The sequence below is a fragment of the Methanoregula sp. genome, assembly GCA_026625165.1.
GTDB lineage: Archaea > Halobacteriota > Methanomicrobia > Methanomicrobiales > Methanospirillaceae > MVRE01.
On the sequence record CP112999.1, the window covers coordinates 1,380,901 to 1,437,163 of the forward strand.

General features: G+C 50.7%; 66 protein-coding genes and 2 tRNA genes (2 of these 68 running past the window's edge). 49 read left to right on the forward strand and 19 right to left on the reverse strand.

Annotated elements, in window-relative coordinates; genetic code table 11:
* The 14 genes from OS112_07180 to OS112_07245 all read left to right on the forward strand — a co-directional run.
* A protein-coding gene (locus tag OS112_07180) for a minichromosome maintenance protein MCM (GenBank protein WAC04246.1) crosses the window boundary here: on the forward strand, positions 1-130 show its 3' end. Its footprint begins 1,982 nt before the window's first position; the window shows 130 of its 2,112 coding nt (coding positions 1,983-2,112); its start codon lies beyond the left edge, outside the window; its stop codon occupies positions 128-130.
* Between the two features lie 9 nt (positions 131-139).
* Positions 140-493 carry a dihydroneopterin aldolase family protein gene (locus OS112_07185; GenBank protein ID WAC04247.1) on the forward strand — a complete coding sequence of 118 codons (354 nt, stop codon included), beginning with the start codon at positions 140-142 and terminating at the stop codon, positions 491-493.
* Positions 465-1,295: a TatD family hydrolase gene (locus OS112_07190; protein ID WAC04248.1), complete on the forward strand. Its 831-nt coding sequence runs from the start codon at positions 465-467 to the stop codon at positions 1,293-1,295. The genes OS112_07185 and OS112_07190 overlap by 29 nt, the downstream gene beginning before the upstream one ends.
* Before the next feature lie 44 nt (positions 1,296-1,339).
* Positions 1,340-1,633: a DUF424 domain-containing protein gene (locus tag OS112_07195; protein WAC04249.1), complete on the forward strand. Its 294-nt coding sequence runs from the start codon at positions 1,340-1,342 to the stop codon at positions 1,631-1,633.
* Between the two features lie 5 nt (positions 1,634-1,638).
* Positions 1,639-2,682 carry a 60S ribosomal export protein NMD3 gene (locus OS112_07200; protein ID WAC04250.1) on the forward strand — a complete coding sequence of 348 codons (1,044 nt, stop codon included), beginning with the start codon at positions 1,639-1,641 and terminating at the stop codon, positions 2,680-2,682.
* A 3-nt stretch (positions 2,683-2,685) separates the two neighbouring features.
* Positions 2,686-3,564, forward strand: coding sequence for an SAM-dependent methyltransferase (locus OS112_07205; protein ID WAC04251.1), 879 nt, complete (start codon positions 2,686-2,688; stop codon positions 3,562-3,564).
* Entirely contained in the window at positions 3,561-4,712 is a 1,152-nt protein-coding gene (coaBC, locus tag OS112_07210; protein ID WAC04252.1) for a bifunctional phosphopantothenoylcysteine decarboxylase/phosphopantothenate--cysteine ligase CoaBC, read from the forward strand. The genes OS112_07205 and coaBC overlap by 4 nt, the downstream gene beginning before the upstream one ends.
* A 452-nt stretch (positions 4,713-5,164) precedes the next feature.
* A complete protein-coding gene (locus tag OS112_07215; protein ID WAC04253.1) occupies positions 5,165-5,548 on the forward strand; it encodes a HAMP domain-containing protein in 384 nt (127 codons plus the stop codon).
* Positions 5,549-5,740: 192 nt separating this feature from the next.
* Positions 5,741-6,088: a roadblock/LC7 domain-containing protein gene (locus tag OS112_07220; protein ID WAC04254.1), complete on the forward strand. Its 348-nt coding sequence runs from the start codon at positions 5,741-5,743 to the stop codon at positions 6,086-6,088.
* The gene (locus OS112_07225; GenBank protein WAC04255.1) at positions 6,085-7,119 is read left to right on the forward strand and encodes a roadblock/LC7 domain-containing protein; all 1,035 of its coding nucleotides are present in this window, start codon (positions 6,085-6,087) and stop codon (positions 7,117-7,119) included. Before OS112_07220 ends, OS112_07225 begins: the two co-directional genes overlap by 4 nt.
* Positions 7,120-7,228: 109 nt before the next feature.
* The gene (locus tag OS112_07230; GenBank protein WAC06154.1) at positions 7,229-8,092 is read left to right on the forward strand and encodes a pantoate kinase; all 864 of its coding nucleotides are present in this window, start codon (positions 7,229-7,231) and stop codon (positions 8,090-8,092) included.
* Positions 8,089-8,820, forward strand: coding sequence for a 4-phosphopantoate--beta-alanine ligase (locus OS112_07235; GenBank protein ID WAC04256.1), 732 nt, complete (start codon positions 8,089-8,091; stop codon positions 8,818-8,820). The genes OS112_07230 and OS112_07235 overlap by 4 nt, the downstream gene beginning before the upstream one ends.
* Complete coding sequence (locus OS112_07240; protein ID WAC04257.1) at positions 8,807-9,808, forward strand: AAA family ATPase; 1,002 nt, start codon at positions 8,807-8,809, stop codon at positions 9,806-9,808. Before OS112_07235 ends, OS112_07240 begins: the two co-directional genes overlap by 14 nt.
* On the forward strand, positions 9,805-10,533 hold the full coding sequence (locus tag OS112_07245; GenBank protein WAC04258.1) for a methyltransferase domain-containing protein: 729 nt from the start codon (positions 9,805-9,807) through the stop codon (positions 10,531-10,533). Before OS112_07240 ends, OS112_07245 begins: the two co-directional genes overlap by 4 nt.
* A gap of 48 nt (positions 10,534-10,581) precedes the next feature.
* On the opposite strand, the gene OS112_07250 is transcribed toward OS112_07245, so the two are convergent.
* Complete coding sequence (locus OS112_07250) at positions 10,582-11,952, reverse strand: AIR synthase-related protein (GenBank protein WAC04259.1); 1,371 nt, start codon at positions 11,950-11,952, stop codon at positions 10,582-10,584.
* 83 nt (positions 11,953-12,035) lie between these two features.
* A complete protein-coding gene (locus tag OS112_07255; GenBank protein WAC04260.1) occupies positions 12,036-13,001 on the reverse strand; it encodes a tetratricopeptide repeat protein in 966 nt (321 codons plus the stop codon).
* A gap of 237 nt (positions 13,002-13,238) precedes the next feature.
* Between OS112_07255 and OS112_07260 the strand changes: the two genes are divergently transcribed.
* Entirely contained in the window at positions 13,239-13,703 is a 465-nt protein-coding gene (locus OS112_07260) for a type IV pilin (protein WAC04261.1), read from the forward strand.
* A gap of 28 nt (positions 13,704-13,731) precedes the next feature.
* Here OS112_07260 and OS112_07265 read toward each other — a convergent pair whose 3' ends face one another.
* Positions 13,732-13,911, reverse strand: coding sequence for a rubredoxin (locus tag OS112_07265; GenBank protein ID WAC04262.1), 180 nt, complete (start codon positions 13,909-13,911; stop codon positions 13,732-13,734).
* A 131-nt stretch (positions 13,912-14,042) separates the two neighbouring features.
* Entirely contained in the window at positions 14,043-14,606 is a 564-nt protein-coding gene (locus tag OS112_07270) for a DUF99 family protein (protein WAC04263.1), read from the reverse strand.
* 38 nt (positions 14,607-14,644) lie between these two features.
* Here OS112_07270 and aglJ point away from each other — a divergent pair, with 38 nt between their 5' ends.
* Positions 14,645-15,568: an S-layer glycoprotein N-glycosyltransferase AglJ gene (aglJ, locus tag OS112_07275; protein WAC04264.1), complete on the forward strand. Its 924-nt coding sequence runs from the start codon at positions 14,645-14,647 to the stop codon at positions 15,566-15,568.
* 217 nt (positions 15,569-15,785) lie between these two features.
* Here the strand turns inward: aglJ and OS112_07280 are convergent, their stop codons facing one another.
* The 6 genes from OS112_07280 to OS112_07305 are packed head-to-tail and all read right to left on the reverse strand — an operon-like array spanning position 15,786 to position 20,203.
* Positions 15,786-16,325 carry an aldolase gene (locus OS112_07280; GenBank protein WAC04265.1) on the reverse strand — a complete coding sequence of 180 codons (540 nt, stop codon included), beginning with the start codon at positions 16,323-16,325 and terminating at the stop codon, positions 15,786-15,788.
* Entirely contained in the window at positions 16,298-16,933 is a 636-nt protein-coding gene (locus OS112_07285) for a Fe-S cluster assembly protein HesB (protein WAC04266.1), read from the reverse strand. The genes OS112_07280 and OS112_07285 overlap by 28 nt, the downstream gene beginning before the upstream one ends.
* On the reverse strand, positions 16,911-17,561 hold the full coding sequence (npdG, locus tag OS112_07290) for an NADPH-dependent F420 reductase (GenBank protein WAC04267.1): 651 nt from the start codon (positions 17,559-17,561) through the stop codon (positions 16,911-16,913). Before npdG ends, OS112_07285 begins: the two co-directional genes overlap by 23 nt.
* Before the next feature lies 1 nt (position 17,562).
* Positions 17,563-17,835: a thioredoxin gene (gene trxA, locus OS112_07295; GenBank protein ID WAC04268.1), complete on the reverse strand. Its 273-nt coding sequence runs from the start codon at positions 17,833-17,835 to the stop codon at positions 17,563-17,565.
* A 50-nt stretch (positions 17,836-17,885) separates the two neighbouring features.
* Positions 17,886-19,352, reverse strand: coding sequence for a preprotein translocase subunit SecD (locus OS112_07300; GenBank protein WAC04269.1), 1,467 nt, complete (start codon positions 19,350-19,352; stop codon positions 17,886-17,888).
* On the reverse strand, positions 19,349-20,203 hold the full coding sequence (locus OS112_07305) for a protein translocase subunit SecF (GenBank protein WAC04270.1): 855 nt from the start codon (positions 20,201-20,203) through the stop codon (positions 19,349-19,351). Before OS112_07305 ends, OS112_07300 begins: the two co-directional genes overlap by 4 nt.
* A 212-nt stretch (positions 20,204-20,415) precedes the next feature.
* Between OS112_07305 and OS112_07310 the strand changes: the two genes are divergently transcribed.
* From OS112_07310 to OS112_07380, 15 genes are all read left to right on the forward strand, one after another.
* Positions 20,416-20,727: a DUF2551 domain-containing protein gene (locus OS112_07310; protein ID WAC04271.1), complete on the forward strand. Its 312-nt coding sequence runs from the start codon at positions 20,416-20,418 to the stop codon at positions 20,725-20,727.
* Positions 20,728-20,782: 55 nt separating this feature from the next.
* On the forward strand, positions 20,783-21,055 hold the full coding sequence (locus OS112_07315; GenBank protein WAC04272.1) for a hypothetical protein: 273 nt from the start codon (positions 20,783-20,785) through the stop codon (positions 21,053-21,055).
* Between the two features lie 14 nt (positions 21,056-21,069).
* Positions 21,070-21,477 carry an archease gene (locus tag OS112_07320; GenBank protein WAC04273.1) on the forward strand — a complete coding sequence of 136 codons (408 nt, stop codon included), beginning with the start codon at positions 21,070-21,072 and terminating at the stop codon, positions 21,475-21,477.
* A gap of 87 nt (positions 21,478-21,564) precedes the next feature.
* Positions 21,565-22,932 carry an RtcB family protein gene (locus OS112_07325; protein ID WAC06155.1) on the forward strand — a complete coding sequence of 456 codons (1,368 nt, stop codon included), beginning with the start codon at positions 21,565-21,567 and terminating at the stop codon, positions 22,930-22,932.
* Complete coding sequence (locus OS112_07330) at positions 22,929-23,504, forward strand: hypothetical protein (GenBank protein ID WAC04274.1); 576 nt, start codon at positions 22,929-22,931, stop codon at positions 23,502-23,504. The genes OS112_07325 and OS112_07330 overlap by 4 nt, the downstream gene beginning before the upstream one ends.
* A gap of 34 nt (positions 23,505-23,538) precedes the next feature.
* Positions 23,539-23,961 carry a DUF2111 domain-containing protein gene (locus tag OS112_07335; protein ID WAC06156.1) on the forward strand — a complete coding sequence of 141 codons (423 nt, stop codon included), beginning with the start codon at positions 23,539-23,541 and terminating at the stop codon, positions 23,959-23,961.
* A gap of 5 nt (positions 23,962-23,966) precedes the next feature.
* Positions 23,967-24,947: a biotin--[acetyl-CoA-carboxylase] ligase gene (locus OS112_07340; protein ID WAC04275.1), complete on the forward strand. Its 981-nt coding sequence runs from the start codon at positions 23,967-23,969 to the stop codon at positions 24,945-24,947.
* Positions 24,948-24,995: 48 nt separating this feature from the next.
* Positions 24,996-25,505, forward strand: a complete 510-nt coding sequence (locus tag OS112_07345; protein WAC04276.1) for a biotin transporter BioY — start codon at positions 24,996-24,998, stop codon at positions 25,503-25,505.
* Complete coding sequence (locus OS112_07350) at positions 25,502-26,173, forward strand: energy-coupling factor ABC transporter ATP-binding protein (GenBank protein ID WAC04277.1); 672 nt, start codon at positions 25,502-25,504, stop codon at positions 26,171-26,173. The genes OS112_07345 and OS112_07350 overlap by 4 nt, the downstream gene beginning before the upstream one ends.
* Positions 26,170-26,814 (forward strand): ATP-binding cassette domain-containing protein, encoded by a 645-nt coding sequence (locus OS112_07355; GenBank protein ID WAC04278.1) that lies wholly within the window; start codon positions 26,170-26,172, stop codon positions 26,812-26,814. The genes OS112_07350 and OS112_07355 overlap by 4 nt, the downstream gene beginning before the upstream one ends.
* Positions 26,807-27,460, forward strand: coding sequence for a hypothetical protein (locus OS112_07360; protein ID WAC04279.1), 654 nt, complete (start codon positions 26,807-26,809; stop codon positions 27,458-27,460). The genes OS112_07355 and OS112_07360 overlap by 8 nt, the downstream gene beginning before the upstream one ends.
* 52 nt (positions 27,461-27,512) lie before the next feature.
* Positions 27,513-29,255, forward strand: coding sequence for a pyruvate/oxaloacetate carboxyltransferase (locus OS112_07365; GenBank protein WAC04280.1), 1,743 nt, complete (start codon positions 27,513-27,515; stop codon positions 29,253-29,255).
* Positions 29,252-30,727 (forward strand): acetyl-CoA carboxylase biotin carboxylase subunit, encoded by a 1,476-nt coding sequence (locus OS112_07370; GenBank protein ID WAC04281.1) that lies wholly within the window; start codon positions 29,252-29,254, stop codon positions 30,725-30,727. The genes OS112_07365 and OS112_07370 overlap by 4 nt, the downstream gene beginning before the upstream one ends.
* 66 nt (positions 30,728-30,793) lie before the next feature.
* Positions 30,794-30,903 (forward strand) — tRNA-Met (locus OS112_07375).
* Between the two features lie 190 nt (positions 30,904-31,093).
* The gene (locus tag OS112_07380; GenBank protein WAC04282.1) at positions 31,094-31,594 is read left to right on the forward strand and encodes a DUF350 domain-containing protein; all 501 of its coding nucleotides are present in this window, start codon (positions 31,094-31,096) and stop codon (positions 31,592-31,594) included.
* Positions 31,595-31,631: 37 nt separating this feature from the next.
* Here OS112_07380 and mmp10 read toward each other — a convergent pair whose 3' ends face one another.
* Entirely contained in the window at positions 31,632-32,858 is a 1,227-nt protein-coding gene (gene mmp10, locus OS112_07385; protein ID WAC04283.1) for a methyl coenzyme M reductase-arginine methyltransferase Mmp10, read from the reverse strand.
* A gap of 115 nt (positions 32,859-32,973) precedes the next feature.
* Here mmp10 and OS112_07390 point away from each other — a divergent pair.
* From OS112_07390 to OS112_07405, 4 genes are all read left to right on the forward strand, one after another.
* A tRNA-Thr gene (locus OS112_07390) sits at positions 32,974-33,046 on the forward strand.
* A 62-nt stretch (positions 33,047-33,108) separates the two neighbouring features.
* On the forward strand, positions 33,109-34,356 hold the full coding sequence (locus tag OS112_07395; protein WAC04284.1) for a tyrosine-type recombinase/integrase: 1,248 nt from the start codon (positions 33,109-33,111) through the stop codon (positions 34,354-34,356).
* A 190-nt stretch (positions 34,357-34,546) separates the two neighbouring features.
* Positions 34,547-35,107, forward strand: coding sequence for a hypothetical protein (locus OS112_07400; protein WAC04285.1), 561 nt, complete (start codon positions 34,547-34,549; stop codon positions 35,105-35,107).
* Between the two features lie 25 nt (positions 35,108-35,132).
* Positions 35,133-35,357: a hypothetical protein gene (locus OS112_07405; GenBank protein ID WAC04286.1), complete on the forward strand. Its 225-nt coding sequence runs from the start codon at positions 35,133-35,135 to the stop codon at positions 35,355-35,357.
* A 329-nt stretch (positions 35,358-35,686) separates the two neighbouring features.
* Here OS112_07405 and OS112_07410 read toward each other — a convergent pair whose 3' ends face one another.
* Positions 35,687-36,145 (reverse strand): hypothetical protein, encoded by a 459-nt coding sequence (locus OS112_07410; protein ID WAC04287.1) that lies wholly within the window; start codon positions 36,143-36,145, stop codon positions 35,687-35,689.
* A gap of 74 nt (positions 36,146-36,219) precedes the next feature.
* On the opposite strand from OS112_07410, the gene OS112_07415 reads away from it, so the two are divergent.
* The 12 genes from OS112_07415 (at position 36,220) to OS112_07470 (ending at position 48,920) form a co-directional block, all read left to right on the forward strand.
* Positions 36,220-36,585 carry a hypothetical protein gene (locus OS112_07415; GenBank protein ID WAC04288.1) on the forward strand — a complete coding sequence of 122 codons (366 nt, stop codon included), beginning with the start codon at positions 36,220-36,222 and terminating at the stop codon, positions 36,583-36,585.
* Positions 36,582-36,986 (forward strand): hypothetical protein, encoded by a 405-nt coding sequence (locus tag OS112_07420; GenBank protein ID WAC04289.1) that lies wholly within the window; start codon positions 36,582-36,584, stop codon positions 36,984-36,986. Before OS112_07415 ends, OS112_07420 begins: the two co-directional genes overlap by 4 nt.
* Positions 36,980-37,408, forward strand: coding sequence for a hypothetical protein (locus OS112_07425; GenBank protein ID WAC04290.1), 429 nt, complete (start codon positions 36,980-36,982; stop codon positions 37,406-37,408). The genes OS112_07420 and OS112_07425 overlap by 7 nt, the downstream gene beginning before the upstream one ends.
* Positions 37,405-37,809, forward strand: a complete 405-nt coding sequence (locus tag OS112_07430; GenBank protein WAC04291.1) for a hypothetical protein — start codon at positions 37,405-37,407, stop codon at positions 37,807-37,809. The genes OS112_07425 and OS112_07430 overlap by 4 nt, the downstream gene beginning before the upstream one ends.
* The gene (locus OS112_07435) at positions 37,806-38,222 is read left to right on the forward strand and encodes a hypothetical protein (protein WAC04292.1); all 417 of its coding nucleotides are present in this window, start codon (positions 37,806-37,808) and stop codon (positions 38,220-38,222) included. Before OS112_07430 ends, OS112_07435 begins: the two co-directional genes overlap by 4 nt.
* Positions 38,219-38,590: a hypothetical protein gene (locus tag OS112_07440; protein WAC04293.1), complete on the forward strand. Its 372-nt coding sequence runs from the start codon at positions 38,219-38,221 to the stop codon at positions 38,588-38,590. The genes OS112_07435 and OS112_07440 overlap by 4 nt, the downstream gene beginning before the upstream one ends.
* The gene (locus tag OS112_07445; GenBank protein ID WAC04294.1) at positions 38,580-38,864 is read left to right on the forward strand and encodes a hypothetical protein; all 285 of its coding nucleotides are present in this window, start codon (positions 38,580-38,582) and stop codon (positions 38,862-38,864) included. Before OS112_07440 ends, OS112_07445 begins: the two co-directional genes overlap by 11 nt.
* Before the next feature lie 45 nt (positions 38,865-38,909).
* The gene (locus OS112_07450; GenBank protein ID WAC04295.1) at positions 38,910-42,014 is read left to right on the forward strand and encodes a hypothetical protein; all 3,105 of its coding nucleotides are present in this window, start codon (positions 38,910-38,912) and stop codon (positions 42,012-42,014) included.
* A gap of 72 nt (positions 42,015-42,086) precedes the next feature.
* A complete protein-coding gene (locus OS112_07455; GenBank protein ID WAC04296.1) occupies positions 42,087-43,850 on the forward strand; it encodes a DUF262 domain-containing protein in 1,764 nt (587 codons plus the stop codon).
* Between the two features lie 114 nt (positions 43,851-43,964).
* Positions 43,965-44,474 carry a DNA N-6-adenine-methyltransferase gene (locus OS112_07460; protein WAC04297.1) on the forward strand — a complete coding sequence of 170 codons (510 nt, stop codon included), beginning with the start codon at positions 43,965-43,967 and terminating at the stop codon, positions 44,472-44,474.
* 85 nt (positions 44,475-44,559) lie between these two features.
* Complete coding sequence (locus OS112_07465; GenBank protein WAC04298.1) at positions 44,560-48,237, forward strand: SIR2 family protein; 3,678 nt, start codon at positions 44,560-44,562, stop codon at positions 48,235-48,237.
* Positions 48,238-48,293: 56 nt separating this feature from the next.
* A complete protein-coding gene (locus OS112_07470) occupies positions 48,294-48,920 on the forward strand; it encodes an Eco29kI family restriction endonuclease (protein WAC04299.1) in 627 nt (208 codons plus the stop codon).
* On the opposite strand, the gene OS112_07475 is transcribed toward OS112_07470, so the two are convergent.
* On the reverse strand, positions 48,915-50,303 hold the full coding sequence (locus tag OS112_07475) for a DNA methyltransferase (GenBank protein WAC04300.1): 1,389 nt from the start codon (positions 50,301-50,303) through the stop codon (positions 48,915-48,917). The genes OS112_07470 and OS112_07475 overlap by 6 nt on opposite strands.
* Positions 50,303-50,500 (reverse strand): hypothetical protein, encoded by a 198-nt coding sequence (locus OS112_07480; GenBank protein ID WAC04301.1) that lies wholly within the window; start codon positions 50,498-50,500, stop codon positions 50,303-50,305. The genes OS112_07475 and OS112_07480 overlap by 1 nt, the downstream gene beginning before the upstream one ends.
* A 159-nt stretch (positions 50,501-50,659) precedes the next feature.
* Here OS112_07480 and OS112_07485 point away from each other — a divergent pair, with 159 nt between their 5' ends.
* Complete coding sequence (locus OS112_07485; GenBank protein ID WAC04302.1) at positions 50,660-51,163, forward strand: hypothetical protein; 504 nt, start codon at positions 50,660-50,662, stop codon at positions 51,161-51,163.
* A gap of 27 nt (positions 51,164-51,190) precedes the next feature.
* Entirely contained in the window at positions 51,191-51,328 is a 138-nt protein-coding gene (locus OS112_07490; protein ID WAC04303.1) for a hypothetical protein, read from the forward strand.
* 638 nt (positions 51,329-51,966) lie between these two features.
* Here OS112_07490 and OS112_07495 read toward each other — a convergent pair.
* The 5 genes from OS112_07495 to OS112_07515 form a co-directional block, all read right to left on the reverse strand.
* On the reverse strand, positions 51,967-52,719 hold the full coding sequence (locus tag OS112_07495) for a hypothetical protein (protein WAC04304.1): 753 nt from the start codon (positions 52,717-52,719) through the stop codon (positions 51,967-51,969).
* Positions 52,706-53,725 carry a hypothetical protein gene (locus tag OS112_07500; protein ID WAC04305.1) on the reverse strand — a complete coding sequence of 340 codons (1,020 nt, stop codon included), beginning with the start codon at positions 53,723-53,725 and terminating at the stop codon, positions 52,706-52,708. Before OS112_07500 ends, OS112_07495 begins: the two co-directional genes overlap by 14 nt.
* Positions 53,726-54,004: 279 nt before the next feature.
* The gene (locus OS112_07505) at positions 54,005-54,187 is read right to left on the reverse strand and encodes a hypothetical protein (GenBank protein WAC04306.1); all 183 of its coding nucleotides are present in this window, start codon (positions 54,185-54,187) and stop codon (positions 54,005-54,007) included.
* A 180-nt stretch (positions 54,188-54,367) separates the two neighbouring features.
* A complete protein-coding gene (locus OS112_07510) occupies positions 54,368-55,177 on the reverse strand; it encodes a CPBP family intramembrane metalloprotease (GenBank protein ID WAC04307.1) in 810 nt (269 codons plus the stop codon).
* A 481-nt stretch (positions 55,178-55,658) separates the two neighbouring features.
* A protein-coding gene (locus OS112_07515; protein WAC04308.1) for an ABC transporter permease crosses the window boundary here: on the reverse strand, positions 55,659-56,263 show its 3' portion. The gene runs 151 nt beyond the window's last position; the window shows 605 of its 756 coding nt (coding positions 152-756); the start codon falls outside the window, past its right edge; its stop codon occupies positions 55,659-55,661.

Consider the following 56,263-nt stretch of genomic DNA (forward strand, 5'->3'; position numbering starts at 1 on the left):
CATCGACCAGGTGATCGAGGTGGCATCCCAGAAAGGATTTGCGAGGGACAAGGTTCGCGAGGGCATCGATATGCTTCTCAGGAACGGAGAGGCGATGGAGCCCAAGAACGGGATCATCCAGTTGATTTGAGGATGTTGCATGCAGACCAACAGGGAACAGGCAGTTTTTGAGGCAGGGATCAAACTGGGGGCTTTGTATCACCAGTGGGTAGGGACCCCGGTATCACGGGAGAGCGCAGCAAGCGTGGAGTCTGCAATTGAAAAAAGTGTGATTCTCCAGCCCTGTGTGGAGGAGATCACCGTGCGCCTTGACCGCAGCCTCATGCAGCCCAACAGGTTCGGGTACAGCGAACTCTGTGGCCTGATGTTTGAAGTCGGGATCGTGACCCGCGTAGAATTTTCCTACTGCAGGGCCCGGCTTTCCCAAAATAAGGGGTATCCCCTCATGCAGGTTGTGGAATGCCTTGAAATCGAACACCTTCCCCATCACTGACGACCATATCCATATTGACGTAAAGAACGGGCGGGGGATCGAAGCGGCAAAGGACTTCCTGCGAGCCGGCGGGACGCACATTTTTCTTGTATCAAAACCCTCGTGGTCACACGGGGTTTTCCCATCAGCAGGCTCTGATTTTGCCCCTGTCTTTGAGGAGACCGTCCGCACCGGGCAGATGATATCGGAACTCGGGATTAAGGTCTTCCCGGTACTTGGCGTACATCCCGCGGAGATCTCGCGGATTGGGGAACGGCTTGGAACGGAGGCTGCAGCAGGGGTGATGAAAGAGGGCTTGAGCCTTGCCGCGCGTTACGTGAGCGAGGGCAGGGCATATGCACTTAAAAGCGGGCGACCGCATTATGAAACCACCCCGGAAATTTTAGCGGCATCAAATGATGTCCTCGATTATGCGCTCGAGCTGGCAAAAGAATATGACTGCGCGCTCCAGGTACATGCCGAGAGCGGGACGTGCGATGATATTGTTGGCATGGCACAGCGGGCAGGTATGAGCCCTGACCGGGTCGTAAAGCACTATGCCATCCCGGAAACCCGGCTCATGCCCTCATTTATTGCAAAGCATGAGGCGATTCCCATGTTATGCAGGGAGAGGAGGAAGTTCACGATGGAAAGCGATTATATGGACGAGAATTCAAGGCCCGGTGCAGTGATCGGCCCGAAGTCAGTGCCAAGGTTTACAAAAAAACTTCTCGTACAGGGGCTCATCAGTGAAGAGGACTGCCACCGTATCCATACCGAAACGGTTGAGAGGGTATACAGGGTACCGATCCATCTTTCTTAAAATACCGGTCACCTTTTTTATCACACCCCCCCAATGAGTGATCAATGTTTTTGAAGATCCACCGTGTTCCCGGTGCCGGCGATGTAGTGGCAGTATGTGACTGCGAACTGATGAACACCACACTATGTACCGGTGACATCGACGTGCCCATCACTGAAGCATTCTATGGTGATTGTCAGGTAAGTGAAAACGAGATCCGCGAAGCATTACAAAAAGCGGATAATGCAAACCTGATGGGCGAGCGTGCGGTTGCGCTTGCAGTTGAACTGGGACTTGTTTCGCGTGCCGGATGCATCATGATCGGTGAGGTCCCTCACGCGCAGATCTTCAGGCTGTAATACGTATGGGTATCAAGGATCGGTTCTGCCCGAACTGCGGGAGACCATCGGACAGGCAGGGGTTGTGCGATCGCTGCAGGGTTGAAAAGACCCGCTGGGTTTCCTGCGATGCCAAGGTGAAATGCATCCACTGCCCGGGGTGCGGAGCACTGAAGCAGGGCAATACATGGACGGATACAGACCGCGAACGCTCACTGCTTGCGCCTGAAATCGCACGGAGTGCCGTCCATCTCCACCCGGATGTCAAAAATGTCCATATCGATACGAGGATAGCCGGCCTGAGCGCCAACCGTTCGCGTGCAGTCCTGAACATACAAGGGATACTATATGGAAAAGAGGTCGGGGCAACCTGCGATACGGAGATCGCATGGCAGCGGGAGCAGTGTGACCGGTGCAACCGGATCAGCGGCAGCTATTATGAGGGAGTGGTGCAGGTAAGGGCACAAGGACGACTCCCCAGCTCCTACGAGATACAGATGGCGGTAACAATCGCTTCGGATGTGGAAAAATCCCTGCAGACGGGCGGGGAGCGGCTCTCGTTTATTTCAGACAGCACCGAAACACGCGACGGTCTTGATATCGTTGTCGGTTCCCAGCATATCGGCCTTCTGATCTCCCAGAAGATCACTGCTGAACTGGGAGGAAAATACACCACCCACCCGAAGCTTGTCGGGGAAAAGAACGGGCGACAGCTCTTCCGGATCACGTATTCGGTGCGTCTTCCCAGGTTCCAGCGGTGCGATGTGATCAGATTCCGGGGAAGATACGGGGAGATTATACAGGTGGATCCCCATGCCATGCGGGTATTTGATTTTAAGGACGGGGCGGTAAAGAACGTCCGGGAGGACGAGATCGAAAAGATCATCGGGAACGCACGCAATGCGCAGGAAGCTCTCGTCGCATATTCCTCCCAGAACACACTTGGGGTGATCGATCCCTCCTCGTTCACAACGCGGGAGTGTCCCGCCACCGCCAGCCAAAGGGACATACAGCCGGGACAGCACGTGCTTGTCCTTCGCGATGGCGATCACCTTATCGTTCTGGGGTGAAGCATGAAAGTCCGTGTGGCAGCAAAAGACCTTCTCGACTCATCAGCCCGCCAAGACTGGGTTGACCACGGGCGCAGGCCATATGTCAAGGGAGATACGGCTTATATACCCGTGCGTGAAGGGTGCGCCTTTGACTGCGAACTCCCTGATCGTGCACCATATTCCGGGAGAGGATATTTTATGATGGGGGACGTTGCGGTGCTCCATGGCAGGATGCCATCGGATAAGGAGATCAAGGGGATCATCAACTTCCGGCACCCAAAAGGAATCCTCTTGATCCATTCCTTAAATGACTGCACCCGGACCCCGGATACCAAAATTCTGTATGGTGAAGTAGGAGATGTGCAGCACAAGGAGAATGGTTTTACCTACGTGCTTGACCCCCAAAGGGTCATGTTCGCGCAGGGCAACCGCGAAGAGAAGCGGCGGATGGCAGAATGTGTAAAGCGATCCGGCCATCCTGAACGCGTTGCAGACATGTATGCCGGTATCGGGTATTTTACCATCCCCATGGCGGGAAGCGGGGCATTTGTCGACGCCATGGAGATCAACCCGGTTGCATTCGAGTACCTCAAAAAAAATATTTTTATAAACAACCTCTCTGACCATGTACAGGCATCTTGCGGAGACTGCCGGAACCTGCTTTCCGGAGTATATGACCGGATCGTCATGGGGCATTTCGATTCCCTCCCCGTGCTCCCGCTCGCACTCCGGCATGTGAGACAAGGGGGCGTCATCCACCTACATAGCTGCGGCACGATCGGGAGCGAGATCCGGTCGCTGCTTGCAGGCGCAGGTTTTTCTGCAGAGATTCATGTACATAAGGTGAAGAAATACCGGCCACATACATGGCATATGGTCTGGGATATCGTGGTGGGATGACACAGGTGCAGACACTTGCAGATAAAGAGATCGTCCTCGGTGTCACGGGGAGCATCGCTGCGGTCGAAACGGTAAAACTTATCCATGCACTCCGTAAAAAAGGGGCCGTGGTCCAACCTGTGATGAGCCATGCAGCAACCGGGATCATCCACCCCGATGCGCTTACGTATGCTGCCGGCAGGACTGCCATAACACGGATTTCCGGCATGGTGGAGCATGTCATGTACTGCGGAGACGGGGGATCGGCAGATCTCCTGCTGATTGCGCCCGGTACAGCAAATACCATCGGGAAGATTGCCTCGGGAATCGATGACACTACGGTAACCACCTTTGCAACGACAGCGCTCGGCAGCAACGTTCCCGTCCTTATCGTCCCTGCGATGCACCACAGCATGTACCGCCACCCGGCGGTAATTGAGAACCTGCAGCGGCTGAAACGCTGGGGCATTGGGGTTGTCGACCCGAGGATCGAAGAGGAGAAGGCTAAGATCGCTTCAATCGAGGAGATCGTGCTCTCCTGTGAACGGGAATTGCTTGGAAAGCCTCTTGATGGGAAAAAAATACTGATCACAAGCGGTCCGTGCAGGGAAAAGGTGGATGACATCCGGGTGCTGACAACCCGATCAAGCGGGCAGATGGGCAGGGAACTCGCGCTCGAAGGGTTCCGGCTGGGTGCTGAAGTTACGGTCGTTCATTCCGGCTTGTTCCCTTGCGTCACCAATCTTCCTGCCGTCTCGGCACAGGAGATGCGCGAACAGGTACTCCGGCATATCTGGGAGAACGGTGCAGATATCTACATGAGTGCCGCTGCGATCTCCGATTACGCACCCGTCCCATTCAACGGAAAGATTGAGAGCGGGAGAAAAGTCAGCATCGAACTTCTGCCGCTTTCCAAAGTGATCGGGGAAGTTGTGAAGATACCAGTGCCGATAATTATTGCCTTCAAACTCGGAAGGGATACATCGGCAGCTGCGGAAGCGATGCTTAATAATGGCGTCTCCTTTGTTGTTACAAACCCTCCGGAAACAATGGATGCAGGATCCGGGGAATTTATCCTTGTCTCAAAACGTGGGCGTACACCATTCACAGGAACAAAAGAAGAGTGCGCTGCCCTTCTTTTTAAGATGATTGTCGGACAAAACAGGTAATTCCTGTCCGGGCCTAGGATTTAATTTTGGGAAATATGCCTTTTTGTAACACCAATGCCAGCTGCGGCATGGCAGTATGGTTTTCAATTTATTGCTGGTCCAACAATTCTGTTTGCAAACAGGGAGATCCATTGGACGCTGAAAACAAAAATAGTGTGTCAGACCGAGGAATTGAGATTAGGGATCTGATGAAAAACTCATAAGTTATTATCGCGGCGAAACCTTTCTGGTTGTCAAAACAGTCTGTAAAATCCGGTAAACAATGAGCGTGACTTTCACCAGGCATATTCTTACTAGGAGATGACGCGGGTAATTGGATGTATTTCTCTTGGAAATTTAAGAAAAAAAGGATTTTAAGAGGATTTAAAAAAGGGAAATATTTTAATAATACTTCTGAATTATATTCATCCATGACCGTTAATGAACAACAGAGGATCGGTACGAGGGGTCTGATGATACATATGCAAATCCCGATATTCTACAAACTCATGGTAAGTATGCTCTTTGTCGCGATGCTACCGGTACTCCTTCTCGGCATAGTGTCCATGGGAGAGACCACGACCCTTATCAGCACGCTCGGGCTCCAGACCGTCATCTTCATCATCACTTGCGTGACACTCACGATCATCATGATGTGGAGTTTCTTCCTTGCGACCCACATCACAAAACCCATTATCCAGCTTTCCGAGATTGCGACCAGCATCAGCAAGGGAGAACTCAAAACATCGGAAATCCAGTTCATGAGTAATGACGAGATTGGCGAACTGGTAACTGCATTCAACAAGATGATTAACACGTACAAGATTCTTGATACCCTCGCACGGGAAGAAACATAAAAGTGAACAGGACCGATGAATGTTTACAGGAGCATCTGCCGGAACATAATATTGTAAGAGCATGCAGTTGGAGTATGAATCCAAAATACTGTCGTTCCAATATGGGTAACCTGCAGGGTGAGTTATAATCCGTTCCACAATGAACAACCATGATTTCGATTTGGTTTTGGAAAAATCCTCCACGGAGGGGGCATGGACAAGGATATTCTCAACAAATTTCTCATCATAAACGGCGTCACAGCAGCCCTTGTAATCGGTAAGAAAGGGGATATCATCACCAGTGTGAAATCCGGCCTGTCATCGCCAGATGCCATCGCAGCCGCGATGTCCTTTGTGATGGCCGAATCCCACATGGCGGCATGCCGGATCGGCAAAGGAGAACTCTTAACGGTAGTCATCGAATTCACTGACTATCTCCTTATTGCAGGCTCGCTCACTGACGATACCTTTCTTACCATTGTTGCAAAGACAAATGCCAATATCGGCCAGATCAGTCTCGAGATGAAAAAATACAGGAACCAGATCATTGCAGGATTATGATTGACCAGATGCCTGCAGGCAAACTCATTGGAACTATGGAAGCGCCGCTTCCCTGGATATTTTCCCATACAGCGAGGTTTGTCGGCATTGTCCGGATAAAGATACAAGATGGAGAAGGGTTCATACTGATTGACAGAGGGAAGGCCCGGAGCTGTTATTTCCAGCACGGCCACCGCGTACTTTTGGGGCATGCTGCCAAGGACTATTTCAGCACCCAGCCTCTCATCCGTTTCAGCATGTACATGCTCACCCCCAAAGAATTCTCCTCAGCCCTGAGCATCGCCGGCATTGCAGGATCACCCGATGGAATGAAAGAGCCTGATAAAGAACCTGCACCGCCGACAGTCCCTGTCATAAGGCCTCAGACTCAAACAGAGATATTACCCCCGGTGGCCATGCCACCTCCGGAACCTCAGACTGCCTTTATTCCTGTTGAACAACAACCGGTCACCCCATCCGTGTCACGGGAAAAACCTCCGGACTTTTCTGGACATAAAGCCGCTTTTCCTGCAAAGGATAGCCCTCATTCCGAGGGAAAGGATGATGGGGATGGAGGTGTCCAGGCAGTCCCGCCAGTCCCGCCGGATTCCGGCCCCGGAGATCTGGTTGAAAAAAAATTCACCTTTGAACAACACCCGGTCAGACCGAAAACGGCAAAATACCCTGTTGAGGAATTCCTGCCGGAAACAGATATGAGGATGATCGCACAGATCATGCTTGGGAGAATCAAGACCCTGCAGGGTGTGATTGCCGTCCTCATATTCAACAAAGATATGAAACTTGTCTCAATTGGAGATGTAAACCTCGAATCTCTCGTAGCTGCTGCAGAAGACATGCTGATGACGGTCGGTCAGCTTGACTCCATCATGGAATGGGGGTCTTTTGTCCAGATGACACTCCAAATCCCGGGCGGGAACGTGATCATCGCCCCGTTCTTTGATGAATACCTCTGCATCCTGACAAGCCCTGATATCAACCTTGGGCAGGTACGGAGGATCCTCCGCGAGATCAAAGCGCAACAGGTGCAGTGAACCGGTTCGGGTATGGCAACTGCATTCGCCTGAGGATAAGGTCGATTATTATTTATCATTCGGTCAGTAACTTTATCCATACTCACCACCCACAGGTTTCCCGCAAATGATGAAACGCTCTGTTACTGCATTCTGTCCCGGGCATATCTCGGGATATTTTAAACGGGTTATGGGACAGGATGCTGCAACTACCGGGAGTTGCGGCGCAGGGATTGTCATCAGCGAAGGTGTGCATGCACGGGTCGAACCTTCGGAACATACCACCATCCTTGTCTGCAGAAAAGACCAATCGGGCGAACGTACGGTGATCTCACGCACGTCACCACCTGTTGCCTACGCGATGGAACAGCTTTCCCTCAGTGCAAGGGTAACAACGGAATGCAGCCTTCCAATCGGTGCCGGGTTCGGGCTCTCGGCTGCTGCAATCCTTGCAGCACTCACCGCACTGGACAACCTGTATGATCTCGGCATGGGGGAGGATTTGATTGCCCGTGCCGCACATGAATCCGAGATTGAACACCGGACAGGTCTTGGGGATGTGGCCGCATGCCGGGGAGGCGGCTTTGTGGTGCGCCCCACCGCAGGGATCGCCGCGCCTGTCCACCGGTACCTTAATCTCCCCGGAGCCGTGTATGCCCTGAGCTTCGGACCGATCCACACACCCGATGTGCTGGGTTCAAAAGAGCAGATGGACCGGGTCGCAACTGCGTTTCCAAAAGACGTGCCTCTTACAATAAGTGATTTTTTTTCCCTTTCAAAAAATTTTGCAGAACAGAGCGGCCTTATAACTCATGAGGTGTCCAGAGTCCTTGCCGGTTGCAGGAAAGCCGGGGTTCCGGCAAGCATGACTATGCTCGGAAACGGCGTTTTTGCCTATAGTGCAAAGGCAAAAAATGTGCTTGCCGGGTTCGGTGCAATATATGAAATGCATATTGCACAGGAAGGGCCGAGGGTCATTGGAGGTACACCATGATCCCCATGGATCATCCCCGGTATAAATCCCTTGCAACCCGCAGGCGGCTTGCACGGCATGCAAAAAAAGGGATTGTAACTCTCGAGGGACTCACCGCTCATGGAAGAGGAGAGGCGTTCGATTACCTTATCGGTGAGCGGACTACCGGCAGCGCACTTATTGCCGAAGAGACCGCGGCTGCATTCCTGCTCGCGGCACGCAAACCGGTCATCTCGGTAAATGGTAATACCGCAGCACTTGCTGCACGGGAGATCGTAGACCTCCAGAGATCCAGCGGGGCGCTTGTTGAGGTAAACCTGTTCCACAGGACAAAAAAGCGGGTGAGTTCAATCGAACACCTTTTAAGGGATGCAGGGGTTGATGTATTTTCCGGCGAGGCCGAACAACTGCTCCCGCTCTCTCATGACCGTGCATGGTGCAGGCGGGAAGGCATATTCTCTGCTGATGTCGTGCTCGTGCCCCTTGAAGATGGCGACCGGTGCGAGGCGCTTGTCAGGATGGGCAAGACCGTGATTGCGATCGATCTCAACCCCCTTTCCCGTACCGCACGCACGGCAACCCTGACTATTGTTGATGAACTGACCCGGGCACTCCCCAACATCACCCGGGCATGCACTATTTTATCCATAACAGAACGGGACCAGCTCCTTGCTTCATTCGATAACAATTATCTTTTACAAGACGCAATAGGTGAAATGACATCGAGGCTATCCCATGCTCTGGACTGATACATACCGGCCCCGTAATTTTAATGAAATCCTGGGGCAGGAGCAGGTAATCGTTCACCTCAATTCGTTTGCAAAAACGGGTTCCGTACCTCATATGATGCTGGCGGGTCGTCATGGCACGGGGAAGACGTCTGCGGTCGAATGCTTTGCGCGGGCTCTCTACGGGGAAAACTGGCAGATGAATACTTCATTATTCCAGACCTCGGACCTATTTTTACAGGGAAAAAGTTACCTTGAACAGGACGAACGGTATTCCCACCTTTTCCAGAAGCAGGAAAGCCTGCTTACCAACTTCAAGTATATCGTGAAGTCCTATGCGGCTCTTCGCCCTCTTGATGCAGATTTTAAACTCATGATCTTTGAAGATGCACATTCCCTTACGCAAGATGCACAGGCAGCATTGCGAAGGATTATGGAACGGACAAGCGGGACCTGCCGGTTTTTATTTACAACAACAAAACCGAGTGCAATTATTCCTGCAATCTCTTCACGCTGCCTCCCGCTCTTTTTTGCTCCCATTGACAGCCCGACAATACAGTCTCACCTTGCTGCAATCCGCAGGATAGAGTCCACAGGTCCCCGCATGCGTTCCTGCGATGACGATTGCCTCGAACTGATCGTTCAGGCATCCGAGGGGAATCTCCGCCGTGCGGTGATGCTTCTCCAGGTTGCGATGCAATCCGGAAAGAAAGGGAGCCTTGTGCTCATGACACAGTCGGAAACCGGAACGGTTACCAGTTCCGCGATTACCGCAGTGAGGAGGGGGGATCTCAGGACCGGAGCCCGGGAACTCGAATCCCTCATGATCGATTCCGGGCTGTCCGGTGCTGAGGTGCTTGCCGAAGTCCGCGCCCTTATCCACCGTGAATACAACCATCCGCATATGGCAATCGCGCTCGCTGATACCGATGCCCGGCTCGGGCATTGCAATAATGAGTTTGTCCAAATCGGTTCCCTTCTTACGGACATCCGGGACGTGTTCGCATGAACGGTGTCCAGCAGGAAAAAATCCAGCGGCATTACGATGATGTAGCCGACCGGTACGACCACCACTATGACCGTTCCCGGGGAAGGTGTTACCACACGCACCTGAGCCGTCATATTATGGAAGTGCTCCCCCAAACCGGGCTCCTGCTTGACATCGGTTGCGGAACGGGACTTTTTGTTGAAAAATACATGATGGAAAGCGGTACGGCTGTGGGTATTGACATCAGCCGGGGAATGATTCTACAGGCGAGAAGGCGGTGCAAGGAGAGCGAGTTTGTTGTCGGGACCGGGGAGACTATCCCCTTTGCTGATGATACATTTGATGCGGTTGCAAGCCTGCTCGCGTTCAGTTACATGCGGAACCCGCAGGGTATGCTGGATGAGGTATTCCGGGTCCTAAAACCCGGGGGTACGGTTGCCATCTGCACTCTGGGAAAGAAACTGCTGACATACGGGGTTCCTGCAATTTACCAGATTGGTGAACGGATGCGGGTCAGCCACGTCGTTGTCAGGGACTTTGGCGAACACTATTACGATGAGGCAGATATGTTGGGGATGTTCTCAACCGCCGGGTTTGCCGGTATTCAGGCAAAGTGGTGTTCGTTTGCCCATATCGACCTTATCGACCCTCTTTTCACCCTTGCGCGGAAAGTGGAGCCTTTTGTTGAGCGGCGTCTTCCACAACTTGCATATAATATCTGCGTGCACGGCTCCAAACCCGAATAACCGCCTCACTGGATTTAATCAATTTAACGTTTTAAAAATGCAAATTTTTCAGGGATTTATCAGAATGTTGTTGGATCCTTTTTCGTTCCTGTGTCCTGTTTTTTGCACAAGCAACGAAAGGACCCGTTGCTTTTTCTTAATAGCTGATTCCGAAGCACGGAGCACTTTCTCCTTCATTTCCTCAAAGTCCCGTACCTGTGTATCCACCACTTTTTTAACAGGAGTATAGGCAGACTCCCTGAACCTAGGGGAGAAATCACAATCCTTTCCATCAATATGCAGGACGGATTCAGGAGTTCCCGTCTCCACAAACCCAACCTCTCTCATTGCAACACCTGCTGATTCCACAACACGGCAGATCTCCGGCGCAGTGTCCTGCGGAGCGGCGACAAGGAGGGCGTCAATTGAGACACCGAGGTAATCGATCTTCAATGCTTCTAGCATTTCTTCAACATGGGGCTCAACAAGTCCGCGGGTTGCCTGCTCATCAATTACAATCCGGCACTGTGCGGTTTCTGCCATTTCGAAAACATCTCCGCGCAAGCCGCCATTGGTAACATCGGTCATGGCATGAATTTTGTCAAACACCGGGTTTTTCATGAGGGTTTCACAGGCGCAGAGGAAATTCAGGTTAATGGTATATTCGACAACTTCAGGATAACCGGAATAGATCGCCGCAGTTGCAACCGTACCTCCGCCGGCTCCTTCACTCATGAGCAGGACGTCCCCGGGCTGAATTGCCTTGCGCGCCGTGAGATGTTCAGCTACCCCGACTGCCCCGACACACCCGGTCATGCGGTTGCCAAGCACCATGTCACCCCCGATCCGCAGTGTGGACCCGGTGACAAGCGGTACATCCATCGCTTCACCGACAGTTGTGATGCCCGCGGTATAATCAAAGATCTTTGCAACGTCGCCGTCATCTGCCACGTGGATGTCGGAAAAGAGCATGACCGGGTGGGCTCCCATGACATAGGTATCCCGGAGCGTGGCACGGGTGACATGAAACCCGGCAAGGAACGGGTAATCGGAAAGCCGGGAATGCATGCCGTCTACCGTGCAGATAATATATTTCCCATTGGCGCAGACCGCACCGGCATCGTCCATCTCGTCCACTCCGACAGAGGCAGAGGTCTTACCAATGATCCTGGCGATCTGGCGGTGGGCAAAAAAATCCCCCTTCCCTCTTGAGCCCACACCAAACTCCCCCATATTCACTCCCGCAGCCTCAAAAGTAAAAAAATCCCCGTTGAGGCCCCGGGTGTTTTTCACCTCCTCGATAACCGCACCGGCAAAAGCAGATGCATACGCGGGATCGGCATTTTTTATTGCTATGATATGATTTGCAAGTGATTGCTGTATTGTTGAATCGTGGATACCCCGGCCCTTTCTCCGGCGGACGAACTCTTCAATATCCATACATTCCTTTTCACAGGGAAACAATAAATAAACGCCGTATTTTTGAGTGCAGATAAAGAAACAAGGAACAGGATTTTGCCAATTTACCTCAGCAGGATACCCAGCACTTCAGAAAAGGACCGGATCGCATCATCAAATTTCCCGGTTTTTAAAAGTGACATCCCCTTTACAAACCCTTCCCTGACCCCGTGGACATCGATATAGTATGCCTGGTCAAAAGCACGGGCAGATTCGTCCAGTATTCCCAGCATAAAGCAGGAGTTTGAGAGCACCACCCATGCGTCAGCAATGGTGGAGTCGAATTCAAGGGCGCGCCTGAGGAACAAAATAGCCTCGCCATGCCTCCCTAGTGCGGAAAGAGCGAGCCCTTTCTGATAGAGTGCCTTTGGGTGATCGGGGTCGATCTCGAGTGCCTGATCAAGCATCACAAGCGCTTCAATATAGCGCTTCAGTTGGTTGAGCGTCACCGCACGGTTGAGAACAGCAGATAAGTAATACGGATAAATTTTTAAAGCACGGTCATAACAGGCGATCTCCTCTTCATAGCGTTTCAGCCTGCCCAATGCATAACCTTTGTTCACCATTGCTGAAAGGTATCGTGGACGTATGGAGAGCGCCCGATCACAGCAGTGGATCTCCTCATCAAAGTGCCCGAGCATCCCAAGGGCGACTCCCTTGTTGTTCCATGCAAGGGCATTTTTTGGATCAATGCGCAATGCCTGTTCACAGCACGCCACTTTCTCTTCAAACCGTCCGAGTATCCCCAGCGCGAATGCTTTTGTGTTCCAGGCATCAACGCATGAAGGATCGATTTCAATAGCCTTGTCGCAGGAGACAATTTCTTCCTCATACCGGCCGAGTTTTCCTAATGCAAACCCTTTCCCGACATATGCAAGGGCAAACCCAGGATCGACTGCCAGTGCGTCAGAAAATGCGGCAAGTGCCTTTTCGTGACGCCCTGCTCTGCCAAGGTCAAGTCCTTTGCGATAGTAATCATGTACGGCCTTGTTTGTTTGAGCTGCAGGTGGATGTTCGGGTATCGGTGGCATCAAAAACCTTTCAGATAATAATGGTTATCAAATCCTTTGTATTGACGATATTTATGTGACATCATTCCGGTTTTTTAGGATTTTTTTATGAAAACACTACAATCCGCAGAGGGGGAATTCTTTTTTTAAAACAATATCATTTGAATAGGTTTTTAAAATATTCACGATTATCTTTAACAATTGTCAATTCTGCGGCAAAGAACGGATGCAACATCCCAAACGATAGGTTCCATCCTGATGGTGGCAATCACCATCGTTCTTGCACTTCTCGTACTCCTCCTTTTCCATCTGCCTCCGCTTGATTATAACATGAACCCGGTACCGGCGATCTTCACGATTACAAATATATTCCACAATGACGAGATCACCGGAGTTATGAATTACGACAGCCGTATGATCCTCCTGCACACTGGTATAATCACCTACAATAACGGAGACCTGAAAGCGAATGTTTTCAGAAACGGACAGCCGGTCAGCTGTGTCATCGAAACATTGAACGGTAATGACTTCATCAGCACGGTTCATCTCGGGGTCCAGTGGATTGGAGGGGCCGGGTGCAGCGGGGCGACATGGGCACCGGGCGAAATGACTGCGATCGATTTCACGGATGGCACATTTCATCCCGGCGATACTATTCAGATCGACATCATTGACAATATCACGGATCAGATCATATCACGGCATGTATATCGTGCTGCCTGAATTTTTTATTTAAAAATTACAGAATTGATTATTCGTCGAGGCATCTGAATACGCCCTTTTTTACTTTCAGGATCTTGCATTCAGGGCAGCGCCACGTATCCGGGAGAGATTCAAAAGGAATACCGGGCGGGATATCCTGTGTCTTGTCTCCTTTTGCAGGATCGTAAATATAATGGCATTCAAGGCAGACCCGGCGGGGAGGTTTCATGGTTGCTGGCAATCCTGATTATTTCCTCTCAATATTAAATTATATCTAAATTTGTTTTTCACAAATATGTTTTTTTCACAGATATGAAATCTCCTTTTTAGGATAGGCCGGAATTCCGGTATGGTTACATATCAATCAAGATTCTTTATAACACCGCGGGCACACAACCGGGCTATCCGCAGTGGTTCCGGGATCTTTCCTTCCAGCGTAAAATCATCACACAACCGCACGGCATCAGGAAGACTTATCCCCCATGCACGAATAAAGATGGTCTGCCTGGTGGCGCACAGGACATGCGGGGCCCGGTCACCTAATCGTGTGTAGGCGTCAATCCGGGTCATATCACCGGGAAAATGGAACTGGATATCTCCAAGAAGACCGTCCGATGCCTCGTAGGTAACTCCAATGACCGGAATTCCCGTTATGTCGGACACAACATGGGGATCGATGATATTGAACCATGCGATCACACAACCAGACAGCATGATAACATTGATATCACGTCGCTCCAGGTTCTGTACCATCCCGATTATGGTATCGGTGGCATCCATCCCGCCCACCGTTACCTCCCCAAATACAAAACCATCGATGCGAAGGTCTTTTCTCATCACCACCCCTGCAAGCACTGACCGCTCCCTCCCGGTGAAACTCTCCGCTATACCGAGCGCCCGCAAGCCCTTCTTCGGGATGTGCATAGAAGCACTTATGACAACCGATTAAAAATACTATACCAATGAAATTTTCCAAAGATGAAGTCTGTATCCTGATCCCTACGTTAAATGAAGGACCGACAATCGGCAATGTGGTCCGGGAATTCAAGGCTCAAGGGTATAACAACATCCTTGTAATGGATGGCAGGAGCACGGATAATACGGTCAAAAGTGCGCGTGAAGCCGGGGCCAACGTCCGCACCCAGTCAGGGACAGGTAAAGGGAATGCCATCATCGAGGCATTCGAGGTCATTGAGCAACAATACATCCTGATGCTTGACGGTGACGGGACATATTCTGCAAAGGATGCCGAAAAGATGCTGACCCCGCTCTTTTTAGGGTTTGACCAGGTTATCGGAGACCGGCTCATCAATGCCGAGGAAGGATCTTTCTCAAGACTGAACCTTTTTGGCAATCATATGCTCAACCTCCTCTTCAAGGTCGCGCACAGCCGCGATCTGCATGATATCCTTTCAGGGTATCGCGCATTCACCAAACTTGCCATCCAGCAGATGAACTTAAAAGAGCGCGGGTTTGAAATTGAGACCGAGATCTCCGTGGAAGCCGTGCGCAATGGTCAGCGGATCATGGTCGTTCCGATTAAGTACCTCCGCCGCCCGGGCACGGGGACCAAACTCTCCCCGTTCCATGACGGGATCAAGATCGTAAGCACCATATACCGGCTCGCACGGGTGAACAACCCGATGTTTTATTTCGGCATGATGGGTGCGTTCACGAGCCTTCTCGGAATGCTCACGGGAATCTATGTCGTTTTGGAATGGTTCCGCCATATTGAACATATTCCCCTCACAATCCTCACGGTTTTGCTCATTGTTGTTGGTATCGAGATTTTCATGTTCGGTATGATCTCGGATATGGTGCTTGTCTTTCACCGGGAGATCATACGGGAGATACAGCTGCTGCAGCCCCCAAAACAGCAAAAATAATTTTTGACTCTGAACAATTCCTGTTCCTGCATCAGTAATAAAGATCCGGATTAGACCGGTTTTTGACGGATATCGCAAGGGGGAATATCTGTCGTGCTCGAGGGCAGGAAAGATTTGAGAGAATTAAAGATATTTTCGCTGTGCCCTGGTAGCGGGGGCAAATACCCTTTGAATGTTATGAAAAACGATGAATTCTACAGAGCCATTTTTTCTCTTGTTACTTCTTGAACTGCCCGATGAGAGCCACAATACGGCACGAATGCTCGGCAAGATACGTTAACATGTATGCTTCATCAAGTGTTTTTCCAGCGGCAAATGTCCCGTGCCCCCGGGCAATTACGACTGGAGCGCGGGTGAGCCCTTCTGCAACTTTAGCAGCAAGAACATCTGTGCCCGGAACCCCCTGGACAACCGGTATTACCGGGCAGAACATCTCACCCTCGCTGTCCTGGGGTATGACTTCATCAATGACAAGCGATAGTGCCACTGCAAAAGAAGGGTGAGCATGTATAATCGCCATGCAGGAGTTGGTTATATACACAGCCCGGTGCACCCGGTACTCACTGGATGCTTCTTTTGGCGCAGTGCCTTCCATAGGCACAAATACCAGTTCGCCCGGGTTATCGAGATAGGCACCGGATTGCATAATGAAAAATCCATTATCACCATCGCGGACGCTCATGTTCCCAAAATTGCCTCCGACAAGGTGTTCAGCAAAGAGCCGTTTTCCTATCCGTTCAAAGTCCGGATTGTGCATTCCTTACACCTCTTTTTTCCACAGTATTCCTTTGCATACTCAACGATGTGTGCATGTACCTGCTGGAATGTGCCCGCGTCGCAGGGTAATGCATTTTCAAAGAGACTTTTTAATGCATGTCGTCTGGTTGTTATACCGGCGCACCGGCAGATCCGGTCAGTATATGCATCGATCACAAAGCTGGGTCGGGAAAAACCATAACAGAGGATACTATCGGCAGTTTCCTCTCCAATTCCATATACACTAAGAAGGTTCTTCCGTAGATCATCATCTGGTTGGGATGCCATTGCCCCTATACCTCCCGATTTATCCATCACCTGTACCGCAAGTGATTTTAACCGGGCCGCTTTTATCCGGAAAAAACCGGTGCACCGGATGGCATTTTCGAGGATTGTCTTGTCAGCGTCCCTGATTGCGGCAATCGAGCACAGTCCCTCGTGCCGGAGATGTTTGAGGGCTTTTTCCACGTTCTCCCACCGGGTCTGCTGGGTGAGGATTGCACCAATCATTACCTCATCGGTATTCCCGTGCCACCATGCAATCGTCCCGTATTTCCTGCCGAGAATCTGTATGACCTTTTTTACCTTACCGGAACTGGATCCCGACATCCCTCATCCTGTTGTAACGTGCGATGTTTAACAGAAGCGGGGTGAGCGACTCTACCAATGCAGATACCGCGAGCGGACCGGCATCAAATGCTTGAAGCGAAGAGACCCTGTTCACAATTTCCATCACCTGCTTCTTTGCATCCGCATCATCCCCGCACACCGGAACCGAATAGCTCAGTTCCTCATCAAGTGCCCTCCATTTATTCGCGGCAATCGTGTTGAACGCAGAGCAGACCCTTGCGGTTTTAGGGAGCATTTTCTGCACCAGCAATGCTGCAGAACCCTCAGGCGGGGGAACAAAGGTAAAGAAATCGCGCTTCTCCATCGGGTTTATGGGGCTCACGACAATTTTATCTTCAAATCCTGAAAGTGTGGCAAGCGTTGAAGCGAGATGCTTAAAGGGGATTGCAAGGATGACTACATCGGCTTCATCCACTGCTTCTTGGTTCGGTACCCCGCTGCAGCAACAGGGTACCCCCCGTTTCTGCAAAATATCCATGCAGCACCTGCTTGTAGAGACAGCCTTATCCGGCTCCCTTGAGCCGATAATGATTTCAAAATCAGAGGCCAGGCGCATCGCTATGCCCTCGCCGATATCCCCGGTACCTCCGACTATACCGATCCTCACTCTATCCCACCAGCGGTTTTATGAGTTTTTCAAGGGTTGCCGCATCGGTGACGCCCTCCATCATCTGGATAACCTTTCCGTCTTTTTCGATGACCAATGTCGGGACAACACGAATCCCGAATTTTTCAGCAAGGTCCATGTGCTGGTCCACATCGACCTTTTTGATCTCAACAGAATCCCCCATCTTCTTTTTCAGTTCCTCAAGGATTGGCGTCTGCATCCTGCATGGGCCGCACCACGTGGCAAAAAAGTCATACAATACCGGTCTGGTCATTTTTTCCCGGAAGAATTGTCGATAAAAAAAGGGATAAAGGTATGCACTTGTTATTTTGAAAGGATTGCCATGATTATGCGCCCATATGCAGGACGGGTTACCAGTACGCCAACAAGCACGCCCATGATGGTGATAAGCGCAAACCCTTTCAGAGTTGAAAGATCCATGAGCGCAAGGGGTATCATGGCAATAATCACCGTTGCAGCGGCAACAATAATAATACTGAGGGCTCGCGAAAGCCTCTTTAAATACAGGTTCGGAGACGGGACTTTTCCTTCATGAAGGATCTCATCAGTTATCACGACCAGCTGGTCGATCCCTGTTCCAAGAACCGCGATAATACCCGCAATGGTGGGCAGGTCCATCTGGAACCTGATGAGACTGATGAATCCCAGCAGGATAATAATCTCCGACGCGTTGATCAGCACCATCGGGAGCACAATGCCGGGTTCACGGTACCGTAAAAATATTACAAGCCCGACGGTAACAAGGGCAAGGATCCCGGCAAGGATGCACATCGTCTTGAAATGCTCCCCCAGGGGTGCGGATTGTGAGCCTGAACCGGCGACAGCCACATCAACGGGCAATGCCCCGGCCCGGAGATGGATTTCAAGGTTGGTCGCCTGCTGCATCCCGTACTTTCCCTGTCCCGTCGATGCAAATAGCTGGCGGATATTCTCAGTCTGTACTTTACCCGCAAGATCATCTGACAGGGGTGCTGAATAGACCGTCTTGTTATCGAGCAGCATAACAAGATGATGCCTGGACGGGTCAACCGTTGCCCCGTATTTGATCGCAGCATCACGGAAGGCATTTGCACCGGCACTGCTAAGGGTAAACCCGACACCCCATGTGTTACTCCCCGGGGGTTCCTGTGCGGGGTTCTGTACGCTCGTGATGGAATCGCCATACAGGACATGCTCGGTCTGGTTGCCCGCGGTCTGGACCCGTATCTCGAATTTGCCTTGTTTTCCGACAATCGCTTGTGCCTGGTTCATGTCAACGCCGGCTAGTTCAACACGGACGTAGCGTGCAACATTGTTCAGGCCGGTAAGCGTGTTGACTTTTGCGTCCTTTGTTCCCAGAGTATTTATCTTGTTTTCAAGAATCCGCTTCACATCTTCCGCGGTCGCCTTTGATACTCCGGGCTGGTACGAGATGACTTTTCCTCCGGATGCTTCGACAAGCGCGGCCAGGTCTTCCTGGTTGTAGAATTTTCGTATTTCGAGATGGTTTTCATCTACAACCTGCACCTCGGTATCAAGCGTTTTGGACAGGTCTGAAATAAACTCGCTGAGAGGCCGGTCGGTTGTAAATCCGATGACCTCGGCACGGAACTCAAGCTGCAGCCATGCCCCCTGCTGGAGGTCAAGCCCGAACTGGAGATTTCCCTCAACACCTTTCTGGGGATTAAAGGACGGGTAGAAGTAGATAGCGACCAAGGATCCTGCAACAAGGAGTATCAGCATTGCGACGCGCCAGTCAGAAAGGAGGGTTTTTATTTCCTTTGAGTTCATTTCCCGCCTCCTTTCTGGACGTACCATTTCAGGATTCCTGCATTGGTAAGCCATGTGTTCAGGACGTCAAAGATCAGCCCGATCAGGAGCACTGCTGATATCTCCATGATGATCTGCACCTGACCGAACCATGAGACAAGAAACATCGCTGCGACAGCAGAGAACGTTGTCGAGGTCATGATGATGCCGGTATGAAATGCCCCTTGTAATTTTTCGTTCAGCTTGCCCTGCCTTTTGAGCACACGGTTTGTCAGCAGGATATCACTATCCACGGAATACCCGATAAGCATCAGGAGTGCAGCAGTCGTGCCCAGCGAGAGCGGAATTCCGACAATATTCATCGCAGCCGCAGTCATCACCATGTCAGCAAAAGCAGAGAGGACCACTGCACACGACGGGACAAACGTGCGGAATGAGAGAAAGACAACGATTGACATCCCGATAAAGGAGAGGATCAGCGCGATAACTGCCTGGGACTGGAGGGTCTTTCCAAAAGATTCTCCAATCTGGTCAACCTTCGCATCAGGATACTTCTGGTTGATCAGGTTGGTAAGAGCCCGGTATGTTGCGTCATCCATTGTTCCGAACTTGAGGAATTTGCCATTATTCACTCCCTCACCTATATCAAGAAGAGGGTATCCGGTGAATGCAGCCCGGATTTGGTCTTTGCTGTCAGTGGTCAGGACCGTGACCGCCGTACCACCCGAAAAATCAATCCCCGGCGTGACCGGCATACCTGTTGCAGCAGTATTTATCGCAAGCAACACGAGTGAAAGCGCCAATAAAATGAGCGGGATGATCACCAGCTGTTGTGGTGAGAATTTTTCTATATTGTATTTCATCAATCCCATGCCATAATCATCTGTCTATTAACGATTATAATAGTAACACGTTGCGATTGCACCTGTCACCAACCCGTTTCTTCTTCAGGCAACGCAATTGAACAATTAACAATTGCGCAGAAAAATTTTGTTTCAGCGTAAATTGCCGCAAGTATCAAACAGGGATTGTAAAAAACAGCAAATCAATAAATATATATAGAGAATGGTCAGTAACTCAAAGTATGAGATCTCCACAAGAGATCAAGAGAGTCATCGAAGTTCGCCTCAGGTCCTACATCTCCCGTGACAGAACAGGTATCCGGCGGGAGCTCCTCAGGCTCTTTGTTAGAATCAAATCGATGACGATTGCTGAGCTTGTCGCAGAACTCCAGAAACAGTTTTCCGTTACATTCCATAAGATTGCATCAATGGTTGGCATAATTGCATCCCGAATCGGTATTTTGCGGGTCACAAAGAAGCCCGATGGCGTCAGTTCGTTTGAACTCAAGGACAAGTATATCGATGTCGTGGTAAGGATCGTCGGAGTCGGTTGATAAGGCGTATCAACCATAACAATTTTTAGTGCTCGTGGCGTAATTAGTGAGCATCATGTATACATTTACAGAAGAGAGCACTCTGTTAAATGATGTCGTCATTGCCCCCGAAGTGCTCGACTATATCAACAAACGCAACTGTGATTTCCGTATCTGTACATCCTGCGGTGGCCCGATTTTACTGCCTACGCGGGTAAAACCCCCGAAAAGATCAGACCTCCTGTTACAGGCAGGCAACCATACGGTGTACATTTCCATCCACCAGGCCCGTTACCTTCATGCAATCGGCATAGAAATGATCCCTTTTTATGATGAACCGGATGGCTGAAACCAAGAGGACAGATGAGTTTTAAGGAAATTTCCCATACTGCTGATGTGAAGATTCAGGTTTGCGCACCAACCCTTGAATCCCTTTTTTCAGAAACCTGCAATGCATTGATGCAGGTAATGTATGGCCCGGTACGCAAAGGGATTGTGAAAAAGGAAATTGCCATCACTTCGACCGATACCGAGTCGTTGCTCCTTGAATTTCTTTCAGAAGTCCTTTTTGTCTCTGAAGTGGAGGGGATCGTATTTTCCGATGCCCGGGTCAGGATCGATGGTCTCAACCTGCATGCAGAACTTGCGGGAGAACCCTTTGACAGGGACCGGCATGCACTCGGGACTGAGGTGAAAGGCATCTCATATTCCGGGCTTTCGATCCGGCAGGATGCAAATGGCTATATGGTGGACATCATATTTGATGTATAGGAAGGAGATGGAGTCAGCCGGATGTTGCAGGGGATTATACGGATCAGCACCCTTGAATGGGAAGTGCCCCTCGGATTTGTACCGGGAATGCGGGTTCCTGGGCGCTTTTTCCTTTCGGAATCGCTTGAAAAAATACTTGAGCCGGGCGCAGTCCAGCAGCTTGCCAATGTTGCGACGCTGCCGGGAATTATAAAAAATTCCCTCGCGATGCCTGACATCCACTGGGGGTATGGTTTCCCGATTGGCGGGGTCGCCGCATTCGACCTCACGGAAGGCGTTATTTCGCCGGGTGGTGTCGGGTTTGATATCAATTGCGGGGTCCGGTTGCTCGCCACCCCCCTCGCTCAAAAAGATGTCGCGGGAAGAAAAGACTTAATCGAGACCCTCTTCCATGCTGTTCCGACAGGTGTGGGCGCAAAAAGCGCGCAAAAGGTGACAGGTCACGTTCTTGAGCAGATGATGGTCAAAGGCGCCCGCTGGGCGGTTGATGCGGGGTTGGGGGAGGAAAACGATCTTTTGCGCTGCGAGGAAGGGGGGTACATGAAGGAGGCAAACATAAAAGAGGTCTCTTCCAAAGCAAAACAGCGTGGCATCCCCCAAGGAGGTACACTGGGATCCGGCAACCACTTTCTTGAACTGCAGGTCGTGCGCGAGATCTATGATGAGAATTCAGCCAAAGCGTTCGGCCTTTATCAGGATCAGGTCTGCTGCATGATCCACTGCGGCTCCCGCGGCCTCGGTCACCAGACATGTACGGACCATATCAGAATACTTGAGGGTGCTGTCAAAAAATACCAGATTAAATTACCGGACCGCCAGCTTGCGTGCGCCCCCATCAGCTCACCGGAAGGAGAAGCATATTTCGGGGCCATGGCAGCATCGGCAAATTATGCCTGGGCAAACCGCCAGTTGATCACGCATACCACAAGAAATGTCCTTAAAAAAATGTTTGGCACCGGGTATGAGGAAATGCCCCTTGTTTACGATGTGGCCCATAACGTGGCAAAGATCGAAGAGCACATTGTTTTTGGGAGAAAGGAAAGGGTCTGCGTTCACCGGAAGGGAGCTACACGTTCATTCGGCCCGCATGCACCGGATATCCCCCCGGAACTCTCATCCATAGGACAACCCGTCATCATTCCCGGTAGTATGGGAACCTCTTCATTCGTCCTGCGCGGGACTCAAGGGGCAATGGAACAGACATTCGGGAGCACCTGCCATGGTGCCGGCAGGGTGATGAGCCGGACACAGGCAAAAAAGAGATTATCCGGAAAAGATGTGGCGGCCAGGCTCGCCCTGCAGGGAATTCTTGTAAAAGCTCCCAATGAAGCTGCAATCGCTGACGAAGCACCCGAGGTGTATAAACCAAGTGAAGACGTTGTCCGGGTGGTGCACGATGCCGGGCTCTCCCTGCTCGTCGCCCGCCTTGATCCTCTCGGGGTGATCAAGGGGTGAACGTACGGGCAGGTTTTGTATGGGAGACACGGCAGCACTTCACAAGATTTATTGAGGACTGTGGGATCGTATGCGAAGTCGTCACCCCGCACATACTCGCCGCTCCATTTTATCGCGGTTCATTCAACTGCCTCATCGTCCCAACGGGTTTTGGAAACCCGAACTACTCAAAACTCCTGCCTGCCCTGCGTGCGGCTGCACCCCGTATACAAAGATTTCTGGAGAACGGCGGGAACCTGCTGGTCTATGGTGCAGCTATTGAAAATCCATCTGCGTATGACTGGCTCCCGTTTCCGGTAACATACCATCATGAATGCCACCCGAGAAAGATTGTGTGCATACCTGACAGCATTGCAGAGGCCATTGTTGAGGATTACAATGCTGACCGCGTTGAATGCGATGGATTTTTCCCCGAATATGACGGTGAAGCCGCGGGAATGGGGGGAGAGCAGGCTGTTGTAATTGAAAAACAGGTCGGAAAAGGGCAGGTCGTGGTAACCAGTATCCACGAATTCCCCTCAAAAAAATTTCTCGACAGGTTCTGCCGTTTGGGAACGCAAACTTTATTCTAGATGGACAGTGACCAGAAGTATGAGGAAGACATTAATGCACCGCTATACCCTTTCTGCCAGCGCCGGGGCAGATGACCTGGAACCTGTTGCCAATGCCATCCATGAATTGCTCAACCGACTTCCGGTGACTGCAAAGTCCCGGGATAAACCGGGCATCCGGGTTGAGGAGGGCAGGGTGGTTGACCGGGACTATACCGGACCTGTGCTTGAGGATGCAATCCGTGCCAACAAGATGATAAAGACCACCCCGGCATCCGGGGCTTACAAAGGGGTTCCGGTGACCGTAACCCCTTTCAGGGATTGTGATGGGGCAGCGATAGGCGCAATCGGTGTTGTTGATATTACCGGGATCTTTGACCTGGCAACCCTCATGGAGCACCAGTCTGCGATTCTCAAGCAGGTCTGCGGTAAGGATCCCTGCCCCCTGCCATCAGAATCCATCGGAGCTAAGAGGTGAAACGGATGCCGGACTCTGCATTTAAGGTGCTGGAAATCCTTGAACGGGCAAATCGTCCGCTGTCAGGCGAGGCAATGAGCAACGAACTGGGTATCACCCGGTCAGCAGTCTGGAAGCATATCAATGAGCTCAGGGCGATGGGATACGACATATCATCCTCACAGAAGGAAGGGTACCGCCTTACCCGGACCAGCAGCAGACTCCTCCCTTACGAGATACACAAGAAGCTCAGGACGAAGTTCGTCGGAAAAACAATGCGGTACCTGGAAAATACCCCCTCGACGATATGGGTCGGCAAACAGATCTGTTCAGAAGGGGATGTGGAGAAGATGCATGGCCTTGTCATCATTGCCGAAGAGCAGACCGGCGGGATTGGCAGGCTGGGACGCGCATGGGTCTCTCCCGTCGGTGGCATCTGGATCACAATCGTACTGAAGCCCAATATCCCCATTGACCATGTTTTTATGGTTACTATGGCCGGATCTGTTGCTGTTGCCCGTGCAATTCGAAAAGAATTCGATCTTGGCGCCCTGATCAAATGGCCAAACGATATTTTCATCGGCGACAAGAAAGTAGCGGGCCTACACCTCGAACTCTCGGCTGAAGCAGATCTCATTCATAACTGCCTGCTGAGTATCGGGATTGATGTCAATGTCCCGCTTAACCAGTTCTCACCATCTCTCCAGAAAGATATCACATCGATCAGCGCCGAAGTCGGCCATGAGGTCGATCGCGCTTCATTCCTTGCACGAATCCTGCGGGAGTTTGAGACCCGCTACCTGCTCATCGAGAGCGGTGAATATGAAACCATACTCCGGGAATGGAAAAGCCTTTCCTGCACGCTCGAGCACCGCGTCCAGATCACCACTTTAAAGAACAGCTTTGAGGGGGAAGCAATTGATATTGACGAATTTGGCGCACTCATCATACGCAAGGACAACGGCAGGATAGAGCGGGTCATTGCCGGGGATTGTCACCAGCGGTAAGGACAGATTGTTTTTTATCGTAAACCATATAATTTTTTATGGTTGACGATGTTCGGTGATCTCAAAAGAACCAGACTTATCGCATATTCAGCTGCATTTGTCGGCCTGATCGCTTTGGGAAGCTGGATCTCGATCCCGTTCTTTCCGGTTCCTGTTACACTCCAGACACTCTTTGTCCTCCTCGCCGCTGCCGTCATGAAGCGCAATGCTGTCATACCGGTCACCTTATTTGTGTTGCTCGGATCTCTGGGGTTGCCGGTTTTTCACAATGGCGTTGCCGGAATCGGGGTTCTTCTCGGCCCGACCGGGGGGTACCTCATCGGTTTCATCCCCGCAGCTTTTCTGACCGGGCTGGCATATGAACAGACCCGGATGACGATCCGCGTTCTTGGGATCATTGCCGGAACGATCGTAATATATATTTTCGGGCTTTCGTGGCTGATGTACTCAACCGGCATGAGCCTTATACCTGCAGTCACCGTGGGTATGCTCCCGTTTCTTGCAGGAGATGCCATCAAAGCGTTTGCAGCGTACCAGATTGCAGAAAGACTCCCATGATTGAAATTGATTCTCTCTCCCACAGGACGCTTTTCATCGACCACCTTTCAGTCCATCCGGGATTAACATTCCTGGTCGGGGGGAACGGGGGTGGAAAAACAACCCTGCTGCGCCTCCTCTCCGGCATCGATGAACCTGAATCCGGAACCATCAGCATTGATGGACAATCCCCAAGAAAAGTTGATGTAGGATGGGTTAACGAATACCCGGACAGAAGCCTCCTTTTTTCAAGAGTTTACGATGAGATCGCTTCAACGATCCAGTTCCGGAACACTCCCTGTGATGAGACGGGCAAAATGGTGAAGGATATCTGCGGCAGGATGGGGATTACAAATCTCCTTGACCGCCCGGTGCATGAACTTTCAGGAGGGGAAAGAGCTCTTGCTGCAATTGCAGCCGCACTGGTTAACGAGCCTGTGCTGCTCGTTCTTGATGAATATGACTCCCATCTTGATCCCGGCCGCTGCCGGCAGATCGATGATATCATCGGGACCATACAGTCACGCTATGTCATCCGCTGCACACAGCAGATGGAAACCGCAGCAAAAGGTGATCAGGTTGTTGCCATTCATGATGGACGAATTGTATCAGCCGGAAAGCCGGCTGAAGTTTTTTTCAGCCTGATGAACACGCCGTTTTACCCGCGCTCATGGAGGAAAACCGGTTGAACATTCAGCTCGACAAGGTAAAAGTGAAACGCGGTCTTTTGGCTCTCAGTGCCCAAGGGAATTTCTGTGAGGGGATGCATCTGGTCCGCGGCCCTGTTGGATCGGGAAAGTCGACGCTTGCCCTTGTCATGGCCGGGCTCATCTCACCTCTTGAGGGTACAATAGATCGTAAGGATATCACGTCCTGTATGCTCTCTCTCCAGTTCCCGGAATACCACATTACCGGCCAGACACTTGCAGAGGAATGCAGATCATGGGGGCTGGAACCGGATCTGCTCCTTTCTGCAGAAGGTTTCTTGAGAAAAAGCGGGGAGAATCCCTTAAAACTCAGCCGGGGCGAACTGAAGCGGCTTCATCTTGCCTGTGTGCTGGCAAAAAGGTATGACCTGCTGCTTCTCGATGAACCATTCAGCGCACTGGACTGCTGTCAGAAAGAGATCTTCTGCAAACGGCTCTCCGGATCTTGTGATGGGATCACTATCATCTTCACGCACGAACAGGAGATTCTCCCCCCTATTGACAGGTTCTGGGGGATCCGGGACGGGATGCTTGCGGATCTGGGGAAACAACCGTCAACAACCGGATCACATGATGTCACACGAAGAATTGAGGGAAAATCCGGGGATCCCGAAGATGAATGATATTAGGATCCGGATCGGCACTGCGGCAATCCTCTCTCTTGCTGCATTCCTTAACCTCACAGGTGCATTTGTTGTTTTTATCTGGTGGCTGATCTTCATCCCTCGTCTAAAAGCTATGCCGCACATATCTGTTATGGCCGGCTTTGCAGCTATGATCGGGGTTGTAGCGGCCGTGCTCCAGATTACAACTGGTACCGGCATCTCTTATGGCATTCGTATGGCAGTGATTCTCCTTATTGCGATGTGGCTCTGGTCTGAGCAACGGCCGGGGGAGTTTTTCTCCCTTGGCGTCTGGCTGTTCGGGTGCCGATGGGGATTTGAGATGGGAATGGTTGCCGAGCTCTGTATGCAGGCATTTGATGCATTGGTCTGCGATCTCGATCGGTTGAGAACAGCATGGGCACTCAAAGGAGTAAAAGTGGGAGTCCGCCATCTTGCTACTGCTGGTATGATTCTGGTAACCGGTGCACTGGCGCGTGCAAAGGATACCGCAGAACTTCTCGCTGTCAGGGGATACCGGTATGGAGGATCGTTCTGCCCCTCCTTTGATACGTCTAGTGCAGATATTATTGGATGTGCCGGAGCAGTCATAGCCGGTGCGATTGCGATCATTCCAGTTAGTGAATTTTTTATACTTCCATGGTGATGTTTTGTGAGGCTTGATCTGATCCATAAAAGCCCTCTGATGAGGTTACCCCATGCGCGCTGCCTATCCTGATAAAGTTCATATTACCGATACGACACTCAGGGACGCGCACCAGTCCCTGATTGCAACACGGCTCAGAACTGAGGATATGATCCAAATGGCCCGTGCTATTGATGGGTGCGGGTTCTTTTCCGTTGAAGCATGGGGAGGTGCCACTTTTGACACCTGCATACGGTTTTTAAATGATGACCCGTGGGAACGCCTCCGCTCGCTCAAATCCGAATTGAAACATACCCCGATCCAGATGCTTCTGCGTGGCCAGAACTTAGTCGGTTACCGGCACTATCCGGATGATGTTGTCGACCGGTTTGTCCATGCAGCGCACAAGAACGGCGTTGACATCTTCCGCGTATTCGATGCGCTTAATGATATCCGGAACATGAAACGCTCGATGGAACAGGTCAAAAAAACAGGCGCCCACCTGCAGGGAGCAATTTGCTATACGACGAGCCCGGTCCACAGCACCAAAACCTTCATCGAAATGGCAATGGAACTCCACGCACTCGACTGCGATTCGATCTGCATCAAGGATATGGCCGGCCTGATCATGCCGGAAGCAGCGCGCGAGCTTATCTCCGGTATTAAAGAGGCGGTTGATACCAAAGTCGACCTCCACAGCCACTGCACGAGCGGGATCGCGCCGATCAGCTACCAGGCAGCGATCGAAGCAGGTGTAGATATTCTTGATACGGCAATGTCCCCGTTTTCCATGGGGACTTCCCAGCCCCCGACTGAAAGCGTTGTTGCATCACTAAAAGGGACAAAAAGAGATACCGGCATAGACCTAATCAGGCTCCGGACAGTTCGCAATATCTGCCTCCAGATCCGGGAAAAATATGGTGCACTCTGTGACCCGATATCAGAGCGCGTGGACAGCGATGTGCTCATTTACCAGTTGCCCGGGGGGATGATCTCAAACCTTGTTTCACAGCTCAAGGAGCAGGACGCTCTCAACCGGATGGACGAAGTTCTTGCAGAGATCCCGCGTGTGCGAGAGGATCTCGGGTATCCTCCGCTCGTGACACCGACCAGCCAGATCGTAGGATCGCAGGCAGTCTTCAATGTCCTTGTCAACGGCCAGCGGTACAGGAATGTCACAAAGGAAGTCAAGGACTATGTCCATGGCCTGTACGGAAAATCACCTGCGACGGTCAGCGATGAGATCCGGAAACTGATTATCGGAAATGACGAGGTGATCGCGATCCGTCCTGCTGATCTGCTCGAACCTATCTATGAGAAGATGAAAGAAGAGGCCCAAAAAGCCGGCCTGGTAAAAAAAGAGGAGGATGTACTGACCTACATCCTCTATCCTGCAATAGCACCCGCTTTTTTGAAAGGGGAGAAACAAGGTGAAATTATCCCCAAAAAACAACAGGTATCAGCCGGAACGCCGGAAATGCCAAACCAGATGGAAGTTGAAGTGGACGGCGAGGTCTTTTCAATCCGAATCATTTCCGTCGGAGGAAGCCGGGTGGAGGTATCGGCTTCCGCCCCGCAACAAAAAATACCGAGGGGAGATGTTGCAGGGGGTATCAAGAGCAACATGCAGGGCATGGTACTCAAGGTCATGGTCAGCCGGGACTCTCCTGTCAAAAAAGGTGATGTCGTTGTTGTGCTTGAGGCGATGAAGATGGAAAACCCCATCCACAGCCCCATTGACGGCAGGGTGACTGAAATCTTTGTTGATACCGGCGATGTCGTCTCGAGCGGTGACGTCCTGCTGGTGGTGCAATGAAATATTTCGAGAAGATCCTGATTGCAAACCGGGCCGAGATTGCAATCCGTGTGATGCGTGCATGCCGTGAACTCGGAATAGAAACGGTTGCGATTTATTCCGACGCGGATAAAAACGCGCTCCATGTAAAATATGCTGATGAGGCATTCCATGTCGGGGAGGCGCATCCCTCAAAAAGTTACCTGAACATGGAACGGATTATTGATATAGCGCACAAATCCGGGTCAGAGGGTGTGCACCCGGGGTATGGTTTTCTTGCCGAGAACCACAGGTTCGCAGGTTTGTGTGAAAAAGAGGGAATTGTCTTTATCGGACCGTCCTCAAAGACCATCGAGATGATGGGTTCTAAGCTTGGCAGTAAACACCTAATGGAGTCCTCGGGTGTTCCTGTGCTCCCCTATACCCCCGAAGGCGTCGCATCTGCAGAAAAAGCAGGCGCTATCGCTGATCGGATCGGTTATCCTGTCATTGTGAAAGCCAGTGCAGGCGGAGGGGGGATCGGCATGCAGATTGTCGAGGACCCTACAGCCCTCCAGGATGCCATTGACAAAGGCATGCGCACCGCGAAATCCGCTTTTGGAGACCCGACGGTGTTTCTTGAAAAATATCTTGTGAAGCCCCGACACATCGAGTTCCAGGTCCTTGCCGATGCTCATGGCAACCGCATCCACCTCTTTGACCGGGAATGTTCAATCCAGCGCCGCCACCAGAAACTTGTCGAAGAAGCACCCTGCCCCATCATGACAGCGGAACTTCGGGAACAGATGGCGTCATCCGCACTTACCGTAGCAAGGGTGTCAGGTTACACAAATGCAGGGACGGTCGAATTCCTGTACTCAAACGGGAAGTATTATTTTATGGAAATGAACACCCGTCTTCAGGTCGAACATACCATCACGGAAATGATCACCGGTGTTGATATTGTCCATAAGCAGCTCGCCATCGCCTCCGGTGAAGACCTTCCTTATGCGCAGGAGGACATCAGCATCCGCGGGCATGCAATCGAGTGCCGGATCAATGCTGAAAACCCCCTCAATAACTTTGCTGCCGATCCCGGTAAGATCCTCCGCTACCGGTCGCCGGGAGGGCCCGGCATACGTATTGACAGCGGGATCCATATGGGGTATTCGATCCCGCCAAACTACGACTCGATGATCGCAAAACTATGCGCATGGCACGCAACCCGGTCCGGGGCGATCAGGCGGATGCGGAGGGCGATTTCCGAGTACGTCATCCTCGGGGTAAAAACAACGATTCCGCTCCACTATGCAATAATGAATAATGCGGAGTATATAGCAGGGAATACCCATACCCACTTCCTCCAGGAAGAGCATATCGCAAAAACACTCGAACGATACCAGCGCGATGAGGAGGCAAGGATGCAGACACTTGCGGGTTCATTTGAACAGGGGAAGAAGATCGCTGCAATCTCAACTGCCGTGAATGTGTATCTTCAGGGCAAAAAGCAATAATTAAAAAAACCCACCCGTATCAGAATGTTTAATAATTTTTAGGGTGTTGTTATAATGCACGTCTGCGCTGCGGTGGCCTAGCTGGTCAGGGCGCCAGACTCATAATGTATGTGAACGCACGATGGCGTTCTGCCTGAGAGATCTGGAGATCGTGGGATCGTAACCCACCCGCAGCATCATTTTAATAACCATTGCGTTTTCATCTTGAGTTTTTATTTTGAATACATTAAAATTTAATCGGACTTATTAACCAATATATGTAGAAATCCTCCAAAAATCGTTCCTTTTTTCTATTCATCCATTTAATGCACGATACGTTTATTTACAGACTCATCTAAATAAATTACAAACTTCAGAGGTAAAACTATGCTTTTGGTAAATGCAGTTGTTGGATTGGTCCAGCTAATCATCGCCATTATCTTTTCCGTTGTAGCATTGTATATCGGCTTTTTTACACTGGATAAGATCACAAAGAACATTGACCAAGAAAAAGAACTTGCAAAAGGGAATGCAGCTGTTGGGATTATCGTTGCCGCAGTATTCATAGCAATCGCACTTGTTGTCCAGTCTGGTGTATCAGGGCTTTCTGTCGGGATTGGAAAGGCTGCATCAGTCGGATTATTCTCCCTCGATGGTATTTGTGCAATCGGCGCCGCATTTGTCCAGCTGATCCTTGGTATCGTCCTTGCAATTGCGGCAATCTACCTTGCGCTCAATATTCTTGACAAACTCACAAAAGGTGTTGACGAATTTGATGAGATTAAAAAGGGCAACATCGCTGTTGCACTGGTGATGGGAAGTGTGATTATCGCAGTCGCCGTGATCATCCAGTCGGGAGTGCTCGGTATCACGGCTGCATTAATTTAAACTTTTATTTTTATCTTGCATTATTTTGGATTTTTAGTCATTCTCCATAGAGATTGATTAACCGGATCAGATCGGCAAACCCATCCATCTCCATGGTAAGAACCTGATTCCGGGTCATTCCCATGCTTGTCTCTGCATCAGCGGTGAGCACTTCCGGACCCCATACAACTTCCCGCCCGGTTCCATCCGAACTCAGAACCTCACGTGCTTCTTTGGGGTGCACAAATGCACGCCCCGGGAGAATGACCGCGTGTTCCAGAACAGAAAGGTCCAGAGTTTTTATATCTTCGAGAGTTATGAGACAGGCGATCTCCTTTTTTACTGCAACAACCGGTGATCTGGACCCGCATGCTTCAAGAACACGCTGGATATAAGGGGCGGCGATGCTGCCACTGATGACGGTGGCACGCCGCTGCACGCGGGGGAGTTTTGCCATCAGATCGGGCTCTGAAAGGATAACAAAAGGGGATCCAATCTCCGGATCCCAGAGGGGGGTTCCGGATATCTTCATTTTGAACTGTTTACTGAGATCGGTCACAAGGTTTTGGAACTCCTCAACCGAATGGACGCGCTGCTTCTTAATAACCGGGGCATTTCCCAGGATTAGTCCCTGATCAGTTGTGTTGGCAAACCGCATCAGGATCAGTCCCTTAGCTCCCCGCTCCTCCAGCCACGCACATGTGCGTTCAAGCACCTCCCCGTCATTAATCCCCGGTAGTACGACAGCTGCTCCATAAACATCAGCCGAATTACATAAGCGCTCAAGAATTTCCAGCGATACATCTGGTGAGGGATCGTGCATATACTTTCGGCGCAGTTTTGGATCTGACGCAAAAATGGTGAAGGAGACCTCGGAAAGGCCGTTATCGATAAGAAGATCGGCGATGGCAGGATCGTCCCAGCCTTTCCCGCTGGTATATCCGATATGGAGCGGTGCCTCCATACTCCCGAGCAGGTTTATTAGATCGGTGAATTGAGGATAACAGCTCGGGTCTCCGCCACCGCTGACAGTCACACGGGAGAGGTCGTCCCTCGTTGCCTGAAGGGTTGCAAGGACCTCATCAGCAATTGATTTTAAGTCCTTAAATCCGCTATACTGCTCTTTTATTCCTTTGGTACAATAATCACAGCCTGTCTTAAACGGGAGGCAATACCGGCAGCCAAATGCTTTGACATTTTTCACATGCTTAAAATAGCAATATTCGCAGAATCCACGGCAATCAACGCCGGCCCGGCCCCCGATGTCCACGGTAATCTGCGCCATCTCTGGAATAATTTCCGTTGCCGGGGGTTTAATGTGTTTGCAAAGGTAAAGAGGGACATCGTCATAATGTAGGGAGCACCATCTTTTTTAGCAACCAACGTCAAACTGATATGGCGCCCCAGTGGCTTAGTTGGCAGAGCGGCTGACTTGTAATCAGCAGGTCCCGTGTTCAAATCACGGCTGGGGCTTCGGGACATTGTGTTCAATTCCCAAGCAACTCTTTTTATAGAGATCCGCCTTACACTGAAGCATGAAAAGTGCGTCACTCCGGGCTCCATTGGCCCCGGACAACGACTTCTTTAATCTGCTCAAGGCCGACTACCAGGAGCGGTCCCTGCTGAAGGGCCTGAAAGCGGGGATCATAATACCGCGTGATGCTGAGCTGATCCGTTCCTTTACCGAAGAGATGCTCTCCTCGCGGAACCTCAGCCGGAAACGGGCCCACAAACTCACGTACACGCTGGTCGGGTGGCGGCGGTTCATCGGCCCGTTCGAAAAGAACGACATGGCCGCGATCTATTCAGGCATTGCAGCACTGAAGAACGGCAGGAGCATCCGGGGCCGGCCGTTCAAGCAGAACACCATCTCGGACCACATCCTCATCATCAAGCAGTTCTACCTCTGGCTCATCGCCAATGAACTGGTCCCAATCCCGGAAAAGAAGATCCGCAGCCTTAAGGTCCCGGCCCACGACACCATGACCAAAGTCGCCGCCGATCTCCTCACCACCGACGAGATCACCGCTATCATCAACACCTGCACCACGAGCCGGGACCGGGCCATCGTGATGATGCTCTACGAAGGCGGATTCCGCATCGGGGAGATCGGCTTGATGAAATGGGGCGATCTCCGGTTCGATGACCATGGCATTGTGGTGAATGTGAACTTCAAGACCCGCAAGCCCCGGTACATCCGGCTGGTGATGGCCCGGGAGTTCCTGGTCAAATGGAAGAGCGATTACCCGTTCATGCCCATTGCCCCGGCAATGCCGGTCTTTGTCACGGAGCACAACACCCCGCTGACGCACGGCTCGGTGGGTATGCAGCTCAGGCACCTGGCCCAGCGGGCCGGGATAAAGAAGCATATCACCCCGCACGTCTTCCGCCACTCCCGGATCACGCACCTGATCAACGAGGGCGTCTCCGAGAGCGTGATCAAACTGATGATGTGGGGCAGCCTGACGACGAATATGTTCCAGACGTACGCCCACCTCACGGGCGGTGACATCGACCGCGAGATCCTCCGGACCTACGGGATCACAATCGACAAGGGTAAGGGTAAGGAGACCAACAAACGGCTGAAACCCCGGCAATGCCCGGATTGTTACAACATTAATTCGCCGGTGGCCAATTACTGCGAGATCTGCGGTGTGGAACTCTCGGAGGAGGCGGTTGCGACCGACTCGCAGATCACAAGTAGCGTTCTCAAATCCCCCGAGGCCCTGCAAGCGTATGTAACTAACCTGATCGACACGAAGTTTAAGGAGCGAATGGGGTAGACTTAGATTTTAGATAAAGAGCTGCGGATTCAAAATTTCCCTTTAGAAGCTAAATATTCAAAAATATTAAATTCTTATTTCTCAAGTAAAAATTGTGAATAATGATTGTAATAACAAATTCATTGATTTTATCCATATTTTATCTTTAATAATCACTGTTCTTGTTATACTAATTTTGATTTCTTATTTCTTGATAGTCGTGGTGATTTTGGTAGTACTATATCTCTTGTATACGGTTCTTATTCTCAAAAAAACCCAAGAATTGATAAAATATAACTCAGAATTTAATAGTCATGGCTTCCATCACGCGATAATAATAGCTCATAAAATAAATGCTGTAAACGGAGAATACAATAAATCTGATTATCTTTCTGGAATAGATTTGTTGATAGAGAAATTTCAAAAACATCCGAATAAAATCAATTATAAAATTTATGAGGTTGACTCAAAGGAACAAGTTATTCCAATAATTAATGATGACAGAACAACGCATTTATGGATTTTCGGTCATGGACAAAGGAATAAATTACGTTTTCAGAGTGGAAACTTATGTTATTTCGAAGTTCGGGATGCCCCGAAAAAACAATTTATTGGCCAATACCATTGCAACACACTAATTGGAAATAGTTTAGCAGATTACAACCAACCGAGAAATCAAGATGTGTCTCGATGGCTCCGATTTGAACCATTCATTCGAATTGCGATTTTTAAAAAATTCAAAGAATTAGAGTCTAAAAATTTATTATTCTGAAATGATAATTGGGATTTGATCAATTATGGGATTTTTAGATTTTTTGGGAACATTCGTTAAAAGATTATTATTCTTTATTGGGGGTTTCATTATCGCGTTCCCTGTTGCTGGAGCAATAATGATGACTGGCGGAAGTTATTCGAATTTTCAATTTAATCCAAATCCAATTATGGCAATTATCGGGATTATTGTCTTTATTATTGGTATAGCAATGATGTTTTATGCCGCTAAAATGAAGGACCATGATTAATTTTTTTTATTTATGACTATTTTTCCGCGCGTTTCCCACTTTTCCGACTCAATCCTGATCCAATTCCCTCATTTAAATGCCCCGAATGATTGAGCTAACCTTCGGGTTCAGTAAATCTTATAAGCAAATATGTTCTTGGAAGGATAATAGCATGTTTAACAACCCCGGCACGGTAACAGCGAGGGAGGTGGCCCCGTATGTCGATTCGCAGCGAGATGCGGCGAGATACGCGGCCTTCTTCAATTTTTCAACGCTGTTCGTGTGCCTGCTGGCGGATATGGTGAGGATTCCGTCCGAGATCAGAAACAACCTGATTAGGAAGCACGCGGTCAAAGCGTCGAGCGCCCGTTGCTCCCGAGTATTGCTCTCCTCTTTTCGTATACGTCGTTGACCGTCGGTTCCATGAGCGCGTTGCTCCGGCCTTTGTGATCGCTGGTTAGGTCACCTGCCGTTCGGAGAACGGTAATACCTGTCACTGCGATAGCCAAGGCTCCAGTTCTGCGCTCGGGGCCGGCGTTTTCTGCATCCTGGATGGCCGGCATCTCCCATGCCTGCCGCGGTACCGCTTGTGAACAAAATAAAAAAATTGGTGAAAATCTATGCAGCAGAGTTCTGCGCAGCGTGATGACCCCCTGCGGGTCACACAGGAAGCCGTCGATGCCTATGAAAAGCGCACCGGCTTCAAAGGAATTGGAAAGGTCATGGTCGAGCACGGCGTCTGGGTAATTGTTCCTAACAGGGAGGTGGCGCAAGCCTATCGGGACAATGATACGTTTACCAGGGCCCATGCCGTGGGTCCTGCTCTGCCGGGCCATGATAGTAATCGCGCCGACTCTGCTGCTGGTATCCGGGAAGGTGCGCCATGACGCTGTTTGCTGCAGGCTCCATCATCAGCGGGAGCGAAGGCTGCGTGCACATCCGCATCATGGGCGAACCGCACTACCTCTGCCCCGAAGAACTCGGGCGGCTCATCTTCATGGGCGACAGCGTGCCGCTCCTGCGGAACTGGCCCACAACGAATGATCCGCCGCAGGTCTCCGGCACGGTGCACCTCAACCCGTCCGGCCGTGGTGTGATCATCGAGAGCGGGAAGCAGCGGTACCAGCTGCCCCGCGACAAGTTCATCGCGGTGGCGCTCGGTGAGGATGTGTCCTGCATCTTCTTCGAGATCCCGTCCGATGAGCGGGAACCGGAGATTATTTCGCCGGCCCGGGGAGGCACAGCATGACTTCGAGCCCGCTCCACACCATCTCACGGAAGGCTGCAAAGATCCTGAATCGCCGTGGCTATGACGTGGTCTGGTCGATCACACTCAGGGAGTGGGATTCGCCCGAGACGTTTGTCTGCAAACGCGGCGCTGAAGACACCCTCCACGTGAAACTGAAACTCTCGCCCAATACCCTGACAGACAGGGCGGAAATTGTGAGGTATTGCGACGACGAGATCCGGATCCTCCGCAGGCTGATGAGAACCAATCCTAACAAAACCGGAGAGCACTACGAAGTCTGGCTCTCGATGCCTTTTGGGAAATTTTCTGCAATCGAGGTCCTGCCGGAGACACTCATCGACCTGCGATCAGGGGTCGTCCTGTCCCCCTGCCCCCCTGCGGGAGGTGCGGCATCATGGTAGCCCGGTTCTGTTACATCCTCGAGTACGAGGCACAGGAGATGCTCCGGGCGCAGGGCTACAAGGTCCACATCCTCCAGAAGGCCCGTTCACAGAACTCCCTGCCGCTCTGTGTGGTGGCGTTCCGCGAGCCCGGCGAGACCCGGTATGTGCGGATATGCAGTGCAGGGGGGAAGATCCCAACGCCCGCTGAAATCGAAGAGCGCTGCGCAAAGGAGATAACCCTCTACCGCAAAATACAGGCCCGCTCTCCCGGGGATACCGGGCTCCACTGCGAGATCTGGTTCTATGCAGTCAGGACCGGTTTCCACTGCTACGAGGTGCTGGCTGACAGTATCCGGAAGATCCCGACACCTGCGCCGGCCGGGACCGGCTCGCTCCATGACTGCATACGGTGCCCGGTGCTGCGGAGGGGTCTCCTGTGACAAGCCGGCGCTGCATTGTCCTGGAGCAGGGCATCCGCGAGCAGCTCCAGCGGGCCGGCTATACGGTCGAGATCGTCCCACCCGTATTCTTAAAGAAACTCCCGCCAGCACACCTCATCGCGACGCGGGGGACTGGGGAGACCCGGTACATCCGGGTCCGGAAGATGTCGCGCACGGAGCCCACTGCTGCGAACGTCGAGCGGTTCCTCGGCCGGGACATCACCCGGTACCGGACCTGCATGGAGAGGAGACCCGCAGTGCCCGGCCTGCACTATGAGATCTGGATCTCCACGCTCCGGCACGGCCTCACCTGCTTCGAAGTGAGCAAAGACAGCGTGCGGGAGATCCCCCGGATCCCGCCCGCCACACCGGCGGCCGTCCCTGCAGGAGGCACACCATGACCGCGATGCACCGGATGGTGATCCTGGAGCGGGAGGCCGCCTCCATCCTCCGGGAACTCGGCTACGTGCCAGGGATCGTGAGCGACCAGTTCCCCCGCTCGCGATTCGTCCCGTACAATCTGGTGGCGACAAAGAAGAACAGCGACGGGACAGAAGAATGCGTCTGGGTGAAGCTGAAAGTCTCCCTGCACCCGGTCCGCACACCGGAAGAGGCGGCCCCGTTCTGCGGCAGCGAGAGGAATTTCTACGAGAAGAAGTTCAAGGGCATCCCTTCCAGCAACCTGCTGCGATACGAGGTCTGGTTCTCGGTCCCGTCCGACAAGTTCGAGACCTTTGAGATCACCCACGACGGGATACGGCTGGCCCAGCACCCGGACCGGAAGCCGCTCGACGCTGACGGGGGCCCTGCATGATCGCCCAGAGCGTCTTTCACGCGGCGAAGAACCGTTGCGGGAAACTTCTAGCCTCCCGGGGCTACGAGCCGGTGGTGCCGGTCACCGACCATTTCCTCTCGCGCTACATCCCGCTCCACCTGATCGGGATGCGGGGCAACTATGAGGCCCTCTGCGTCAAGATCCGGCACGCACAGGGAGCGGTGACGGCCCAGTACGTCGAATCGTTCTGCCGGTTCGAGTGCTGCCAGCTGCGATCGCTGCTCACGATGTACCCGGGCGATATCTTCCTCCGCTGCGAGGTCTGGGTGATCTCGCCCTCCGGGGCAATCCACTGCTATGAGGTGACGGCGACCGGCGTTTCCGAGGTGGCCGCCTATGTCCGGTGAACCGCCAGTACCCGGCCATCAGGAAGAGCGGATCGAAGGAGTCCCGCTCTACCTCATCCCGAAGGTGATCGCGGACCATATCCGGGAGAAGCGCGAAGCGGTCTTCCAGATCACGGCGAGCCGGGTGCGGGAGCACCGGTACCGGATCGTGGTCGAGACCTTCGACGAGCACGCACAGCAGGCGAAGGGGATCGTGCCGGCCCCGCAGGTCCCGCAGGCACAGAAATCTGTGCAAGTGCGGCAGCAGAAGGGGGGCCGTCATGGGGCTTCATGAGGTTCCCTGCACGGTGAATGCCAGCCAGGGCGAAGGTGGTGACCCGTGGATGGCCTGCTCCGTGAGGCAATCGCCCGGTTAGCCGGGCCCGGTCAGGTCATCGAAGTCCGCGCACTCTCCGACCAGCACACCCATTCCGGTTACTTCAGCGATCCCGAAGTACTCGTCCGGTCAGTGGAGCCGCTCGATGCCGATCCCTCGGTTGCGGGCATCTACGTCACGCTGAACGAGGTGAACCCGGCCCTGCTCTCGCGCCGGGCGAACCGGATCAAGATGCGGCTCTCCCGCAAGGACGCGACTACGAGCGACGCGGATATCGTGCGCCGGCGCTGGCTCCCGATCGACATCGACCCGGTCCGGCCGAGCGGTGTTTCCAGCACGGACGCGGAGCACGGCCTTGCGCTGCGGAAAGCGGACGAGATCGCCGCATGGCTTGAGTCCCTCGGGTTCCCGGAGCCGGTCAGGGCCGACTCGGGCAACGGGGCCCACCTGCTCTACCGCATCGACCTGCCGAACGATGACGCGGCAACGGCACTCGTCAAGGGCTGCCTTGCGGCACTCGACACGCTCTTCTCGGACGAGCAGGTGACCGTTGATACGGCGAACTTCAATGCCGGCCGCATCTGGAAGCTCTACGGCACGATGTCCCGGAAGGGCGACTCCACACCCGAGCGGCCGCACCGGAGGAGCCGGATTCTCGCGGCCCCGGATGTGCCGCAGGTCGCGGGCAGTGCCCTGCTGGAACAGCTGGCCGCCCGGCTGCCCGCCGAGGAGCAGGCCCAGAAGCCTGCTGCAAAGGAGAAGGGCTTCGACCTCCGGCGCTGGCTCGCGCAGCACTACCTCTCCGTCCGCAGCGAGAAGCCATACAGCGGTGGCACGCTCTTTGTCCTCGACCAGTGCCCATTCTCCTCAGCGCACAAGGACGGGGCCTTTGCAATCCAGTTCGGCAACGGTGCGGTCTTTGCCGGCTGCAAGCACACCTCCTGCGGCAGCGGATCGCAGCGGTGGGCAGAACTTCGGGCCTGGTATGAACCCGACCGGGCAGAGAAGCGCAAGCAGTTCGAGCAGAAGCAGAAACAGTGGGGCAAGGAGCGGGCCAGAGCAAAGGTGGAGAACGAGGGCAACGGCCCGGTCAAACCTGCACCATCGCCCGATGCCCGGACTATGGCGCTCGATGTGCTTGAACATGGCGACCCGGTAGCCCTGATGCTCACAGCATTTGCGCAGGAGCATGTCGGTGACGAGATCCTCGCCCGCTGCCTCATCCTCTCGATGGCCTCGCAGGCAGTGAAGAACTCGGACGGGCTGCACGTCTCAGTGACCGGCGACTCCGGCAAGGGCAAGACGCATGCGTTCCGCAAGATGATGCGGCAGGTGCCGGACCGGTACAAAGTCCGGGGCACGGTGAGCAACAAAGCCCTCTACTACATGAAAGACCTCGAGCCCCGCTCCGTGCTGATGAGCGACGATACCGAACTCTCGGACGGCATCCAGGAGATCCTGAAGTCCGCGACCTCGAACTTCCACGAGCCGATCACGCATACAACAGTCACAAAAGACCTGACCTGCCGGGTCTGCACCATCCCCGAGCGGTGCGTCTGGTGGATAGCAAAGAAGGAAGGGACAGGTGACGACCAGGTGATGAACCGGATGCTCACCTGCTGGATCGACGAGTCGCACGAGCAGGACGCCCGGGTGCTTGCGGCAAAACAGAGAAAGGAACAGCAGGAGCCGGGGATGTTGCCGGACGAGACCCCGGAGCTGGTGACCTGCCGGGCCATCTGGGAGATCCTGCATGAGCAGATGGTCTGGGTCGTGATCCCGTTCTCGGAGCGGATACGGTTCCATGCCATCAGCAACCGGCGCAACCCGGACATGCTCTACGACCTCATCAAGAGCCATGCGGCACTCTTCTTCTTGCAGAGGGAGCAGAAGACCGCTGAAGACGGGACGCTCTGCATCTACGCGGGCGAGGCCGACTTTGCCGCAGCAAACGAGGTCTTCGCGCAGCTCTCGGGAACCTCGGGTGGGCAGGAATCCAAGCTGACCCGGCGGGAGGCCGACCTGCTCGCCGCGATCCAGAAGGCGGATAGGCCCGAGTTCACCATCCAGGACATGCAGGAGCTCACGGGCTGGTCCTACTCGAGTATTTACCGGACGCTGAAAGGGTACGACAGCCGTGGGAAGAACTACACCGGGCTCCTGGAGAAGTGCCCCGCCATCTCGTTTACCGACCGGACGGTGACGATGAGCGAGGAGGAAGGCGTGTCGGTCCGGCGCAGGACGGAGGCGTTCGCGTGGAACCGGGGGATCTACCGGAACTGGACGACCGGCGGGCCCTGCTGGCTCGACCGGGGCCCGGGTGACGGCGGCAACAGTGACGGCAACAACGGCAGCAATGAGAGCGGCACCGGCTCGTTTGCAGCATTGCAGCACGTTTCCAGCAGTTTTGCAGCAACTGCTGAAAAGATAAACGGTGCGTCCGGCTCTTCCGGATTTCCAAAAGGAGATGATAATAATAAAAATTCTTTACTAAGAGAAGGAACTTTTCAGCAAAATGGGAATACTGCTACTCAGGAAAGTTCCGGACCGGATCCGGCTCAGTGTGTGAAAAATGCTGCAAATGCAGCAAACGAAAACCGATTTCCCCAAAAACCTGCACAAATCGGAAAACCCGCGCCGTATCACACCCCGATTGTTTGCAGCAGCGGTACGCAAACTGCTGCAAACGTGCAGGAAACAAAACCTCCGGGCGTTGCAACTCCCGGCCCGCCCCACACCATCCGGGCCAAGGACTACAAGCCGCTCGAAATCCCGGAACCGCAGACCGCGTGCTATGCCTGCGGTAAACGTGGGGCGTGGTATGTGGAGAAATTCACCGCAGAGCGGAGGGCCCGGCCCAAAGACCAGCAGGACGCCCGGCGGGTGTGCCGCTCGTGCTACAAGGCACAGGTGAAGGCCGAGCAGGAGGCTTCTGTCCCGCTGCCTGGGACGTTCGACATGGCCCGGTGCGAGCGGGTGACGGCAGCGGTCGGGAAGTGCTCGGTCTGCGGGTTGGAGAAGGCCGCGTGGATCGACCGGCAGGCCGGCGTGAAACTCTGCGAGTATTGTTATGGAGGAGAAGTAAGAAAAAAAATAGCATTGAACTGAATTCAAACACGGATCGTAACTCTTAACGGTTTCAGGGTCAAGACGAAACACATTACAGGGGGGTGTATTTTGATGAAATCAACATTATTCAAGGAAGTCAGTTATTCATTATCAAAATTAATTCTAGATATCGAAATGGGGGAAATCGGATTACCTGATATTCAACGTCCCTTTGTCTGGACACCAACAAAAGTCCGTGACCTTTTCGATTCGATGTATAAGGGATTTCCAGTAGGATATCTCCTATTTTGGTCAAATTCACTGGCTGATGGGTCTCGGCAAATCGGAACCGACACAAAACAAAAAGTACCGAAATTGCTGATTGTTGACGGGCAACAGCGATTAACATCGCTTTATTCCGTATTGAAAGGCAAGCCAGTGATGACACAGGACTTCAAACCCCTATCAATTAATATTGCATTCCGGCCCCGGGATGAATATTTTGAAGTTACCGATGCCGCGATTAGAAAAAATCCCGAATTTATTCCTGATATTTCTCAACTCTGGTCAAAAGAGATTCTATGGACCCGTTTTGTGAAAGATTTTATTTCCAGATTAAAAGAACATCACGAGTTATCTGAGAAAGAAGAAGATGAGATAATAGAAAAAATCGATGCCCTCCGCGACCTCCAGAATTACCCCTTTACTGCAATGGAATTATCATATAACGTTGATGAGGAACAAGTTGCTGATATCTTCGTAAGAATAAATAGCAAAGGAGTCATCCTCAACCAAGCCGATTTCATTTTAACCCTCATGTCTGTCTTTTGGGATCAGGGCCGGGCAGACCTCGAAAAGTTCTGTCGGGCTTCACGTCAACCTACAACAAACACATCATCATCCTTCAATTATTTTATCGAACCTGCACCAGATCAGTTATTACGGGTCGCAGTTGGTCTTGGCTTTAAACGGGCGCGCCTCCAGCATGTATATTCACTACTGAGAGGTAAAGATCTCGATACCGGTCAATTCTCAGATGAACGCCGGGTCTCCCAGTTTGCAGTCCTCAAAAATTCACAGGAAATTGTCCTGAACCTACAGAACTGGCATGAATTTTTGAAAGCCCTCATGCGGGCGGGGTACAGAAGTAAAGTCATGATCACATCAGAGATGGCTGTAATCTACGCATATACGATGTTCTTGATCGGAAAAACAGATTATAAGGTTGAACCGTTTGAACTCCGAAACTGTATCGCCCGTTGGTTCTTTATGACATCACTAACCGGGCGCTATACAACATCTCCAGAAGGTGCCATGGAAGCCGACCTTGCCCGGTTACGGAATGTGAAGGATGGAGTAGGATTTTATGCGGTATTGAACCAGATTATCAACGATACATTAACCGAAGATTACTGGAATATTACACTGCCCAATGATCTTGCCACATCATCGGCACGGAGCCCGTCGCTGTTTGCCTATTATGCCGCACTCAACTTGTTAGATGCAAAAGTTCTCTTTTCGAAGATGAAAGTGCCCGAGCTCCTTGACCCGGCGATAAAAGCGAAAAAATCATCGACAGAACGACATCATCTCTTCCCAAAGAACTATTTGAAAACGCTTGGAATTAAGGATACAAAAGAGATCAACCAGATCGCAAATTTCGCGCTTGTTGAATGGCTTGATAATATTGGTATCATGGATGATGCACCATCAACTTATCTCCCAAAATATCTTGGAAGATTTTCTGAACCTGAAATTACTTCGATGTATTACTGGCATGCTTTACCGAAAAACTGGGAAACCCTTGATTACTCAACATTCCTTGACCAACGGAGGAAAATGATGGCAAATGTGATCCGGGCTGGATTTACGGAACTAAGTAAGGGGAATGAGTAAAAAAAAATATCAATTATTTTCAAATTTCTCTGTTTTCATTCAGCAAGACCTAAGGCCACAGGATTATAGAGATATTATCAACATAATGCCCCATCACAACAAGAGGGATACGCTGTGACCGTGCCCCCTGCCCTACTCTCCCATGCCAGCACCGAGCACTACACCCCGCAGTATATCCTCGATGCCGTCATCGCGTGCATGGGCGCGATCGACCTCGACCCGTGCAGCAACAGCCACGAGATCCCGAACGTGCCCGCAGCGAGGCACTACACAATCCAGGACAACGGACTCATCCAACCGTGGGAGGGGCGGGTCTTCATCAATCCTCCTTTCGGGCCCGGGGTCGAGGTGTGGTTTTCGAAGCTATATCAGGAGCGGTTTGCGGGCCGGACTACAGAGGCGATCGTGCTCTGGAAATCGGCGACCGAGACTGCTGCATGGAAGACGCTGACGGTATTGTCGTGCCGGGTGTGTTTTCCATCGGCGAGAATACGGTTCATGGGGCCTGGGGATTCAAGCGGGTCCACGTTCTCGCCGGCGCTGTTCTATGTTGGGGAAGGGCCAAGGAGATTCGAGAAAGCGTTTGCTGGGATGGGGCCGGTGTGGGTGGTACCGGGGAAATGATCATCGAATCGTCTTAAGTGGAGGAATTAGAAGTTGGGTTTAAGGTTAGAAGAGATCAATAAAGGAATATTCGGTAGACCTTATAATGACTGGAAAAGAAAAAATTTATCCAAATCCTCCCATTCCTCCACAACTTATTGAAGCAATTAATAACAATCAATTTGCGATTTTTTTCGGTGCTGGAACATCCATGATGATTGGATGTAGCAGTTGGGAGAGAATGGCGGAAAAGCTCATCGAACGGTGTTTCACCACTCCAAAAAAAGATGATTCTCGATCTACCTGTATAACTTATAAAGAGCAAGAAGCTCTTTTGAAGATGAAAGATCCTAAAAAAATAATCACAATCTGCCAATATATCCTTCATAAAAATGGTTCTGAAAAGGAATTTTTTAACCAAATTCAGGATTGTCTAATACCAAACCAAGATCTTCTCGACAAACAAAATATCTATAACGAATTGGATGGTCTTCGAGGATTATTTATCACAACGAATATTGATGCCCATTTCGATAAAAAATTTCATCCATCAAGAATTCTGATTCATAAAGAAGATTTTGATCCGAGTACACTCGATGAATCCAAGCTCTATCATATTCATGGTTCGATTTCTGATTGGTCGACCGTTGTTATAACGGTTAAAGATTATTTTGAACGCTATAATGATGAAAAATTCAAGATATTTTTACAAAAAATCTTTGACGAGAAAACCATTTTATTCATAGGATATGGCCTGAATGAATTTGAAGTATTAGACTTTTTAATCACAAAATCAGGAATCCCCGTCTCGAAAGAACCCAAACATTTCATTTTACTTCCGTATTATAGAGGTGAAGATAACATTCTCGAATTCGAGGAACAATATTTTCGACAAATGGGGATTTCGGTCATACCCTACATGAAAGATGAAAAAGGATATGGCCAATTGTTTGATGTGATAAAAAAATGGAACCAGGAAATTATTCTTCAATCCAGATTTTTACACGCTACTCATGAGGAATTAAAAAATGCAGCAAATAATTACACGCCCTCAGTTGAAGGAAAAATATTTCAGTTGATAACCAATGATAAGACTCTTGAATTTGAATTTTTTAGACAACTGTCCAAGACAGAAAATCCGTTTCCTTGGGTTATACCACTGAAAAATTCCGGCTATTTTAATCCCAAAAACAATCCTTCCACAACTGAAGGTTTTGGATCCTATTGGATTATTATGGCGGTTCTGGAAAATGTCGCGAAATTGAATAGTGAAAAACCTTCAGAAGAAATCACTGGAGAGATCATTCAAATTATCGACTCAATAATTGAATATCGTGATGAAAACAACAATCGTATTGAAAATATATTTACAGATCGCCATGTGGTTCGAATCATTTTTTTACTTCCGTTCGATTCAATCAATGCGAATCATTTAGATTTCATAAACACTTGCCTGCACTCATACCACGACCGGATTCTTATTGCGGGAGAAATTGGAGACACAATTATTCCCCGCCTTCTCGCACATAATAATAAAAGTCTCTTACTCAAAATTCTGGAAATTTTATTAGATTTTGAAAAGAGTAAAAAACCTACTTTCGAGAAGTATCCCTCTGTACTGGGTGAATATTACCTTCAGGTCGTGATGGAAAAATATACTATAAAGATCCTCACGACTTGTGGGATTGAATGTATCGATGTAGCAATAAGAAAAATCGAATCCGTTGTGCGAGAAGATCCTTCGCAATTCCATGAAGTATGGCTACCCTCAATAACCGAAAAAAGCGACGTAAAGGAACGATATGACACTCAAATAATTCATTTCATATGGATTGGTTTCAAACTTTTAGGTCCAACACAGATCAGAGACCATGTATCAGAATTATTGAAGAAAGAACACTCAATTTTCAAACGATTAGCAATTAGTGCTATCAATGAATATTACCCCGAACTCAATGATCTTTTCTGGAGTATTGAACATAACCCTCTAAATGAATTTCATGTTAAGCATGAATTGTACGAATTACTGAAACAACATTGTAACAAATTCTCGGATCAACAAATTAAGAAAGTGATTGAGTGGATTGAAACTCAAACATATCATGAAGATAAAATATCTGATGATCCACTCGTTCAGGGAAAATATCTTGCATATCACAAAAAAGAATGGCTTTCTGCATTACTACCAAAAGGTGATCCACAGGTCGAAGATCTTTTTGCAAAATATCAATCAATCAATCCAGCGGAACTTAAACACCCAGGACGAAGTTTTGTTATTGAACATTTTTCAGGACTTCCAAGTCCGATCCCCAAGGAAGATCTCCTCAATAAAACTAACGTAGAAATCGTTCAGTATCTCAACAATTTTCAAGGTGACGAATATGGCCCAGAAATTTCAAGGCATTCTCTTTGTGATATTTTTCGGGTATGCATCATAGAAAATCCCCAAAAATTTTTACAAGATTTAGATCCCTTCCTGAATCTCAATAGGCTGTATCAATATGAATTGCTCATTGGATTGTCAGAAGCATGGCGAAAAGAGAATAATTTCAAATGGGCGGGAATTTTTAAATTTATTAATTCTATTCTTGAATCTGAAGAATTTTGGACGGAAGTCTACAATGAAGGTGAATCAAATTACAGAAATTGGATAATCTCTCGCATTGCAAATTTAATAGAAGAGGGAACAGTAAAGGATTCGCATTTATTTGAATTACATCTTCTTCCCGAAGCCGAGAAAATATTATTGTTACTCGCCCGAAGAGCTGAATCTGATCTTTTCACGGGGGGAGATCTCGTCAATTCTGTGTTAAATTCGAATAAAGGTAGTATCTATTCTGCAATTGTGAACTATTCGTTGTGTTATGGCCGTCACTATCGGAAAGACTCTGATATCCGCTGGCCCGAATCAATAAAGAAAGAGTTTGAACAGCGCCTTGATCCAAGCGTTGAGCCTTCAGTAGAATTTTCAGTAACACTAGGAAAATATTTACCGTATCTTTGTTATCTGGATAAGGAATGGGTACGGCGAAATATTAACCGGATTTTCCCTAAAGACAATGAAATTCACTGGAATGCCGCCTTTACTGCATATTTGTTCTATTCAAAAATCTTCAAAAATATTTACAGCATGCTTAAGGCAAATGGCCATTATTCGAGGGCTATTAACACGGAATTCAAAGATCCCCACATTAATGAAAATCTCGTTCGCCATATCTGTATTGTTTATATTGAGGATATTGAAAAAACCGACGACGGGCAAAGTTTAATTTCTCAACTACTCTTTTCGTGGAATTTTACGCAAATAATAGAACTGATACACTTTTTAAAATGGTATGGACAGAAAGTGACCCCGGAAAAACGACAGATGGTTTTACCATTGTGGGAAATAATATTTTCAAAAATCGTTTCAGATGAGAAAAATCCCGATAATATACGCTTATTATCAGGATTAAACGATTGGATATGTTTAATTGATGATTTATCCGATGAGATCTGCGAACGATTGAAGGTCTCTGTCAAATATATCAGATCTCATGATTTTGGATTTGTTGAAGAGCTGATCCGTCATTCTGATAAAAAACCAAAATGTGCCGGTGAAATTTTTCTGAATATGATTGAAGCCGGTCATTTTTTTGATTATCAACAGGAACTTATCAAAAAATTTGTCACAATTCTCTATGAAAAAGGGGAAAGAAAAATTGCCGATGCGATATGTAATCAATACTTGCGTGTCGGATTTGAGTTTCTCATTCCTATCTATGAACAAAATCAAAATCCATGATCATTTTGTGAATGTTATGAAAACCTAATTAAGACAAAAGGAATTCTAAGAATATTATGCTTGATTATCAAGATTATATCCTCCCGAATATTTTAGAGACAAGTGTCATTCAGGAAGCAATTGATTTTTTCACAACGCGTCAAATGATCGATCTGCCACTTACCGATTCATTCACAGATGTAGGTGTTTATGCCCTGTATTATTTCGGCGATTTCGAAAATTATCGTCCGATATCAACAATAAATAAGGATGCTAAAACTCTGGATGCTTTTTTTCCCATCTATGTAGGGAAAGCAGTACCTCAAGGATCAAGAACGGCAAGAACGAAAAAATCTATAAAGAAATCTTTGTTCAATAGACTGGAAGAGCATTCCAAAAGCATCCAAAGTGCCTCCAATCTTGATATCAACGACTTTAAATGCAGATTTACGATTTTAAGAGACAATGAAATTGATCTGATTGTCCCTCTCGAATCGGAGTTAATCCGCCGGTATGCACCGTTGTGGAATTCATGCGTGTCTGGATTCGGGATACATCACCCGGGATCTGGAAGATACAAACAAAAGAAATCCGAATGGGATACTCTTCATCCTGGTAGATATTTTGCTGATAAACTGACGGGAAAAGAATTGAATCTTGATGCAATAAAGGACAAGATTTCAGAATATACCAAAAAATTATGATTTTCTTAATTCAACGACAGCCTCATACAACCTGTGTCCCTTGGTCGCCTTTGAAACCCTGACCTCCGACTGGATAATGCTATTACCAATTCTTTTAGATCTTGGAATATGAATTTCAACAATCTCAAGACCCACTGACTCTGCGATTTTTGCAAAATATTCATCGGTCGGAATCGTGACACCCTGCAATATACTGTTTCCGATTACAACGAGTGCGGTTCCTCCTTTTTTCAATGTGAATTCTATTCCTTTTGAAAATCTATAACAATCATTGAAATATGATATGGCATAATTTGCCCAGCCACTCCCGCCATATACTCCTTTTTCGGGATTAATTTTCTTAATTTGCGCCAATTTGTCCATTAAATCAATCTTGGGAAGATCGAAGATTAGACCGATTTCTTCTTTGTCCCTGACCGTCTGCCAGAAATTTCCGAAATTGGATTCCTCTAATGGTTTCATATCCTTGGGGCCATGGGCGAAACCAAGCCAATAGATCTGAGGGCGTGTGTTCCGGTTGTAATGATAATTATTCAGGTAAGGTGGTGAAGTGATGATGAGATCAATCGTTTTCCTCGACAGGTATTTTTCGTAATTGAAAAATGAATCATTAATTATCGTCGATGTTGGAATTCTCTGGTTAGCCAATGTCTTCTTGATCCATGCGATGTCTTTTAGAAATTCAAGAAGTTTTTGAACCGTGATATCTCTTACGTCGTAATCCTCGATATCCGCTTTGCCCGAACCTCTTCGGGTTCCCAAGCTGGGCTCGTATGAATAATTTGAATATTTCACCATCGTGGAAGTGAAAGCAAGTTTGAACAGATCCGAGATGTTTTGATCTTCAAGTGTCTGAATAAAATCCATTAAAATCAGGACTTTCCGCAGGACTTTTGGGCTGTAAAAGTCAATCTTTGTTTTAAAGCCATCCGGCACCGTGCTCTGAACATGATATTTCGAATTCAGATTTTTCAGATAATATGAGGAGAACCGCTCGATTTCGTCATTGAACCTTTCTTCATTTATCTGGAGGCTGTTAATTTTGGTTTTGCAGGCAAAATATGCGTACGGGTTTATCTCAAATCCGATAGAATCATTTCCGGTTATATGAGATTCAACAAGTGTTGTTCCTACACCCGCGAAAGGATCTAATATGGTTCCCTTTTCCTCGATATACTTGTGAATCGAATCATTAACGAATTCTTTCGAAAAGCCAGCGATCCATGGAACCCAGCGATGAATGGGTTGAGTCTTATTACTGGAAAAGGCAGGATCGGAAAAATTTGAATGATTGTTTCCGTTTATTTGAGGAGCCCCCGCATTCGATACAGTTCCGCCTAAGAATCTATCTAATGGGTAATTTACAGTAGGGATGGATCTCATTATTTTTCCTCGTGAGTTCCATTACTTCCCATGCGTTGCTTGACATTTGTTGAGATGAGAGATTTCTCTGCAAGCCAGGCTAACACGATATTTCTGACGATATCTGCATCGCCTTCACCAAATTCCCCCCGTAATTGTGAAATTAGCTCCCACTGGCCCGGAGTGAAGACAACTTGAACCCGTTTCTTGTCATTCATCTGTGTCTCCCAAAACACACTTAAAACACATATGGAAGACATTTGAAAATAAAGTTATTGATTTGATCCTCAATTTCTCCCAAGGTTCAGTCAAGGCTAAGCCCTGAGAAACACGATATATAATCAGCCCGAGGGCCCGAGGGCAGGAGCCATGAGACAATGGCAGATTTCGTACAGAGTTCAGAAAGCAAGAACGCGGTTCGCGAACTTGCGACCCCGATTCCGGACGTTGCGACGTTCAACACGATCGTCCAGTCGGTCATCACCGACAACCCGTTCGAATGTGTAGGATATATGACTGCCGGGGTTACCCATGACCCCGTGGAAAAGATCCGTGAGAGCTACACGGCCAAGGTCGTTTACCAGGACACAGAGGCCAGGACTGTGGGCAACGACTCCAGTAAGTTCAACTCGGTTGCCGGGTTCAACGCCGGGGCCGCTGCACTGCTCGCCGACGCAGCACTCGCGGCTGCACACGGCGGGACCGCCGTGCGGGACACCGAGAACGAGTCCTTCAGTGCGACCCTCCGGTGCCACGACGCCAACGGTGAACTGTACAACCTCACGTTCACCCGCGACCGGGTTACGCTCCAGTCCTACTCGGACGATGCAATCCGGACCAATGTCGAGACCTGGGCGGACACCGTGGCAGCACTCGCGTAAGCGGGAGCAAGGCAGAGGTGAAACGCAATGGACAACGAGATCATCGTCACAGCGCTCTTCTTGGGCGCTGGGTTGCTCGCCTACGTTGTGATCCCGGGCCTGCTCGTCATGTGGGACCGGGTGCTCGACTATATGGGCAACTCCGGAAAGAACGAGGAATACTGACGGGGGAGGCAGATCCTCCCTCTCTGTCCGGCCCTGTTTTCACCTCCCCAACCCCCTTTTCCCACCCCTTCCCGACGAGGGGAAAATACGCCCAAATCAGGCCCTTTTTCACGTCGGAAAGGGAGACCAGATACCGGAAAATCCCGTAAAATCATCCGTTTCTGTTCGTGTGGAAACGGGGGCAGTATTGCGCCCTGATTGCCGAAACGCGACAGGATTGCACCTCGCCTAATGGCTGCCAAAGCCCATAGAATCGAGGTCAATTTTACCCCATACTTTAACCCATCCGACAGGAGAAAGTCGATTCTAGGCCCTGTTTTGAGGGTTATTTTTTCTGAGTATCGAACCCAAAAATGGGTGAGATACGAGAAGACCGAAGGTCTTCGACGGAGATCCCGGAAAAGTGGTGTTTTGTCGGGATTGTCAGGAAAATGTCGGGATTGATGGCGGGTTTGGCGGGATTATGGCGGGTTCGCGGCTGGTTTAGGAGATTTTGGAAAAAGGGAATTTTCAGAAATCCGGACCTGTCGATTGCATCGACACATCGCCCGGACTTGTCGAAAAAACCTGAAAATTTCGACACATCGTTACCGGCCAGTTGTTACTTCAGAGAGATAAGGAGGGTATATTGTCCGCAATCATTCGATGAGCAGGAGCAGCCTCTCAACAACATCGCGGGCCTGCGCCGGATCCATCCGGCGGTACATTGCCACGGCATCCATATCAGGCGGGATCTCCCGCAGCGTCCCTGCAAGGAACGGGAACTCACGGAGCCGCTCACCGAAATACTGGATATCGATCTCCGTGCCACCTGCAGCCGGGTCAAGGAGTGCTAGGATATCGGCGCGGTCCTTGCGCAGCTTGCCCTGCTCCCATTCCTCATCGTATGACGTGCCACCCCGAATCCTTGCCAACCGGTCCCATGCCGCTTTCAGCTTGAAGACCAGGAGCAGCGTCCGTTCCGGCACCACAACCGGAGAACCGGCGCGGATCTCCCGCACCTCAGTACGGCCATCGAGCAGGGAGAACGGGCACTCCTCGGCTCTCCCCTCAAACCGGCAGACATCCTCGCGGGACCCGAAATCGATCAGGATCTCGCCTTCCGGGATGTGTTTCACGACCGTATTGGGGATCATCGGGTGCCGCTTGTGGACAAAACCGCGCTCGTCCCGCAGGTACTTCATAAGGTGCTGCCGGGCCCTGCTGTTGGTGATGAGGTCGATATCCACCGATCCGTACCACGGGTTGTAGATGTATACCGCCCAGCCACCGATGAGGACGGTGAGAGGATACCGCTCATCCTCGATACGGGCCTGCACCCACCGGAATATCTCGATCAGCTCGTCCCGCGACGCATCGATGACCGTGCGTGCCGCGTTATAATCCACCATAAATCTCCACCAGTTTCTGCGTCAGGTCGCGGCCCGCGTACCCGAGGCCGGCACAGTCGAGGAGCGCCTGTGAGGGTGAGACCAGCCAGACACCGTTTACAGAAAACGTCCTGCGATCCTTGAATACGTCACGGTCCGGTGCATAGATCCGCACCGCGATTCCCCCTTCTGTCCGCACATCGAACATTCCTGCAAGCGCTGCGATGTATTTCTTTTCCAGATACAGGTACGACGAATCGTGCCGGGCGCTGTAACCGGTGTAGATCTCGCCAGCCGTGAAACTCGTGAACGCACACATAAGCCCCTGCTCTTCACAGACAAGGCAGATCTCCTGGGCGAGCGCAACGGGGCCGTCAGCAGCAATCCGGATCTCCTGAGCAAAGAGCCGCTCGAATGGGCGCTCCCACGCGACACCGTTGAGGAGTTTGTTGATGTCGCTGATCTTCACGTAGCCACCAGTAGTTGATACAATCCCTTTTTCCGTAAGGGCCCGGACGGTTGCATGAGCCCAGCCATACGAGACCTTGGACTCGATCGCGAGCTGCCGGATGGAGGTCTCGTTCATCTTCAGGAGATACGAGATGACCTGCCAGGACTTGGGGGACGTGAGTTTCACCGGTACGGCCCCGGCTTTATCGTGGGCAGCCTCAGCCACGTTCACCTCAGCGGGCAACCTGATGAGCCGCATGCCGGTCTTCTCGGCGGCATCTGCGGCTTCCTTTGTGATCCGTTTTCCCACGATGACAAATTCAGTATTGCGGGTGCTCATATTGTCCGCATCCAGGAGCAGTTTCAAAAGCCCGAGCTGCGAGAGTTCGGCGAGCCGGACGACCCGCTTGAGTTCGACGATGAACGTCTTGTTGCCATCCTCGATGATCAGGTCAAACCGCATGGGGTAGTTGTCGTTGAGCGTACTCTCCTGTTTTATTATCGCGTCATCGCCAAATCCCAGCTCTGTGCGAAGCAGCGTGATCAGCTGAGGATCGTTGGGTGAGAGCATTGTCATATGCTCTATCATTATTTACTGATATGTTTATAAAGTTATCAGTGATATGCAGATATCAGTGGTTTGTGATAGTATAGGGGAAGTATCAGTGATAGGCCCGTATTGTGTCTCAACGGGGATACACAAGAAGCGGTTGTGTACCATTTTTTCCAGTTTGTGATACACAAGAAAGGACTATCCGGAAAGAATTGGAAAGCCGGTCCGCGGAGCGGGTGCGAGCATGGCAGAGCTGTGCGAAGCATGCGGAGCGGGCCGGCGATACATATGCAGGGAGGATCTTCAGTTCTTTGGTCGGGACGCAGTACGGTCGAGACTGTTCGTCTCCGCTGCACTCCGGCTCGCTGGCGCTCCCCTCCGTTCCGCTCCGCTCACAGACTCGCCCTGCTCTTTTCTCCGGTTGATCTGACACGATGACGCCCCCGGCTTGTCACTTCGTTCCTGCGCCGGCGGCTGCCCCGGCACGCTCCTCGCACCATGCTTCGCATCGTGCTCGTCGCTGACATCGGGATGATAGGGGATCCTCCTCGTCGCTATTATCCTCCTTGAGTGTACGAAATGTTGAACCGAGCGGGATGTGGTTCCGGTTACGGAGCACCCGCTGAGTGGAGCGGGGACATGGATGCATTCAGGAGAACGAGATCTCTATATCGGTGGTATCTTCTTCCGAATATACAGATAGTCAATTCCTGCGAATACTAGGAATGATAGTACAGCCATTCCAATCACCGGTACAAGTGGCCGGGAATATGCAGTAAGGAGCCCTGATGCAGAGAGGGATTGCATGACTCCGATACATCCGAAGAAATTATGGAAAACTATCGTAGCATACACATCCCGTCCGATGAAATAAACCAGCCCTGTCACAAGTCCGATGATGGTAAGAAATCCAATCATGGCGGGTTGATTGAAGGGCGGGCTGTGAGCGAAGTGGTATATCCCGAAAAGAATACTTGACAGGAGAATGCCGCTCATGACAGCAATACCTTTTCCTTTTTGTGAAAGAACTCCTTCGATGATTGATCCGACAACGATCCAACACACCGCGATTTCGGCAACGGTTACCGTGAACACCTGGGCATAGATATTCAGGAAAACGACAGGATCGAGAGATGCCGGGTGCTGGAGAAGCAGTACCAAAACACCGAGAATTAATCCAATCACAACTGCGACGAGAGTTCGTCGCAACGGTTGGAATCCTCCGGAATTAAGGGAAATGATCTCCGTGGTTATTCCATGGCGAACGATAAGAAGTGCCAGGACGGAACCTATCATGATATTCGCAATAATCGTGTATACAATCCGATCGATGGCCGCTTCAGGTCTGAGCAGGGTAAGAATCCTGCCTTCCAGCAGGAATGTTACGGTCACCCACAGAAAATAGGTGACAAATGCAAGACACAGGATCCCTTGAGGCCGGTCCAGAAAACCGTATTTCACCTGCATTCCTACCAATGTTATGTCTCCATTTATTCTACGATAATCTTTCGAATGTTCATTTGGGAGGATATTTCCTTGTCTTGTAAATGTCAATAAAACTGAGTCAAAGAGAATTTATCCCTGATATACTGCCACTGTGCTATGAAGGACACGAAGGAATAAGGTTGCGTTAGCCGAGTTGCAGACACTCGGTCATGTTCGCTCGCCCTCGCGGGCGCCAGCGACCAACAAATCCGCGCCCGCTCGTTCTCGCTTCACATCACCTCGCTGCTCTTTCCGGTTGATCTGACATGATGACGCCACCGGCTTGTCACTCTGTTCCCGCGCCGGCGGCTGTCCCGGCCCGTTCCTCACACCATGCTCTGCATCGTGTTCGTCGCTGTTTATCCTTGCATGTAGTACGCTCGGTGACTCGCTCGCATCCGCTCGCTCGGGCCGCTGCGGCCATCATTGCAGAACCCCGGCAAGGGGAATCTCCGCGCCTATCCGGGCTGATTTACATCCTCTTCGGCATGGTCTTCTTGTGCAGAACCATCGTGATGGCGGTAATTGCCAGCGTGAAAACCGCGAGTGCCATGAGATCGGCCCAGACCGGGAAGAAGTGCGTCCCGGTAAACGAATACCGGACAAGATCGGTGAAGTAGGTAAGTGGGGAGATGACGGAGAGTACGATGCCCCAGAACGGCATCTGCTCCAGCGGGACGAAGATGCCCGAGATGAAGACAAGCGGGAACTTGACGAGCGACGAGAGCATCATGATGTTTGAGGGTGTGTTCGTCGGGGGCACCGCGAGCAGCATACCGACAGCTGAGAAGCAGATGGCGGCGATGACGATGGCTGAAAGCAGCGTAAGGCCGTGGAGAAGCGGCAGCCCGAGCGCGAATCCGATGAGAACGGTAATCAGCGTAATCCCGATCCCGAAGAGGAGGGACGCGATCATGTCACCGAGGACAATCGCTTCGACCGTAACGGGACATGACGCGAGTCGTTCAAGTGTTTTTGCCGAGCCCTCCCATGGGAAGATGGCCGGGGATACCGCAGTGGCCGTAAAGAACAGGGTCATCCCGACCAGCCCGGAAATGAGGAACGAGAGCGGGAGCT

Excerpts from the sequence above, each read along its gene's own strand:
- OS112_07185 (WAC04247.1), top strand. The coding sequence starts at position 140 with ATGCAGACCAACAGGGAACAGGCAGTTTTTGAGGCAGGGATCAAACTG.
- OS112_07195 (WAC04249.1), top strand. The coding sequence starts at position 1,340 with ATGTTTTTGAAGATCCACCGTGTTCCCGGTGCCGGCGATGTAGTGGCA.
- OS112_07200 (WAC04250.1), top strand. The coding sequence starts at position 1,639 with ATGGGTATCAAGGATCGGTTCTGCCCGAACTGCGGGAGACCATCGGAC.
- OS112_07205 (WAC04251.1), top strand. The coding sequence starts at position 2,686 with ATGAAAGTCCGTGTGGCAGCAAAAGACCTTCTCGACTCATCAGCCCGC.
- coaBC (WAC04252.1), top strand. The coding sequence starts at position 3,561 with ATGACACAGGTGCAGACACTTGCAGATAAAGAGATCGTCCTCGGTGTC.
- OS112_07215 (WAC04253.1), top strand. The coding sequence starts at position 5,165 with ATGATACATATGCAAATCCCGATATTCTACAAACTCATGGTAAGTATG.
- OS112_07220 (WAC04254.1), top strand. The coding sequence starts at position 5,741 with ATGGACAAGGATATTCTCAACAAATTTCTCATCATAAACGGCGTCACA.
- OS112_07225 (WAC04255.1), top strand. The coding sequence starts at position 6,085 with ATGATTGACCAGATGCCTGCAGGCAAACTCATTGGAACTATGGAAGCG.
- OS112_07230 (WAC06154.1), top strand. The coding sequence starts at position 7,229 with ATGAAACGCTCTGTTACTGCATTCTGTCCCGGGCATATCTCGGGATAT.
- OS112_07235 (WAC04256.1), top strand. The coding sequence starts at position 8,089 with ATGATCCCCATGGATCATCCCCGGTATAAATCCCTTGCAACCCGCAGG.
- OS112_07240 (WAC04257.1), top strand. The coding sequence starts at position 8,807 with ATGCTCTGGACTGATACATACCGGCCCCGTAATTTTAATGAAATCCTG.
- OS112_07245 (WAC04258.1), top strand. The coding sequence starts at position 9,805 with ATGAACGGTGTCCAGCAGGAAAAAATCCAGCGGCATTACGATGATGTA.
- OS112_07250 (WAC04259.1), bottom strand. The coding sequence starts at position 11,952 with ATGGATATTGAAGAGTTCGTCCGCCGGAGAAAGGGCCGGGGTATCCAC.
- OS112_07255 (WAC04260.1), bottom strand. The coding sequence starts at position 13,001 with ATGCCACCGATACCCGAACATCCACCTGCAGCTCAAACAAACAAGGCC.
- OS112_07260 (WAC04261.1), top strand. The coding sequence starts at position 13,239 with ATGGTGGCAATCACCATCGTTCTTGCACTTCTCGTACTCCTCCTTTTC.
- OS112_07265 (WAC04262.1), bottom strand. The coding sequence starts at position 13,911 with ATGAAACCTCCCCGCCGGGTCTGCCTTGAATGCCATTATATTTACGAT.
- OS112_07270 (WAC04263.1), bottom strand. The coding sequence starts at position 14,606 with ATGCACATCCCGAAGAAGGGCTTGCGGGCGCTCGGTATAGCGGAGAGT.
- aglJ (WAC04264.1), top strand. The coding sequence starts at position 14,645 with ATGAAATTTTCCAAAGATGAAGTCTGTATCCTGATCCCTACGTTAAAT.
- OS112_07280 (WAC04265.1), bottom strand. The coding sequence starts at position 16,325 with ATGCACAATCCGGACTTTGAACGGATAGGAAAACGGCTCTTTGCTGAA.
- OS112_07285 (WAC04266.1), bottom strand. The coding sequence starts at position 16,933 with ATGTCGGGATCCAGTTCCGGTAAGGTAAAAAAGGTCATACAGATTCTC.
- trxA (WAC04268.1), bottom strand. The coding sequence starts at position 17,835 with ATGACCAGACCGGTATTGTATGACTTTTTTGCCACGTGGTGCGGCCCA.
- OS112_07300 (WAC04269.1), bottom strand. The coding sequence starts at position 19,352 with ATGAACTCAAAGGAAATAAAAACCCTCCTTTCTGACTGGCGCGTCGCA.
- OS112_07305 (WAC04270.1), bottom strand. The coding sequence starts at position 20,203 with ATGGGATTGATGAAATACAATATAGAAAAATTCTCACCACAACAGCTG.
- OS112_07310 (WAC04271.1), top strand. The coding sequence starts at position 20,416 with ATGAGATCTCCACAAGAGATCAAGAGAGTCATCGAAGTTCGCCTCAGG.
- OS112_07315 (WAC04272.1), top strand. The coding sequence starts at position 20,783 with ATGTATACATTTACAGAAGAGAGCACTCTGTTAAATGATGTCGTCATT.
- OS112_07320 (WAC04273.1), top strand. The coding sequence starts at position 21,070 with ATGAGTTTTAAGGAAATTTCCCATACTGCTGATGTGAAGATTCAGGTT.
- OS112_07325 (WAC06155.1), top strand. The coding sequence starts at position 21,565 with ATGCGGGTTCCTGGGCGCTTTTTCCTTTCGGAATCGCTTGAAAAAATA.
- OS112_07335 (WAC06156.1), top strand. The coding sequence starts at position 23,539 with ATGCACCGCTATACCCTTTCTGCCAGCGCCGGGGCAGATGACCTGGAA.
- OS112_07340 (WAC04275.1), top strand. The coding sequence starts at position 23,967 with ATGCCGGACTCTGCATTTAAGGTGCTGGAAATCCTTGAACGGGCAAAT.
- OS112_07345 (WAC04276.1), top strand. The coding sequence starts at position 24,996 with ATGTTCGGTGATCTCAAAAGAACCAGACTTATCGCATATTCAGCTGCA.
- OS112_07350 (WAC04277.1), top strand. The coding sequence starts at position 25,502 with ATGATTGAAATTGATTCTCTCTCCCACAGGACGCTTTTCATCGACCAC.
- OS112_07360 (WAC04279.1), top strand. The coding sequence starts at position 26,807 with ATGAATGATATTAGGATCCGGATCGGCACTGCGGCAATCCTCTCTCTT.
- OS112_07365 (WAC04280.1), top strand. The coding sequence starts at position 27,513 with ATGCGCGCTGCCTATCCTGATAAAGTTCATATTACCGATACGACACTC.
- OS112_07370 (WAC04281.1), top strand. The coding sequence starts at position 29,252 with ATGAAATATTTCGAGAAGATCCTGATTGCAAACCGGGCCGAGATTGCA.
- OS112_07380 (WAC04282.1), top strand. The coding sequence starts at position 31,094 with ATGCTTTTGGTAAATGCAGTTGTTGGATTGGTCCAGCTAATCATCGCC.
- mmp10 (WAC04283.1), bottom strand. The coding sequence starts at position 32,858 with ATGGCGCAGATTACCGTGGACATCGGGGGCCGGGCCGGCGTTGATTGC.
- OS112_07395 (WAC04284.1), top strand. The coding sequence starts at position 33,109 with ATGAAAAGTGCGTCACTCCGGGCTCCATTGGCCCCGGACAACGACTTC.
- OS112_07405 (WAC04286.1), top strand. The coding sequence starts at position 35,133 with ATGGGATTTTTAGATTTTTTGGGAACATTCGTTAAAAGATTATTATTC.
- OS112_07410 (WAC04287.1), bottom strand. The coding sequence starts at position 36,145 with ATGGGCCCTGGTAAACGTATCATTGTCCCGATAGGCTTGCGCCACCTC.
- OS112_07415 (WAC04288.1), top strand. The coding sequence starts at position 36,220 with ATGACGCTGTTTGCTGCAGGCTCCATCATCAGCGGGAGCGAAGGCTGC.
- OS112_07420 (WAC04289.1), top strand. The coding sequence starts at position 36,582 with ATGACTTCGAGCCCGCTCCACACCATCTCACGGAAGGCTGCAAAGATC.
- OS112_07425 (WAC04290.1), top strand. The coding sequence starts at position 36,980 with ATGGTAGCCCGGTTCTGTTACATCCTCGAGTACGAGGCACAGGAGATG.
- OS112_07435 (WAC04292.1), top strand. The coding sequence starts at position 37,806 with ATGACCGCGATGCACCGGATGGTGATCCTGGAGCGGGAGGCCGCCTCC.
- OS112_07440 (WAC04293.1), top strand. The coding sequence starts at position 38,219 with ATGATCGCCCAGAGCGTCTTTCACGCGGCGAAGAACCGTTGCGGGAAA.
- OS112_07445 (WAC04294.1), top strand. The coding sequence starts at position 38,580 with ATGTCCGGTGAACCGCCAGTACCCGGCCATCAGGAAGAGCGGATCGAA.
- OS112_07455 (WAC04296.1), top strand. The coding sequence starts at position 42,087 with ATGAAATCAACATTATTCAAGGAAGTCAGTTATTCATTATCAAAATTA.
- OS112_07465 (WAC04298.1), top strand. The coding sequence starts at position 44,560 with ATGACTGGAAAAGAAAAAATTTATCCAAATCCTCCCATTCCTCCACAA.
- OS112_07470 (WAC04299.1), top strand. The coding sequence starts at position 48,294 with ATGCTTGATTATCAAGATTATATCCTCCCGAATATTTTAGAGACAAGT.
- OS112_07475 (WAC04300.1), bottom strand. The coding sequence starts at position 50,303 with ATGAGATCCATCCCTACTGTAAATTACCCATTAGATAGATTCTTAGGC.
- OS112_07480 (WAC04301.1), bottom strand. The coding sequence starts at position 50,500 with ATGAATGACAAGAAACGGGTTCAAGTTGTCTTCACTCCGGGCCAGTGG.
- OS112_07485 (WAC04302.1), top strand. The coding sequence starts at position 50,660 with ATGGCAGATTTCGTACAGAGTTCAGAAAGCAAGAACGCGGTTCGCGAA.
- OS112_07490 (WAC04303.1), top strand. The coding sequence starts at position 51,191 with ATGGACAACGAGATCATCGTCACAGCGCTCTTCTTGGGCGCTGGGTTG.
- OS112_07495 (WAC04304.1), bottom strand. The coding sequence starts at position 52,719 with ATGGTGGATTATAACGCGGCACGCACGGTCATCGATGCGTCGCGGGAC.
- OS112_07500 (WAC04305.1), bottom strand. The coding sequence starts at position 53,725 with ATGACAATGCTCTCACCCAACGATCCTCAGCTGATCACGCTGCTTCGC.